Annotated in this window: 49 protein-coding genes, 2 pseudogenes and 1 riboswitch (2 of these 52 running past the window's edge); of the genes and pseudogenes, 12 read left to right on the plus strand and 39 right to left on the minus strand. The window is 70.2% G+C overall.

Annotated features, from left to right (window positions below):
- The 3 genes in view from pruA to ACZ3TS_RS10945 are tightly spaced (at most 39 nt apart) and all read right to left on the minus strand, a layout consistent with a single transcriptional unit that may run on beyond the window.
- Positions 1 to 185: the start of an L-glutamate gamma-semialdehyde dehydrogenase gene (pruA, locus tag ACZ3TS_RS10935; protein ID WP_467616010.1), read on the minus strand. The gene continues 1447 nt to the left of window position 1, outside the view; only the first 185 of its 1632 coding nucleotides appear in the window; its start codon is at positions 183 to 185; its stop codon lies off the left edge, out of view.
- A 39-nt stretch (positions 186 to 224) separates the two neighbouring features.
- Entirely contained in the window at positions 225 to 365 is a 141-nt protein-coding gene (locus tag ACZ3TS_RS10940; RefSeq protein ID WP_467616011.1) for a hypothetical protein, read from the minus strand.
- On the minus strand, positions 358 to 1284 hold the full coding sequence (locus ACZ3TS_RS10945) for a proline dehydrogenase family protein (RefSeq protein ID WP_467616013.1): 927 nt from the start codon (positions 1282 to 1284) through the stop codon (positions 358 to 360). The genes ACZ3TS_RS10940 and ACZ3TS_RS10945 overlap by 8 nt, the downstream gene beginning before the upstream one ends.
- Before the next feature lie 160 nt (positions 1285 to 1444).
- Here ACZ3TS_RS10945 and ACZ3TS_RS10950 point away from each other — a divergent pair, with 160 nt between their 5' ends.
- Positions 1445 to 2656 carry a PucR family transcriptional regulator gene (locus ACZ3TS_RS10950; RefSeq protein WP_467616015.1) on the plus strand — a complete coding sequence of 404 codons (1212 nt, stop codon included), beginning with the start codon at positions 1445 to 1447 and terminating at the stop codon, positions 2654 to 2656.
- Here ACZ3TS_RS10950 and ACZ3TS_RS10955 read toward each other — a convergent pair.
- Complete coding sequence (locus ACZ3TS_RS10955; protein WP_467616016.1) at positions 2653 to 3255, minus strand: TetR/AcrR family transcriptional regulator; 603 nt, start codon at positions 3253 to 3255, stop codon at positions 2653 to 2655. The genes ACZ3TS_RS10950 and ACZ3TS_RS10955 overlap by 4 nt on opposite strands.
- A 95-nt stretch (positions 3256 to 3350) precedes the next feature.
- Here ACZ3TS_RS10955 and ACZ3TS_RS10960 point away from each other — a divergent pair, with 95 nt between their 5' ends.
- Positions 3351 to 4886: an MFS transporter gene (locus tag ACZ3TS_RS10960; protein WP_467616017.1), complete on the plus strand. Its 1536-nt coding sequence runs from the start codon at positions 3351 to 3353 to the stop codon at positions 4884 to 4886.
- 69 nt (positions 4887 to 4955) lie between these two features.
- Here the strand turns inward: ACZ3TS_RS10960 and serA are convergent, their stop codons facing one another.
- The 6 genes from serA to ACZ3TS_RS10990 form a co-directional block, all read right to left on the minus strand.
- Positions 4956 to 6545, minus strand: coding sequence for a phosphoglycerate dehydrogenase (serA, locus tag ACZ3TS_RS10965; RefSeq protein WP_467616020.1), 1590 nt, complete (start codon positions 6543 to 6545; stop codon positions 4956 to 4958).
- A gap of 423 nt (positions 6546 to 6968) precedes the next feature.
- Positions 6969 to 7967: a ketol-acid reductoisomerase gene (gene ilvC, locus ACZ3TS_RS10970; protein ID WP_467616022.1), complete on the minus strand. Its 999-nt coding sequence runs from the start codon at positions 7965 to 7967 to the stop codon at positions 6969 to 6971.
- A 142-nt stretch (positions 7968 to 8109) separates the two neighbouring features.
- A complete protein-coding gene (gene ilvN / locus ACZ3TS_RS10975) occupies positions 8110 to 8634 on the minus strand; it encodes an acetolactate synthase small subunit (protein WP_467616024.1) in 525 nt (174 codons plus the stop codon).
- A gap of 20 nt (positions 8635 to 8654) precedes the next feature.
- Positions 8655 to 10529, minus strand: coding sequence for an acetolactate synthase large subunit (locus ACZ3TS_RS10980; RefSeq protein ID WP_467616025.1), 1875 nt, complete (start codon positions 10527 to 10529; stop codon positions 8655 to 8657).
- 232 nt (positions 10530 to 10761) lie between these two features.
- Positions 10762 to 13971, minus strand: a complete 3210-nt coding sequence (locus ACZ3TS_RS10985; protein WP_467616026.1) for an EAL domain-containing protein — start codon at positions 13969 to 13971, stop codon at positions 10762 to 10764.
- A 339-nt stretch (positions 13972 to 14310) separates the two neighbouring features.
- Positions 14311 to 15258, minus strand: coding sequence for a 2-hydroxyacid dehydrogenase (locus tag ACZ3TS_RS10990; RefSeq protein ID WP_467616028.1), 948 nt, complete (start codon positions 15256 to 15258; stop codon positions 14311 to 14313).
- Positions 15259 to 15333: 75 nt separating this feature from the next.
- Between ACZ3TS_RS10990 and ACZ3TS_RS10995 the strand changes: the two genes are divergently transcribed.
- Together ACZ3TS_RS10995 and ACZ3TS_RS11000 are read left to right on the plus strand one after the other, a co-directional pair.
- On the plus strand, positions 15334 to 16332 hold the full coding sequence (locus tag ACZ3TS_RS10995; RefSeq protein ID WP_467616030.1) for an aldo/keto reductase: 999 nt from the start codon (positions 15334 to 15336) through the stop codon (positions 16330 to 16332).
- 154 nt (positions 16333 to 16486) lie between these two features.
- Positions 16487 to 17629, plus strand: coding sequence for a PQQ-dependent sugar dehydrogenase (locus tag ACZ3TS_RS11000; RefSeq protein WP_467616032.1), 1143 nt, complete (start codon positions 16487 to 16489; stop codon positions 17627 to 17629).
- Positions 17630 to 17652: 23 nt separating this feature from the next.
- Here the strand turns inward: ACZ3TS_RS11000 and ACZ3TS_RS11005 are convergent, their stop codons facing one another.
- Positions 17653 to 20697 carry a helix-turn-helix transcriptional regulator gene (locus ACZ3TS_RS11005; protein WP_467616133.1) on the minus strand — a complete coding sequence of 1015 codons (3045 nt, stop codon included), beginning with the start codon at positions 20695 to 20697 and terminating at the stop codon, positions 17653 to 17655.
- On the opposite strand from ACZ3TS_RS11005, the gene ACZ3TS_RS11010 reads away from it, so the two are divergent.
- The gene (locus ACZ3TS_RS11010) at positions 20696 to 21112 is read left to right on the plus strand and encodes a hypothetical protein (protein ID WP_467616034.1); all 417 of its coding nucleotides are present in this window, start codon (positions 20696 to 20698) and stop codon (positions 21110 to 21112) included. The two genes, ACZ3TS_RS11005 and ACZ3TS_RS11010, sit on opposite strands and share 2 nt — an antisense overlap.
- A gap of 84 nt (positions 21113 to 21196) precedes the next feature.
- On the opposite strand, the gene ACZ3TS_RS11015 is transcribed toward ACZ3TS_RS11010, so the two are convergent.
- From ACZ3TS_RS11015 to ACZ3TS_RS11075, 13 genes are all read right to left on the minus strand, one after another.
- On the minus strand, positions 21197 to 21382 hold the full coding sequence (locus tag ACZ3TS_RS11015; protein WP_467616036.1) for a hypothetical protein: 186 nt from the start codon (positions 21380 to 21382) through the stop codon (positions 21197 to 21199).
- Positions 21383 to 21578: 196 nt separating this feature from the next.
- A complete protein-coding gene (locus ACZ3TS_RS11020; protein ID WP_467616038.1) occupies positions 21579 to 22136 on the minus strand; it encodes a hypothetical protein in 558 nt (185 codons plus the stop codon).
- 35 nt (positions 22137 to 22171) lie between these two features.
- Positions 22172 to 22744 carry a GNAT family N-acetyltransferase gene (locus ACZ3TS_RS11025; RefSeq protein ID WP_467616041.1) on the minus strand — a complete coding sequence of 191 codons (573 nt, stop codon included), beginning with the start codon at positions 22742 to 22744 and terminating at the stop codon, positions 22172 to 22174.
- Positions 22722 to 24962 carry an MMPL family transporter gene (locus ACZ3TS_RS11030; RefSeq protein ID WP_467616043.1) on the minus strand — a complete coding sequence of 747 codons (2241 nt, stop codon included), beginning with the start codon at positions 24960 to 24962 and terminating at the stop codon, positions 22722 to 22724. The genes ACZ3TS_RS11025 and ACZ3TS_RS11030 overlap by 23 nt, the downstream gene beginning before the upstream one ends.
- Before the next feature lie 271 nt (positions 24963 to 25233).
- The gene (gene gatB / locus ACZ3TS_RS11035) at positions 25234 to 26748 is read right to left on the minus strand and encodes an Asp-tRNA(Asn)/Glu-tRNA(Gln) amidotransferase subunit GatB (RefSeq protein WP_467616046.1); all 1515 of its coding nucleotides are present in this window, start codon (positions 26746 to 26748) and stop codon (positions 25234 to 25236) included.
- A 15-nt stretch (positions 26749 to 26763) separates the two neighbouring features.
- A complete protein-coding gene (locus ACZ3TS_RS11040; RefSeq protein ID WP_467616048.1) occupies positions 26764 to 27006 on the minus strand; it encodes a hypothetical protein in 243 nt (80 codons plus the stop codon).
- Entirely contained in the window at positions 27003 to 28505 is a 1503-nt protein-coding gene (gene gatA / locus ACZ3TS_RS11045; RefSeq protein ID WP_467616050.1) for an Asp-tRNA(Asn)/Glu-tRNA(Gln) amidotransferase subunit GatA, read from the minus strand. The genes ACZ3TS_RS11040 and gatA overlap by 4 nt, the downstream gene beginning before the upstream one ends.
- Positions 28506 to 28511: 6 nt before the next feature.
- Positions 28512 to 28808: an Asp-tRNA(Asn)/Glu-tRNA(Gln) amidotransferase subunit GatC gene (gatC, locus tag ACZ3TS_RS11050; RefSeq protein WP_467616052.1), complete on the minus strand. Its 297-nt coding sequence runs from the start codon at positions 28806 to 28808 to the stop codon at positions 28512 to 28514.
- Positions 28809 to 28944: 136 nt separating this feature from the next.
- The gene (locus tag ACZ3TS_RS11055; protein ID WP_467616054.1) at positions 28945 to 31206 is read right to left on the minus strand and encodes a putative bifunctional diguanylate cyclase/phosphodiesterase; all 2262 of its coding nucleotides are present in this window, start codon (positions 31204 to 31206) and stop codon (positions 28945 to 28947) included.
- A 227-nt stretch (positions 31207 to 31433) separates the two neighbouring features.
- Complete coding sequence (gene ligA / locus ACZ3TS_RS11060) at positions 31434 to 33626, minus strand: NAD-dependent DNA ligase LigA (protein ID WP_467616056.1); 2193 nt, start codon at positions 33624 to 33626, stop codon at positions 31434 to 31436.
- Between the two features lie 15 nt (positions 33627 to 33641).
- A complete protein-coding gene (locus ACZ3TS_RS11065) occupies positions 33642 to 34649 on the minus strand; it encodes a methionine synthase (protein ID WP_467616058.1) in 1008 nt (335 codons plus the stop codon).
- Between the two features lie 246 nt (positions 34650 to 34895).
- On the minus strand, positions 34896 to 35594 hold the full coding sequence (locus tag ACZ3TS_RS11070; RefSeq protein WP_467616060.1) for an SDR family oxidoreductase: 699 nt from the start codon (positions 35592 to 35594) through the stop codon (positions 34896 to 34898).
- A 15-nt stretch (positions 35595 to 35609) separates the two neighbouring features.
- Positions 35610 to 36149 (minus strand): LOG family protein, encoded by a 540-nt coding sequence (locus tag ACZ3TS_RS11075; protein ID WP_467616062.1) that lies wholly within the window; start codon positions 36147 to 36149, stop codon positions 35610 to 35612.
- Between the two features lie 50 nt (positions 36150 to 36199).
- Here ACZ3TS_RS11075 and ACZ3TS_RS11080 point away from each other — a divergent pair, with 50 nt between their 5' ends.
- Together ACZ3TS_RS11080 and ACZ3TS_RS11085 are read left to right on the plus strand one after the other, a co-directional pair.
- The gene (locus ACZ3TS_RS11080) at positions 36200 to 36523 is read left to right on the plus strand and encodes a DUF427 domain-containing protein (protein ID WP_467616064.1); all 324 of its coding nucleotides are present in this window, start codon (positions 36200 to 36202) and stop codon (positions 36521 to 36523) included.
- A gap of 55 nt (positions 36524 to 36578) precedes the next feature.
- The gene (locus ACZ3TS_RS11085) at positions 36579 to 37361 is read left to right on the plus strand and encodes an alpha/beta fold hydrolase (RefSeq protein ID WP_467616065.1); all 783 of its coding nucleotides are present in this window, start codon (positions 36579 to 36581) and stop codon (positions 37359 to 37361) included.
- A gap of 10 nt (positions 37362 to 37371) precedes the next feature.
- Here the strand turns inward: ACZ3TS_RS11085 and mnmA are convergent, their stop codons facing one another.
- Complete coding sequence (gene mnmA / locus ACZ3TS_RS11090) at positions 37372 to 38496, minus strand: tRNA 2-thiouridine(34) synthase MnmA (RefSeq protein ID WP_467616067.1); 1125 nt, start codon at positions 38494 to 38496, stop codon at positions 37372 to 37374.
- Between the two features lie 61 nt (positions 38497 to 38557).
- Here mnmA and ACZ3TS_RS11095 point away from each other — a divergent pair, with 61 nt between their 5' ends.
- Positions 38558 to 39205 carry an N-acetylmuramoyl-L-alanine amidase gene (locus ACZ3TS_RS11095; RefSeq protein ID WP_467616069.1) on the plus strand — a complete coding sequence of 216 codons (648 nt, stop codon included), beginning with the start codon at positions 38558 to 38560 and terminating at the stop codon, positions 39203 to 39205.
- Positions 39206 to 39387: 182 nt separating this feature from the next.
- Here ACZ3TS_RS11095 and ACZ3TS_RS11100 read toward each other — a convergent pair whose 3' ends face one another.
- The 3 genes from ACZ3TS_RS11100 to ACZ3TS_RS11110 all read right to left on the minus strand — a co-directional run bounded on the left by ACZ3TS_RS11100 (position 39388) and on the right by ACZ3TS_RS11110 (position 41202).
- Positions 39388 to 40551, minus strand: a complete 1164-nt coding sequence (locus ACZ3TS_RS11100) for a cysteine desulfurase family protein (RefSeq protein WP_467616071.1) — start codon at positions 40549 to 40551, stop codon at positions 39388 to 39390.
- Positions 40552 to 40672: 121 nt separating this feature from the next.
- A complete protein-coding gene (locus ACZ3TS_RS11105; protein ID WP_467616073.1) occupies positions 40673 to 40996 on the minus strand; it encodes a DUF4190 domain-containing protein in 324 nt (107 codons plus the stop codon).
- 38 nt (positions 40997 to 41034) lie between these two features.
- Positions 41035 to 41202, minus strand: coding sequence for a hypothetical protein (locus tag ACZ3TS_RS11110; RefSeq protein WP_467616075.1), 168 nt, complete (start codon positions 41200 to 41202; stop codon positions 41035 to 41037).
- A gap of 133 nt (positions 41203 to 41335) precedes the next feature.
- On the opposite strand from ACZ3TS_RS11110, the gene ACZ3TS_RS11115 reads away from it, so the two are divergent.
- Positions 41336 to 41962, plus strand: a complete 627-nt coding sequence (locus tag ACZ3TS_RS11115) for a TetR family transcriptional regulator (RefSeq protein ID WP_467616078.1) — start codon at positions 41336 to 41338, stop codon at positions 41960 to 41962.
- Between the two features lie 327 nt (positions 41963 to 42289).
- A pseudogene (locus ACZ3TS_RS11120) lies at positions 42290 to 42577 on the plus strand (TIGR03086 family metal-binding protein); the annotation flags it as partial.
- Positions 42578 to 42739: 162 nt separating this feature from the next.
- On the opposite strand, the gene ACZ3TS_RS11125 reads toward ACZ3TS_RS11120, so the two are convergent.
- The gene (locus ACZ3TS_RS11125; protein WP_467616081.1) at positions 42740 to 43600 is read right to left on the minus strand and encodes a thioesterase family protein; all 861 of its coding nucleotides are present in this window, start codon (positions 43598 to 43600) and stop codon (positions 42740 to 42742) included.
- A 217-nt stretch (positions 43601 to 43817) separates the two neighbouring features.
- Between ACZ3TS_RS11125 and ACZ3TS_RS11130 the strand changes: the two genes are divergently transcribed.
- Positions 43818 to 45044: an alpha/beta hydrolase gene (locus ACZ3TS_RS11130; RefSeq protein ID WP_467616082.1), complete on the plus strand. Its 1227-nt coding sequence runs from the start codon at positions 43818 to 43820 to the stop codon at positions 45042 to 45044.
- Here the strand turns inward: ACZ3TS_RS11130 and ACZ3TS_RS11135 are convergent.
- The 10 genes and pseudogenes from ACZ3TS_RS11135 to ACZ3TS_RS11180 form a co-directional block, all read right to left on the minus strand.
- Positions 44953 to 45609, minus strand: a complete 657-nt coding sequence (locus ACZ3TS_RS11135; protein ID WP_467616084.1) for a trimeric intracellular cation channel family protein — start codon at positions 45607 to 45609, stop codon at positions 44953 to 44955. The genes ACZ3TS_RS11130 and ACZ3TS_RS11135 overlap by 92 nt on opposite strands.
- A gap of 68 nt (positions 45610 to 45677) precedes the next feature.
- Positions 45678 to 46224: pseudogene (locus tag ACZ3TS_RS11140) on the minus strand (M1 family aminopeptidase); the annotation flags it as partial.
- Between the two features lie 138 nt (positions 46225 to 46362).
- A complete protein-coding gene (locus ACZ3TS_RS11145; protein ID WP_467616086.1) occupies positions 46363 to 47667 on the minus strand; it encodes an ABC transporter ATP-binding protein in 1305 nt (434 codons plus the stop codon).
- The gene (locus ACZ3TS_RS11150; RefSeq protein ID WP_467616088.1) at positions 47664 to 48761 is read right to left on the minus strand and encodes an ABC transporter ATP-binding protein; all 1098 of its coding nucleotides are present in this window, start codon (positions 48759 to 48761) and stop codon (positions 47664 to 47666) included. Before ACZ3TS_RS11150 ends, ACZ3TS_RS11145 begins: the two co-directional genes overlap by 4 nt.
- Positions 48758 to 49756 (minus strand): ABC transporter permease, encoded by a 999-nt coding sequence (locus ACZ3TS_RS11155; protein ID WP_467616089.1) that lies wholly within the window; start codon positions 49754 to 49756, stop codon positions 48758 to 48760. The genes ACZ3TS_RS11150 and ACZ3TS_RS11155 overlap by 4 nt, the downstream gene beginning before the upstream one ends.
- Before the next feature lie 110 nt (positions 49757 to 49866).
- On the minus strand, positions 49867 to 51663 hold the full coding sequence (locus ACZ3TS_RS11160; RefSeq protein ID WP_467616091.1) for an ABC transporter substrate-binding protein: 1797 nt from the start codon (positions 51661 to 51663) through the stop codon (positions 49867 to 49869).
- 69 nt (positions 51664 to 51732) lie between these two features.
- Positions 51733 to 52740 carry an ABC transporter permease gene (locus tag ACZ3TS_RS11165; RefSeq protein ID WP_467616093.1) on the minus strand — a complete coding sequence of 336 codons (1008 nt, stop codon included), beginning with the start codon at positions 52738 to 52740 and terminating at the stop codon, positions 51733 to 51735.
- A 322-nt stretch (positions 52741 to 53062) separates the two neighbouring features.
- A complete protein-coding gene (locus ACZ3TS_RS11170) occupies positions 53063 to 53863 on the minus strand; it encodes an enhanced serine sensitivity protein SseB C-terminal domain-containing protein (protein WP_467616096.1) in 801 nt (266 codons plus the stop codon).
- Positions 53864 to 54137: 274 nt separating this feature from the next.
- Positions 54138 to 54929 carry an enhanced serine sensitivity protein SseB gene (locus ACZ3TS_RS11175; RefSeq protein ID WP_467616099.1) on the minus strand — a complete coding sequence of 264 codons (792 nt, stop codon included), beginning with the start codon at positions 54927 to 54929 and terminating at the stop codon, positions 54138 to 54140.
- Between the two features lie 65 nt (positions 54930 to 54994).
- Positions 54995 to 55669 (minus strand): AAA family ATPase, encoded by a 675-nt coding sequence (locus ACZ3TS_RS11180; RefSeq protein WP_467616101.1) that lies wholly within the window; start codon positions 55667 to 55669, stop codon positions 54995 to 54997.
- Positions 55670 to 55836: 167 nt separating this feature from the next.
- Positions 55837 to 55938: riboswitch (glycine riboswitch) on the plus strand.
- Positions 55939 to 56121: 183 nt separating this feature from the next.
- Between ACZ3TS_RS11180 and gcvT the strand changes: the two genes are divergently transcribed.
- Positions 56122 to 56590 carry the 5' end (the start) of a glycine cleavage system aminomethyltransferase GcvT gene (gene gcvT / locus ACZ3TS_RS11185; RefSeq protein WP_467616104.1) on the plus strand. The gene runs 653 nt beyond the window's last position, so only the first 469 of its 1122 coding nucleotides appear in the window; the start codon lies at positions 56122 to 56124; the stop codon falls past the right edge of the window.

Below are 56590 nucleotides of genomic sequence, written 5' to 3' on the forward strand. Positions count from 1 at the left end.
TGCACCACCTGGAAGGCCTCGCCGCCGCCCATCCGCTTCTCGCCGCCGATGGTCATCGGCAGGTCGATCGGGTTCTCGGCCAGCTCCTTGAGCTTGACCTCCAGGCGGGCGCGCTCGGGCGAACCGGGGGCGTAGCCGTGCACCGGCTCGTTGACGGGGGTGGGGACCTGGGTCACAGCGTCCATGAGTTCCGTACTCCTTGACTTGAGCGGTGTGAGGCGGGCTCAGCCCTTGCTGACCATCGAGCGGACGAAGAAGCGCGGGTTCGCCGGCTTCTCCGCCAGGCGGCGCATGCTGTGCTCTCCCGGGGGACAACCCCCCGGCCCCCGGCCGAAGCCGCGGGACAGCCGAGGTGCATCAGTCATGTGTGATCATGCTCCGCAGGAAAAATCGCAGGTTCGCCGGCTTCTCCGCCAGGCGACGCACGAAGTAGCCGTACCAGTCGGTGCCGTAGGCGGTGTACACGCGCACGCGGTGGCCTTCGGCGGCCAGCCGCAGGTGCTCATCGCTGCGGATGCCGTACAGCATCTGGAACTCGTACTCGTCGAGCTTGCGCCCGGCGCGCCGGGCGAGTTCCTGCGCGATGGAGATCAGCCGCGGGTCGTGGGAGCCGATCATCGGGTATCCCTCGCCCTCCATGAGGGTCCTCAGCACGCGGACGTACGCCTTGTCGATCTCCGCCTTCTGCTGGTACGCGACCGCCGCGGGCTCCTTGTACGCCCCCTTCACGATACGCACCCGGCTGCCGCTCGCGGCGAGTCGGCGGGCGTCGGCCTCGGTGCGGAAGAGGTAGGCCTGGATCACGCAGCCGGTCTGCGGGAAGTCCTGCCGCAGCTCCTCGTGGATGGCGAACATCGAGTCGAGGGTGGTGTGGTCCTCGGCGTCCAGCGTGACCGTGGTACCGATCGCGGCGGCGGCCTCGACGACGGGGCGGACGTTCGCGAGGGCCAGCTCGTGGCCGTTCTCCAGCGCCTGGCCGAACATCGAGAGCTTCACGGACATCTCGGCCTTCGTGCCGAGCTCCAGGTCCTTGAGACGGTCGATCAGCTCCAGGTAGGCGTCCCGCGCGGCCGTGGCCTGTTCGGGGGTCGTGATGTCCTCGCCGACGACGTCCATGGTCAGTTCGAGGCCCTTCCCGGTGAGGTCCTCGATGATCGGGACGACCTCGTCGACGGTCTCGCCGGGGATGAAGCGGTCGACGACCTGCTTGGTCACCGGGGCCGCCGAGATGAGACGGCGCATCCGGTCACTGCGCGACGCGGCGAGAATCACGGGACCCAGCACGGGGCACCTCCACAAGGGCAACAGGAGGCCGAATCCCGACCATTCGGGTACGGCACGGAGAACCACCGTGAAACCTAAGGATCCCTCCGATCGTCGGCCATCGACAGCTGTCACGCATCCGTGCCCTGGATCTCAGACATCTGTATGAGGGGGTGGGAAAATGCGGGAGAATGCCCGTGTGATGGATGTTTTCAAGGCAGGCCGGGGTGATTACCAGGAGCTCGTCGACGAGATCTCGGCGCTGCTCGGCGCCCCCGCGACCCTGGAGAACCGGGACTTCGAGCTGATCGCCTTCGCCGCGTACGACAGCGACGCCGAGTTCGACGAGGCGTCCCTCGACCCGGTCCGCACCCGCTCGATCCTCACCCGCCGCTCCACCGCGGCGGTGCGCAAGTGGTTCGAGGGCTTCGGCATCGCCCGCGCCACCGGGCCGGTGCACATCCCGCCCACGCCGGAGGCCGGCGTCTCCCGAGGAAGGATCTGTCTGCCGGTACGCCATCGGGGTGTCGTCCTCGGCTACGTGTGGCTGCTGGCCGACGAGCCGGGTCCGTCCGAGGCTCAGCTGTCCGCCGCGATGGAGGTCGCCGCCCGCATCGGGCCGCTGCTCGCGGACGAGGCGCAGGCAGGCGCGGATCTGACGCGCGAACTGCGCGCGGTGCTCACCGCCGAGCGCGGCTGGCAGCAGGACATGGCGGTGGCCGAACTGCGTACGGCGCTCGGGGCGCGGGCCGAGGGTCTGCACACGGTGGTCTGTGTCGCCCCCTGGCCCTCGGCCGACCCGGACGACGCCCCTTCGGTCCGTACGATTCCGGCGGCGACCGCACTGTGCACGGTGCCCTGGGGCACCGCCGGCCAGAGCCTGGCCCTGCTGGTGCGACTGCGCTCGGCGGACGTGCTGACGCCGGCGTTGACGGCGGCGTCGCGGCTGCTGCGCGAGGCGGAGGGCCCGCGAGGAGCCGGACCGGCGGCGGCCGGGGTGGCCGGTGCGCGTCACGGCCTCGGCGAGCTGGGCACCGCCTGGCAGGAGGCGTCGGGGGCGGCCCGCGCCGCGCTGGCGGAACCCCGGCTCGGCCCGATGGCGCAGTGGTCGTCCATCGGGCCGTACCGCCTGCTGACGTCACTCCCGCCCGAGGCGGCTCACGATCCGGCCGTACGCGCGCTCCTGACTCCTGCCCACCGCGAACTCGCCCGCACGGCCGAGGTCTTCCTGGACTGCGCCGGGCAGGCGGGGCGCACGGCCACCGAACTGGGCATCCACCGCCAGACCCTGTACTACCGCCTGTCCCGGGTCGAGCAGCTCACCGGCCTGGACCTGGATGACGGCGAGGACCGCCTGCTGCTGCACATGGCGCTGAAGGGGGCGCGGCTCTAAGCGCTCCCGGGGGCTTTCGTGGCCGCCGCGATCACCCGGCGGAGCCCCTCGGTGAGCTGATCGGCACCGGTGGCCGTCTCCGGATCGAAGATCCACTGCACCATGAGGCCCTGGAGAAGGGTCTGGTGGAGGCGGCCCTCCGTATCGACGGTCTCCTTGTCGAACTCCCCCTCCGGGATGTCATGGAACAGCGGGAGAAGTCCCGAGCGGCCCTCCTCCTGCGCTTCGGCCAGCAGCTTGCGCACCTCCGGCAGCCGGTCGCCCTGGAGGATGAGCTCGAAGCTCAGCAGCCAGACGGCCCGCGACTCGGGCAGCGACCGGATGATGTTCGCCCACACCTCCTGGAAGCGCTCCAGCGAACCCGGTGGCGCCTTCGTCTCGCCGCCCGCGCCCCGGCCGGGCGCGAAACGGTCCCCCATCTCCTCGACCAGCGAGACGTACGCCTGTACCAGCAACGCGTCCTTGGAGCCGTAGTGGTAGCCGATGGACGCCAGGTTGGTCCCCGACTCCTTGACGATGTCGCGCGCCGTCGTGCGCACGAACCCCTTCTCCAGGAGGCAGCGCTTGGCGCCCTCGAGCAGATCCTCACGGTGTCCCATACCGCCACCCTACCCCGGTTCAGACAACCGTCCCACACAAACGTCTTAAACGTTCGTACTAGACAAGCGTTTAAGACGACCGTACAGTCCTTGGCATGACGAACTCGACGAGCACGACCAACCTCGGTGCGCCGAGCGCCCCGGCCCGGGCCGGCCGCCGCGAGTGGACCGCCCTGGCCGTCCTGATGCTTCCCCTGCTGCTGGTCTCGATGGACGTGTCGGTCCTCTACTTCGCGATCCCGTCGATCAGCGCGGACCTGGAGCCGAGCAGCACGCAGCAGCTGTGGATCTTCGACATCTACGCCTTCGTCCTCGCCGGGCTGCTGATGACGATGGGTTCGCTGGGCGACCGCATCGGCCGACGCAAGCTGCTGCTGCTCGGGGCCGCCGCCTTCGGGGCCGCCTCGCTGGTGGCGGCCTACGCGAACAGCGCCGAGACCCTGATCGCGGCCCGCGCGGTCCTCGGCATCGGCGGCGCGACGCTCATGCCGTCCACGATGGCGCTGATCCGCACGATGTTCACCGACCCCGGGCAGCGGGCGAAGGCGATCGGCCTGTGGTCCGGCGTGATGACGGCCGGCATCGCGCTCGGCTCGGTGATGAGCGGCGTGCTCGTCGAGTACTTCTGGTGGGGCTCGGTGTTCCTGGTCAACCTGCCCGCGATGGCCCTGCTGCTGGTCCTCGGCCCCTTCCTGCTCCCGGAATCGAAGAACCCCGAGCCCGACCGCTTCGACCTCCTCAGCGTGCCGCTGTCGATGGCGGCGGTCCTGCCGGTGATCTACGGCCTGAAGGAGATCCCGGCGCAGGGCCGGCACGTCCAGTACGTGGTGGCGGTGGCCGTGGGTCTGGTGTTCGCGGCCCTGTTCGTCCACCGCCAGCGCACGACGGCGTCCCCACTGATCTCACCGGCCCTGTTCCGCTCCCCGGGCTTCGCTCCCGCCCTCACCCTCAACCTGATCTCGTCCTTCGCCATGCTGGGTTCGGCGTACTTCACCACCCAGTACCTGCAGTCGGTCCTGGGCAAGAGCGCGCTGGAGGCCGCCCTGTGGGCCCTGCTCCCCTCGGTGCTGATCGGCTTCGCGGCGCCCGTGACGACCCAGCTGGTGCAGAAGGGCGTGAACCGGGCGTACGTCGTCACGGCCGGCTTCGTGGTCGCGGCCTGTGGCTACGGGATGCTGGCGCTCGCCGGCACCGACTCGATGTGGCTGGTGCTGGCCGGCGCGGGAGTACTGGCCGCCGGAATCGTCACCGTGATCTCGCAGATGATGGACCTGGCGATGGGCGCCGCGCCGGTGGAGAGGGCGGGCGCCGCGTCCTCCTTGATGGAGACGGGCGCGGAGTTCGGCGGCGCGCTGGGCATGGCGGTCCTCGGCTCGATCGGCACGGCGGTCTACCGCCGCGGCATCCCGGCTTCGGCTCCGTCCCCGGTCCACGAGACGCTGGGCGGCGCGCTCTCGGTGGCCCACACGATGCCGGGCCGGGCGGGAGCGGAGCTGCTGGCCGTGGCACGCGAGGCGTTCACGAACGGCATGCAGACGGCGGCGCTCACCGGAGGGGCCCTGCTGCTGGCCGCGGCGGCACTCGCCGCGGCGACCCTGCGGGGCGTCCGGGTGCGTGACACCAAGGCGTAGGAAGGACGCAGTACGCAGTGGGGCCCGGCCACCTGAGGTGGCCGGGCCCCACTGCGTACTGCGCGGGTGTCAGACCAGGTTCACCGAGCGGGCGGAGGTCGCGCCGATCTCCTCGGCCACCTCCATCAGGACGTTCGCCGACACCGTGTCGTCGACCGTGAGGACGGCGAGGGCCTCGCCGCCTGCGATGTCGCGAGCCACCTGCATGCCGGCGATGTTGATGCCGGCCTCGCCGAGGATGCGTCCCAGCGTGCCGACCACGCCCGGGCGGTCGGTGTAGCGCAGCACGACCATGTGGTCCGCCAGCGCCAGGTCAACGTCGTAGTCGCCCACCGCCACGATCTTCTGGTGGTGCTTCGGGCCGGCCAACGTGCCGGACACCGAAACCTCCTCGCCGTCGGCGAGCGTGCCGCGCACGGTCACCACATTGCGGTGGTCCGTGGCCTCCGAGCTGGTGGTCAGGCGCACCTCGACACCGCGCTCCTGGGCGAACAGCGGCGCGTTGACGTACGAGACCGTCTCGTCCACGACGTCCTCGAAGACGCCCTTGAGCGCGGACAGTTCGAGCACCTTCACATCGTGCTGGGTGATCTCGCCGTACACCTCGACGTCGAGCCGGACCGCGACCTCGCCCGCGAGCGCGGTGAAGATGCGGCCGAGCTTCTCGGCGAGCGGCAGACCCGGCTTGACGTCCTCGGCGATGACGCCACCCTGGACGTTCACCGCGTCCGGCACCAGCTCGCCGGCGAGCGCGAGGCGCACCGACTTGGCGACCGCGATACCGGCCTTCTCCTGCGCCTCGTCGGTCGAAGCGCCCAGGTGCGGGGTGCAGACGACCTGGTCGAGCTCGAACAGCGGCGAGTCCGTGCACGGCTCCTTCGCGTACACGTCGAGGCCCGCGCCGGCGACCCGGCCCTCCTTGAGCGCCGAGTACAGCGCCTCCTCGTCCACGATCCCGCCGCGCGCGGCGTTGACGATGCGGACGCCCGGCTTCACCTTGTGCAGCGCCTCGTCGCCGATCAGGCCCAGGGTCTCGGGGGTCTTGGGCAGGTGGACGGTGATGAAGTCGGAGACCTCGAGCAGCTCGTCCAGCGACAGCACCTTGACGCCCATCTGCGCGGCCCGGGCAGGCTGGACGTACGGGTCGTAGGCGACGACCTTCATGCCGAACGCGGACATACGCTGCGCGACCAGCGCGCCGATGCGGCCGAGACCGACCACGCCGAGGGTCTTCTCGGCGAGCTCGACACCCGTGTACTTGCTGCGCTTCCACTCGCCGTTCTTCAGCGCGGCGTTGGCCTGCGGGATGTTGCGGGCGGTGGAGACGATCAGACCGCAGGCCAGCTCGGCGGCGGTCACGATGTTCGAGGTGGGGGCGTTGACGACCATCACGCCGGCCTTGGTGGCGGCGGAGACGTCCACGTTGTCGAGGCCGACGCCGGCTCGTGCGACGACCTTCAGCTTGTTCGCGGCGGCGATGGCCTCGGCGTCCACCTTCGTCGCGGAGCGGATCAGAATGGCATCGACGTCGGCGATCGCCGGCAGCAGCTCCGCACGGTCCGCGCCGTTGCAGTGCCGGATCTCGAAGTCGGGGCCGAGGGCGTCGACGGTCGCGGGCGACAGCTCTTCAGCGATGAGTACGACGGGTTTCGAGCTCACGTGAGTCCTCACATGTCCAATGCGGACGGCCGTCCCGACGGCCGCAGGCGGTGGAGGGGAGTGGCACCGGGCAAGTGCGAGTGCGTTCCTGCGTCGATCGGTGCCTGCTCTCGGTGCCGGACGAAGGCTCTCGTAGCGGAGCTACTTGGGCCTTGGGCCGGTGCGGCGAGAGTGCGTGCCGGGCGGCGTGGGGGCGTGCCTGCAATTCCTCGGTGTCGCTTAGCCGCGTGGAAGACGCACGACACTGTGGGCCTGACGCGTTTGTTGTGCAGCAGTGTAGTGGCGCCAGGTGCGTCGTTTTACGCCGCTGCGGAAGGATCACCCGTCCGTGGCTGGACGGGCTGGACAACGCCTCGTACCAGACGTTACTCCCGGTTCGCCTAAGGGGCCGGAGCAACTGCTCCGGCCCCTTGGCCGTGAGGCTTACGCCTCCTCGTTGACCCAGCTCATCAGCTTGCGCAGCTGCTTGCCGGTGGTCTCCAGCAGGTGCTCGGAGTCCTGCTGCTTGTACTCGTTGTACTTCTTCAGACCGCCGTGGTACTCGTCCATCCAGTTCTGGGCGAACGTGCCGTCCTGGATCTCCGCGAGGACCTTCTTCATCTCGGCCTTGGTGGCGTCGGTGATGATGCGCGGACCGGTGACGTAGTCGCCCCACTCAGCGGTCTCCGACACCGACCAGCGCATCTTCTCCAGGCCGCCCTCGTACATCAGGTCGACGATCAGCTTCAGCTCGTGCAGGCACTCGAAGTACGCGATCTCCGGCTGGTAGCCCGCCTCGACCAGGGTCTCGAAGCCCGCCTTCACCAGCGCCGAGGTGCCACCGCACAGCACCGCCTGCTCACCGAACAGGTCGGTCTCGGTCTCCTCGGTGAAGGTCGTCTTGATGACACCCGCACGGGTACCGCCGATCCCCTTGGCATACGACAGCGCCAGCGCGAACCCGCCTCCCGAGGCATCCTGCTCCACTGCGACGATGCACGGGACGCCACGGCCTTCCTCGTACTGACGGCGCACCAGGTGGCCCGGGCCCTTCGGGGCGACCATGCACACGTCCACACCGGCCGGGGGCTTGATGAACCCGAAGCGGATGTTGAAACCGTGGCCGAAGAACAGCGCGTCGCCGTCCTTCAGGTTGGGGGCGATGGACTCCTCGTAGACCTGGGCCTGGATCGGGTCCGGCACCAGGATCATGATCACGTCGGCCTCGGCGGCGGCCTCCGCCGGGGTCACCACACGCAGGCCCAGCTCCTCCGCCTTCGCCTTGGACTTGGAGCCCTCGTGCAGACCGACGCGCACGTCGACGCCCGAGTCACGCAGCGACAGCGCGTGGGCGTGGCCCTGGCTGCCGTAGCCGATGACCGCGACCTTGCGGCCCTGGATGATGGACAGGTCGGCGTCAGCGTCGTAGAACAGCTCGGCCACTTTGGGTTCTCTCCTTGGTGTGCAGGTGTTGCGTCCCACCGTATGACGGTGAGGGGAAGGGACGTCTCTGGGTCTCGGAATACGGGCGTCCGGCCGGCGGCCGGCCGCCCGTCTCCGGTCGTACGGGAATCCTCTACGAGTCCTACGCGGACCGGTCGAGGGCGCGCAGGGAGCGGTCCGTGATCGAACGCGCGCCGCGGCCGATCGCGATCGTGCCGGACTGGACCAGCTCCTTGATGCCGTAAGGCTCCAGCATCTTGAGCATGGCCGACAGCTTGTCGCTGCCGCCGGTTGCCTCGATGGTGACGGCCTCCGGGGAGACGTCGACGGTCTTGGCGCGGAACAGCTGGACGATCTCGACGATCTGGGAGCGCGTCTCGTTGTCGGCGCGCACCTTCACCAGAACGAGTTCGCGCTGAACGGCCTGCGACGGCTCCAGTTCGACGATCTTCAGGACGTTGACGAGCTTGTTGAGCTGCTTGGTGACCTGTTCGAGCGGCAGGTCCTCGACGTTCACCACGATGGTGATGCGGGAGATGTCGGGGTGCTCGGTGACGCCGACCGCGAGCGAGTCGATGTTGAAGCCTCGGCGGGAGAACAGGGCGGCGATCCGGGCGAGGATGCCCGGCGTGTTCTCGACGAGGACCGAGAGGGTGTGCTTGGACATGGTTTTCACTCAGCTCTCTCTCAGTCGTCTTCGTTGTCGCCGAAGTCGGGGCGGACGTCCCGGGCGGCCATGATCTCGTCGTTGGAGGTGCCGGCGGCGACCATCGGCCACACCATCGCGTCCTCGTGGACGATGAAGTCGATGACGACCGGACGGTCGTTGACGGAGTTCGCCTCTGCGATGACCTTGTCGAGGTCCTCCGAGGACTCGCAGCGGATCGCGTAGCAGCCCATGGCCTCCGACAGCTTCACGAAGTCGGGGACGCGGGTGCCGGCGCTCGGCTGCTTGCCGGACCCGGCGGCGGAGCCATTGTTCAACTCGGCCGGGCCGGAGTGCAGCACCGTGTTGGAGTACCGCTGGTTGTAGAAGAGAGTCTGCCACTGGCGGACCATCCCGAGGGCGCCGTTGTTGATGATGGCGACCTTGATCGGGATGTTGTTCAGGGCGCAGGTGGTGAGCTCCTGGTTGGTCATCTGGAAGCAGCCGTCGCCGTCGATCGCCCAGACGGTCCGATCCGGCTGCCCGGCCTTGGCGCCCATCGCGGCCGGGACCGCGTAGCCCATGGTCCCGGCGCCACCGGAGTTCAGCCACGTGGCGGGCTTGTCGTACTGGATGAAGTGCGCGGCCCACATCTGGTGCTGGCCGACACCCGCCGCGAAGATCGTGCCTTCCGGCGCGAGCTGCCCGATGCGCTCGATGACCTGCTGCGGCGACAGCGAGCCGTCCTCCGGCAGGTCGTAGCCGAGCGGATACGTCTGGCGCCAGCGGTTCAGGTCGGTCCACCAGGCGGCGTAGTCGCCCTTGTGGCCCTCGCTGTGCTCCTTCTGCACGGCCTGGATCAGGTCCGCGATGACCTCGCGGGCGTCACCGACGATCGGCACGTCGGCGGCTCGGTTCTTGCCGATCTCGGCCGGGTCGATGTCGGCGTGGACGATCTTGGCGTACGGGGCGAAGCTGTCCAGCTTGCCGGTGACGCGGTCGTCGAAACGGGCTCCGAGGGCGACGATCAGGTCTGCCTTCTGCAGCGCGGTGACGGCGGTGACCGCACCGTGCATGCCCGGCATCCCCACGTGCAGCGGGTGGCTGTCGGGGAATGCGCCGAGCGCCATCAGGGTGGTGGTGACGGGCGCTCCGGTGAGTTCCGCGAGGACCTTCAGCTCGGCGGTGGCGTGCGCCTTCAGGACGCCGCCGCCGACGTAGAGGACGGGCCGCTTGGCGGACGTGATCAGCTTGGCTGCCTCGCGGATCTGCTTGGCGTGCGGCTTGGTGACCGGACGGTAGCCGGGCAGGTCCGCGACGGGCGGCCAGGAGAAGGTCGTCTGCGTCTGCAGCACGTCCTTCGGAATGTCGACGAGGACCGGACCGGGGCGACCGGTCGAGGCGATGTGGAACGCCTCTGCGATCGTCTTCGGGATGTCCTCGGCCTTGGTGACCAGGAAGCTGTGCTTGGTGATCGGCATCGTGATGCCGACGATGTCCGCCTCCTGGAAGGCGTCCGTGCCGATCGCCTTGGAGACGACCTGGCCAGTGATAGCGACCAGCGGCACCGAGTCCATGTTCGCGTCGGCGATCGGCGTCACCAGGTTCGTGGCACCGGGGCCCGAGGTGGCCATGCAGACGCCGACCTTGCCGGTCGCCTGCGCGTAACCGGTGGCCGCGTGGCCCGCACCCTGTTCGTGACGGACGAGCACGTGGCGCACCCGGCTGGAGTCCATCAGCGGGTCGTACGCGGGAAGGATCGTGCCGCCGGGAATGCCGAATACGGTGTCGACCCCGACCTCCTCAAGCGAGCGAATGAGGGACTTCGCACCCGTGACGTGCTCGGGCGCGGACTGGTGTCCTCCGGATCGGGGCCGCGGCTGCGGGTGATGGGCCCCGGTGGCCTGCTCGGTCATCGGCATTCTCTTCTCGATGCTGAGGGTTTTTGCGAGGTTTGGGCGTTGTTCGACTGGTGCGTGTGCAACAAAAAACCCCTCGTGCCGTGAGGCAAGCGAGGGGAGCGCGCCGGGTGTGGTCGCTGGGTTTTCCGGTCCGTTTCCGGTGGGTCCCAGCTCAGCCGACGCGCTGTCCAAGTACGAGAATTCGGGTGCGCATGGCACTGACCCTCTCCCTGGCACGCTGTCACTGTCAAGTGGGTGGGACAGGAGTCTCATTATGTGAGCGTAGGGCCGTCCCGCCTCCGAGAACGGCAGGCACACCACTTGTGTACACCCCCGGGCGCCCTCCGGCGAAGGCCGGCTCGACGGGGCCGTGCGGAACCGGATAGTGGCCGGAAGCCAGCGCACGGCGCAGCCGGTACTCGTCCAGCGGCCCCGAGAACGCCATGCCCTGCCCGTGCGTGCAGCCCATCGCACGCAGGGCCACGACCTGCTCGGGCAGGTCCACGCCGTCGGCGACCGACTGCAGGCCCAGGTCGGCGGCGATGCGCAGCAGCCCGCTGGTGATCTTGTGGAGCCGCGCGGACTCGACGACCCCCTCGACCAGGCTGTGGTCGAGTTTCAGTACGTCGACGGGGAGCCGCCGCAGCGCCGTGATGGCCGCGTAGCCGCTGCCGAAGCCGTCCAGCGCGATCCGGACGCCGATCCTGCGCAGGGCGCCGAGTCTGCGTTCCAGCTCGTCCAGACAGACCCGCGGGTCGGTGTCGGACAGCTCGATCACCAGGGCGCCCGAGGCCAGGCCGTGCCGGGTGAGCAGGGCCTCCACGGAGCCGAGGGGCAGGGAGCGGTCGAGGAGCCGACGGGCGCTCATCCGGACGGCGACGGGCACGGCGCGGCCGGTGGCGGTGCGCTCGGCGGCCTGCTCGACGGCCTCCTCGAGCACCCAGCGGCCCAGCTCGGCGGCCTTGTCGCTGTCCTCGGAGACGCGCAGGAACTCCACGGGCGTGAAGAGCACGCCCTGGGAGGACCGCCAGCGCGCCTGGGCGCTGACCGATGCGATTTGGCCATCCTCGAGCGACACCACCGGTTGGTGCAGCAGGGTGAACTCTCCGTCGTGCAGCGCGGCCCGCAGCCGGGTGGCCAGCTCGGCCTTGCGTACGACGTCCTGCTGCATCTGGGGCGCGTAGAGCTCCACGCGGCCCTTGCCCGCGCCCTTGGCCCGGTACATGGCGAGGTCGGCGTTGCGCAGCAGCTCGCCCGCGCCCAGGCCGGTTTCGGCGAAGGCCACACCGATGGAGGCGGCCACACGGACATCGTTGCCGTCGATGTCGTACGGCTGCGAGAGGGTGATGCGGAGCCGGTCGGCGAGTTCGAGGAGGTGGCGTTCGCGAGCGGTGCGGTCACGGGTGCCGTCGCCGACGATGAGGGCCGCGAACTCGTCACCGCCCAGACGGGCGGCGGTGTCGCCCTGCCGGACCGCGTCCTGGAGTCTGCGGGCCGCCTGGACGAGCAGCTCGTCCCCGGCCTGGTGCCCGATCGAGTCGTTGACCGCCTTGAAGCCGTCGAGGTCGATGAAGAGAACCGCCGTATTGCGCAGGGCAGCGCCACGGTCGGAGGCGCGGCGGCCGGACAGCGCCTGCTGGACGCGCTTGGTGAACAGGGCGCGGTTGGGCAGGTCGGTGAGGGGGTCGTGCTCGGCGTTGTGCTGCAGCTGTGCCTGCAGGCGCACTCTCTCGGTCACGTCCCGGCTGTTGAAGATCAGGCCGCCCTCGTGACGGTTGACGGTGGACTCGACGTTGAGCCAGCCGCCGGCGCCGGACCTGAAGCGGCACTCGATGCGGGTGGTGGGTTCCTCGGTGTGGCGGGCGGTGAGGAACCGGCGCACTTCGTGCACCACACAGCCCAGGTCCTCCGGGTGGATGAGCGTGGCCAGCTCCGTTCCGACGAGCTCCTCGGCGGGCCGTCCGTAGACGCCGGCGGCGGCCGGGGAGACGTACCTGAGGATGCCGTTGGGTGCGGCGATCATGATCACGTCGCTGGAGCCCTGCACCAGGGAGCGGAAGTGGTTCTCCTTCTGCGCGAGTTCCTGGGCGAGGGTGATGTTGTCGAGCAGCATGATCCCCTGGCGCACGACGAGCGCGAGGACGACGGCGCCCGCCGTGATGAGCACCACGCGGTCGACCCTGTGCCCGTTGAGGACGTTGTAGAGGATGCCCAGCGTGCAGACGGCGGCGGCCAGGTAGGGCGTCAGCGCGGCCAGCGATCCGGAGATCGGGCGCGAGGCCGGGTAACGGTCGAGGTCCTGCTGGAGTCCGGCCGGATACCGGCCGTGGCCCGGCTCCTGCGGGAGTCCCCGGCCGTGGTCCTCGAGAAGCACGTGCGGATGCTCTGCGTCGAGGGCCGCCACCCGCGGGCCCGGCTGCCGCTGTTCCGGCACGTGGTCGTGCACGATGCGCGCGTGCCCGTCGTACAGCTGTCCGGGCCGGGCACCGACCCAGGGCGCGTACGCGAGCAGCAGCGAGCCGGAGAACCAGCCCGCGTCGAGCAGCTGGCCCGAGTGGTAGCTGTTGTGCAGAAGCGGCGAGGTGAACAGGGCGTCGCACATCACGGTCAGGGCGAGCGCGCCGATGGCGGTGTTGACCGCGGAGCGGTTCACCGCCGAGCGCCGGAAGTGGAGTGCGACGACCATGCTGATCAGGGCGATGTCCAGCAGCGGGTACGCGAGCGACAGCGCGGTGTGCGCGACGCTCGGGCCGTCGAACTTCGCCGCCTGGGCGAGCGCGAGGCTCCACGACAGCGTCAGCAGAGAGCCGCCGATCAGCCACGCGTCGAGCGCGAGGCATACCCAACCCGCCTTGGTGACGGGCCTTTTGGCGAGCACGAGCAGTCCTACGATGGCGGGCGGAGCGAAGCAGAGGAAGAACAGGTCGGCGCAGCTGGGCGTGGGGACGGGGCGGTCGAGGACGATCTCGTACCAGCCCCAGACCCCGTTGCCGAGCGCCGCCATGGCGGAGGAGAGCGCGAACAGCAGCCAGGCGGGGCGAAATCGGCTGCGGCGGCTGCGGGCGTAGAGGAGGCAGGAGACCGACGCGGTGCCTGCCGCGGCGCTCAGCCCGAAGTCGCCCATGAACAGCGCGACGCTCCGAGAGCCCCAGCCGAGCGCGGAACCGACGGCGTATACCGCGCACACCAGGGCCAGGACGAGTTGCGGAGCCAGGCGCGTCCGGCCGTCCCGCACCAGACGGCGGATCGGAAGCGCTCCGGGGGAGCTCACCGGGCCCTCCCGGCCCGGGGCGCGGCCGGGTCCCGCTGGTCCCGGGGCGCTGGATGGGAGTGCCTCTTGCGGCCGCTGTGCCTGCGGTGTTGGTGATGACCACCGTGACCGCTGTGGCCGCGCCTGTGCGTCGTCGCTCGCCAGGGTCGCCGCCCGCGGTCCCGCCGCGTCGGATCGTTCGTCCATAGGCCGTGCATCGCCCGTCGCCCCCCTCGCATGTCTGAAAGTTCCGTCCCCGGCGCCGAACGGTGCGCGGCGCAGCCCCTGTCGGGACGATACACCAGTCTCGTCACTCAGGGACATAGTCTCTCTACGCTCCGTGACGACCAGGAGGGATTCGGGCACGTAACGCGTACGGGAGACTGCGGAGTGTGCCGGAAGCGGACGTGGAGCGAACGCGAGGCGACGCGCGCGCCGGTGCTGCGACCCCCTGTCGGCGCGTGCGCGGGCGCCGGGGATGGCTCGAATCATGCGCCGCGCAGGCCGCACCCGCGACCCGGACCTCCCCGTCGCCCCGCTCCCCCGCTACGCCTGGGCGCCGGTCGTCAGCACCACGTTCTCCAACGGTTCCCCCTGCGCGAAACGGTTCAGCTGAGAACTCAGGAGGCGCTTGACGCGGGGCCAGAACGCCGAGGTGGGACCGCCGACATGGGGACTGATCAGCACGCCGGGCGCATGCCACAGGGGGTGCCCCTTCGGCAGCGGTTCGGGGTCCGTGACATCGAGGGCGGCCGTGATGCGACCGGATTCCAGCTCGGTCAGCAGCGCCTTGGTGTCGACCACGCCCCCGCGCGCCACGTTCACCAGCAGCGCCCCGTCCTTCATCCGGGCCAAGAAGTCCGCGTTGACCAGGTCTTTCGTCCCATCCGTGAGGGGCGTGACGAGCACCACGACATCGGCGTCGGGAAGAAGTTCCGACAATCGGGAGAGAGGATGCACCAGACCGCGCACCGTCTCGCGCTCACGGCGCGCGACGCGCGCCACCCGCGCCACCTCGAACGGCACGAGCCGGTCCTCGATGGCGGCGCCCACGGCCCCGTATCCCACGATGAGGACCGACTTGTCGGCGAGCGCGGGACGGAACCCGGCACGCCACTCCTCGCGGTCCTGTCCCCGGACGAAGTCGGGGATGCCGCGCAGCGAGGCGAGGATCAGGGCCAGCGCGAGTTCGGCGGTGCTGGCGTCGTGCACCCCCCGCGCGTTGCACAACCGCACCCCCTCGGGCAGCAGGGGCAGTCCCGGCTCGACGTGGTCGACGCCGGCGGAGAGCGTCTGCACGACACGGACGGACCTCATCGCGGCCATGGGCCGCACCGCGACCTCGCTGCCCTTCATGTACGGCACGGCATAGAACGCGCAGTCGGCAGGGTCCGCGGGAAATTCCTGGTCGCCGTCCCAGAACCGGTAGGTGAGGCCCTCGGGCAGACCCTCTATCTCGTCGGGGCGGAAGGGAAGCCAAACGTCGACAGTCATGGTCAGGAGGCTATGCGAAGGATCCGGTGCCGCATTGGTTAGTTTGGGGTGCCAGGAAAGGGAGGGCACGGCCAGGTGGAGCGCAGGACGATCGGCGCGGCAACACTCGAAGTAGGGGCCGTGGGACTCGGGTGCATGCCGATGAGCTGGGCGTACTCCGGCTCGCGGCAGCGCGGCGACGAGTCCTTGCGAGCGGTGCACCAGGCACTCGACCTGGGGGTGACGCTGCTCGACACGGCCGATATGTACGGTCCGTTCACCAACGAGCTGCTGGTGGGCCGGGTGCTCAAACTGCGGCGGGCCGAGGCGTTCGTGTCGACCAAGGTCGGCCTGCTGGTGGGCGAGCAGCACATCGTGGCGAACGGCCGCCCGGGCTATGTGAAACGTGCCTGCGACGCGTCGCTGCGGCGGTTGCAGACGGACGTCATCGACCTCTACCAGCTGCACCGCGCCGACCCCGAGGTCCCCGTCGAGGAGACTTGGGGCGCCATGGCGGAGCTGGTGCGCGCGGGCAAAGTGCGGTCGCTCGGGCTGTGCGCGGTAGGCGTGCGGGGCGGCCGGCGGACCGGGGCACGGCTGTACGACGGAACGATCCGGCAGCTGGAGCGGGTGCAGCAGGTGTTCCCGGTCAGCGCGGTGGAGGCGGAACTGTCGCTGTGGTCGACGGAGGCGCTGGACTCGCTGGTGCCGTGGTGCGCGGCGCACGGTGTCGGCTTCCTGTCGGCGATGCCGCTCGGCAACGGCTACCTGACCGGCACACTGACGCCGGGCGAGGGCTTCGAACCCGACGACCTGCGCGCCCGGCACCCGCGCTTCACGGCCGAGATGATGGCCGCGAACCAGCCGATCGTGGCCGGTCTGAGGCGGGTGGCCCGTCGGCACGGCGAGGACGTCACCCCCGCCCAGGTTGCACTGGCCTGGGTGCTGGCGCAGGGCCGTCACGTGGTCCCGGTGCCGGGTGCCAAGCAGGAGCGCTGGGTCACCCAGAACGCGGCCGCGACCGGACTGCGCCTGACCTCGGAAGATCTGACGGAACTGGCGGGGCTGCCGTCGGCGCTGGGGTCGTGGGACTGAGCATGGGCCCGCCCGGCCTGAAGGCCCGGAACCCGGCCAGAATGCGACCGGTCGGGGGAGTCCCGATCACGGTCGGGAACCGTCGGGGCGTGAGCGGTGTAGGAAGGGAAGAGTGCACCGCGTCGAAGGGACCTGGATCGTGCAACGTCGAGCTGTGACGGCCGTCTTGGCCGCGCTGGTGCTGGCGGCCGGCTGCTCCTCCGGCGGCGAGGACGCGCCGGGCGGCGACAGGGGCGTCCCGTCGCGCGGTTCGCCTCCGGAATCGTCGGCGACCGGGGGGAGGGCCGAGCAGACACCGCCGGCCACCGGATCGGTCCGGGTGGTGCGCACGGTCGCCGCGGACCTCAGGACACCATGGGGCCTCGCCCCACTGCCCGACGGCGGGCTGCTCGTCTCCGACCGCGACGACGGGACGATCACGCGGATCGACGAGAAGACCGGGAGGAAGACGGTGCTGGGCACGGTGCCCGGCGTCTCGGCCGCCGGCGAGGGCGGGCTGCTGGGCATCGCCCTCTCCCCCGACTACGCCTCGGACCACCTGGTCTACGCGTACTTCACGACGGACTCGGACAATCGCATCGTGCGCATGCTGTACGACGTCGGGAAGCCGGCAGGTGAGCAGCTGGGGGCGCCGGACACCGTCTTCAAGGGCATCCCCAAGGGGATGATCCACAACGGCGGCCGGATCGCGTTCGGCCCCGACGGGATGCTGTACGCGGGCACGGGCGAGTCGGGTGACCGGGGCCTGGCCCAGGACCGGAAGTCGCTGGGCGGCAAGATCCTGCGCATGACCCCCGAGGGTGAGCCGGCACCCGGCAACCCCTTCGGGAACTCGGCCGTCTACTCCTACGGCCACCGCAACGTCCAGGGCCTGGCCTGGGACGACCATCAGCGGCTGTTCGCCGCGGAGTTCGGCCAGGACACCTGGGACGAGCTGAACGCGATCAAGCCGGGCGACAACTACGGCTGGCCGGACGCCGAGGGGAAGTCGTCCGACCCCAAGTTCCACAACCCGATCGCCCAGTGGCGCACCGACGAGGCCTCGCCCAGCGGCATCGCCTACGCCAAGGGCTCTCTCTGGATGGCGGGCCTGCGCGGGCAGCGGCTGTGGCGCATCCCGTTGAAGGGCACGGAGGCCTCCGCGCCGCCGCAGGCGTTCCTGAAGGGCACCTACGGCCGCCTGCGCACGGTGGTCCCGGCCGGCGGCAACAAGCTCTGGCTGACGACGAGCAACACGGACGGCAGGGGCGAGCCGTCGAGCACCGACGACCGGATCCTGCAGGTGGAGGTGTCGTAGGGCGGCGGGCAGTTCACCGTGGGTCATCCCGCTGCCAGGCGGTCCCCGGACTCCGTCGGGAACAACCGCAGCCGGTGGGCCAGTGCCGCCGCCTCGCCCCGGCCCGCGACGCCCAGCTTGGCCAGGATGTTCGAGACGTGGACGCTGGCCGTCTTCGGGGAGATGAACAGCTTCTCGGCTATCTGGCGGTTGCTGCGGCCGGCCGCGACCAGGCGGAGCACGTCCCGCTCACGGTTCGTGAGCCCCAGGGACTCGGCCGGGTCGAGCACGGCGGGCGAAGCGGCGCACGTCAACGTGAGGCGCGCGCGGCGGCCGAGCAGGTCGACCGATTCGGCGAGCGGCCGGGCACCGAGGTGGCCGGCCACCGCACCGGCCAGCCGCAGCAGCTCGGCGGCCCGCTCGCGCACGTCCTCGCCGCCGCCGGAGGCGAGCAGGGACTCGGCGAGGCGGTGACGGACACGGGCCAGGTCATAGGGGCGGTCCAGGGCCTCGAAGGCGGTCACGGTCTCGGACCAGTCGTGCGGCTCACCACGCCCCTCGGCCCGCAGCAGCTCGGCGCGGACCCAGCTTTCGTGGGCCTGCCACACGGGAACGTTCGTGGCGAGCGTCTTGGCGGCGTCGCGGATCCGCTCCAGGACGGCGGCACGGCCGGGCTCGGCGGCAGGCAGCCCGAAGGCGTCGGCCTCGGCGGTGGCGGCGGCGAGCAGCAACGGCCAGCCGTAACGCTGGGTGCCCGGTGGAAAGCCCGCGGTCAGGGCGCCGTCGAGAGCGGAGCGGGCGTCGGCGAGGCGGCCCTCGACGGCGGCGATCCCGAGGCCGACGTGCACCAGCGTCAGTTCGTGCTGCGGCATGGCGTCGTGGGTGCCGAAGTACTCGCGGGCGGCGGCCAGTTGGTGCCCCGCCTCGGCCAGGTCGCCCCGGGCGAGCGCGAGGTGCGCGTGGATCGTGGCGCGGAAGCCGCGGGGCTTGGCACTCTGGCCGACACGCTCCGAGGCGATCCCGGCCTCGGCGGCCTCGTCCCAGCGGCCCAGGGAGTAGAGGGATTCGCCCAGGTTGCCCCACACCCAGGCCTCGGAGTCCGTCAGGCCCAGCTTCCGGGTGATGTCGAGCCCCTCGCGGAGCACCTCGACGGCCTCGCGGGACCGGCCGATGCCCTCCAGGTGGGACGGCAGGTTCACATGGAGGCGGCCCGTCACATAGGTGTTGCCGAGGTCGGCCGCCTGCTTTTTGACCTCGTACATCAGGGCGAGCCCGGTCTCGATGTCACCCGCCTCGACGAGGAGACCGCCGAGGGTGAGACGGGCGTTGACCTCGATGTCGCGGGCGCCCACCATGTGCGCGTACTCGACGGCCCGCTCGGCGGCCGAGAGCGCCTCGGGTCCGGGAACGTGCACCATCGACCAGTTGGCGACCGCGGCGAGCACCTCGGCGTGCACCTCCGACGGGGGCAGTCCGCGCACCAGCTCCTGGGCGGTGGTGAGTTCCTTCCAACCGTCGCCGCGGGCCGTGTTCTGCACCAGTCGTGAGCGCTGCACCCAGAACCAGGCGGAGCGAAGGGGATCGTTCTCCTCCTCCAGGAGGCGCAGGGCCCGCTTGGTGATCTTCAGCGCGCGCTCGCGCTCCCCGCACAGCCGTCCGGCGACGGCCGCCTCGGCCATCAGGTCGAGATAGCGCAGGGGTGTGGTCGCCGGGTCGCAGCCGCACGGAGGGTAGACCTCGGCGTAGTCGAGGGGGCGCAGTGCTGACCGCACGGCGTCGGGTGCCACGTCCCACAGCTCCATCGCGCGCTCCAGCAGCCGCAGTTGCTCGGCGTGCGCGTGCCGGCGGCGGGCCCCGACGGCGGCGTGGAGGACGGCCGGCAGGGCTTTGGCGGCGTCGTGCGCGTGGTACCAGTAGCTGGCCAGGCGGGGAGCACGCTGATCGGCCGGTACGAGCGCGGGGTCGGCCTCCAGAGCCTCGGCGTACCGCCGGTTGAGGCGGGAGCGCTCGCCGGGAAGCAGGTCGTCGCTGACGGCCTCGCGAACCAGGGAGTGGCGGAAGCGGTAACCGTCGCCGTCGGGCGTGGCGAGCAGGATGTTGGCGCCGACGGCGGCGCGCAGGGCTTCGATGAGGTCGTCCTCCGCGAGCCGGGCGACGGCCGAAAGGAGGGGGTACTCGACGGTCGAGCCGCCTTCGGCGACGATCCGGACGACCCGCTGCGCGGTCTCGGGCAGCTTTTCGACGCGGACGAGGAGGAGGTCGCGCAGAGAGTCGGTGAGGCCGGTGCAGCAGCCCTCGCAGGCGGCGACCGCCAGTTCCTCCACGAAGAAGGCGTTGCCGTCGGAGCGGGCGAAGATCTCGTCGACCTGACCGGGGTCGGGCTCGGCGGCCAAGATGCCGGCGATCTGGCGTTCCACCTCGGCGCGGTTGAACCTGCCGAGCTCGATGCGCCGGACCGTGCGCAGGCGGTCGAGTTCGGCGAGGAGGGGGCGCAGGGGGTGGCGGCGGTGGATGTCGTCGGAGCGATAGCTGGCGACGACGACCAGACGGCCGCTGCGCAGGGTACGGACGAGGTAGGCGAGCAGGTGGCGGGTGGAGGCGTCCGCCCAGTGGAGGTCCTCCAGGGCGAGGACGACCGTACGGCGGGCGGTGACCCGCTCGAGCAGACGGGCGGTGAGCTCGAAGAGGCGGGCCATGCCCTCCTCGTCGTCCCGAGGCCCGCGGGGCGCCTCGCCCAGCTCGGGCAGCAGCCGGGCCAGCTCCTCCTCCTGCCCGGCGGCGGCCGCGGCGAGCTCCTCGGGGAGCTGCCGGCGCAGGGCGCGCAGGGCGGTGGAGAACGGAGCGAAGGGCAGTCCCTCGGCGCCGATCTCCACGCAGCCGCCGAGCGCGACGACCGCGTCCGCGCGGGCCGCCGCGGCGGCGAACTCCTCGATCAGCCGGGTCTTTCCGACGCCCGCCTCACCCGCGAGGAGCAGCGCCTGCGGCCCGCCGGCGGCCGCGCGGGCGAGCGCGTCGCGCAGCACCTCCAACTCCTCGGCGCGGCCGACGAATACGGGACTGACGGACCTGGTCTCCACACTCCCGAGCATGACACGGGCCGCTGACAACGCGGCACCGATTATCGCCGGCCCCGCGCCGGGCACGGCAGACCGCTTGACGGAAGCCCGGGCCCCGGCCGCCTTCCCCGCCTGGCCCGGAACCGGGACCGAGGCGCTCGGCGCCACCGGCACAGCGCACTGCGTCACCGGAGCCCGCGGGCCGGTCGCCCTTCGCGCCGAGCCCCAGGCCGGGGCCGGGGCGACCGACTCGGCGCTCTCCGCGAACACCGCGACGGCACTCCCGAGCGCGCCTTCGCCCGGTGGCACCGACGCCACCGAGCGCCCGACCGAAGCCATCGCCTCGACGGAGCCCGTGTCGCGGCCACGGCCGCCTTCCCGGCTCGCGCCGAAGGCGCCGGAACGGCCGCCGGGGCGCCTTCCGGACGGGTGGCCCCCGTCCTCGTGACCTTCGGCGACCGCGGTCGGCCGACCCCCGTACGGCCGTCCTGAGGGAGCGCCGCGCCCCTGTCGCCCTGCTCCCGTGGCGCGCTCATGCGGTACGGGGCATACGGGGACGGCGCCCGTCGTGGCTATGGGACCGGCCCTCCCGTTCCGGTTCTTGGCCGGCCTTGCGGGCGGCGCGGCGCCCGCGCAGGGCCTCGCGGCCGAGCCGGTACTCCTCGGCCTCGCGGATCAGCTCGGCGGAACGGATCCGGTGGAGTTCGTACTCGAACATGGTGTCCCCCTGGCGAGATCGGTGTGCGACGTCGCTTGCTGCGACGTCTCAACCTTCGTCTCCCAGGGGGCGCGATCACATCGGGAGAGTTCCGCATCTTCCGCGGTGTGCGGGGCCTTAGACACACGAAGGGGGTCCCAGGGCTTGCGTAAGGATCCGGCAAAAGCCCTAGGACCCCTCGGGGGTCTGCCTCGAATCAGCCGGCGGACGGCAGTCCGATCAGGATGTCGGTGTACTTGAGGACGGCCAGGAGCAGCCCGATGACGCCCAGCGCCACGCCGCCCCAGGCGACCGACTTGACCCAGGCGGCCTGCGGCTTCCCCGGCGCCCCGAACGCCGGGCGGGCCAGGACCACGACGCCCACGAGCAGCGCGGCCAGCGCGAACAGGCCGCCCCACAGCGCGGTGGCGTGCCAGGCGTCGCCGTAGACCTCCTTGATCTGCTTGGCGACGCTCGCCGAGGACGAGGTACGCAACTGGCCCACGAGGGTTTCACGGGCGGAGGCCACGGTGGCGACCCAGCTGCCGGTGAGGGAGACGACGCCGAGCCCGGCGGAGACCACCGCCCCGGCTCCCTGGCCCACTCCGGACGCCCCTTCCGGTCCGTCCTCGTCGGAGCCGCCCTCTGCCAGGGCCTCCTCGGCCGTCTCCTCGGCCCGGGTCTCCTCTCCCTCGGTGAGCTCCACCTTCTCCTCGTCGTTCGTCGCCTCGGCGCCGGTCTCGGCCCCGGCCTCGTCAACTGTCTTGGTTCCCATGCCTCGCACCGTACGGACGCTGTCTGAGAGGTCTCTTAATGATCGTCGCGGGCGCCGCGCGCGCGTGCCGCCCGCCACTCGGGCGCGAGCACCGACCACACCTCGGTGTCCTGGCGCACCCCGCGGTACAGGTAGCTCTCCCGCAGCACGCCGTCACGGCTCATGCCCAGCCGCCGCGCCACGTTGATGCTCGGTACGTTGGCGGACGACGCGTACCACTCCACGCGGTGGATGCCGCGCTCGTCAATCGCCCAGTCGATGAGCACCCGCATCGCGCGCGTGATCAGTCCCCGCCCCGTCGCGGCGGGCTCCAGCCAGCAGCCGACCTCGCAGTTGCCGCCCGCCGCGTCGAAGACGCGGAACAGCACCCCGCCGACCAGCTTCCCGTCCAGCCACAGCCCGTGCAGGCCGCCGTTGTCGGCGGCGCGCTTGTCGGCGTACGACTGGAGGATCTCCCGGGCGGAGCCGACGTCGGTGGCCTTCGCCCCGAACGGGATGTGCTCGGTGACGAAGTCCCCCCGGTCGAGATGTGCCAGGAACTCCTCTGCGTGCCACGGCTCAAGCGGCCGCAGCTCGGCTCCGTCGTCACCCAGGGATATCGCGTACATCCTGCGGCCGCTCCTTCACCAGTACGTCCACGAGCGCGTCCTCGTCCGTGCCCTGCCCCGGAATCGTCGCACGGCACCCCGGCGGCTCGATGCAGATACGCGGCAGCCTGCGCTCCAGCCAGGACGGCAGCCACCAGTTGGCGCCGCCGAGCAGGTGCATCAGGGCGGGGACGAGGAGCGTGCGCAGGACGAAGGCGTCGAGGGCGACGGCCGAGGCGAGCGCGATGCCGAACATGGCGATCACGCGGTCGCCACTGAGCACGAAAGCGAGGAAGACGGAGATCATGATGACGGCCGCCGAGTTGATCACCCGGCCGGTCTCGGCGAGGCCGATGCGTACGGCCCGCCGGTTGTCACCGGTCTCCAGCCACTCCTCGTACATGCGGCTGACCAGGAACACCTGGTAGTCCATGGAGAGCCCGAAGAGCACCGAGACCATGATCACGGGGAGGAAGGGTTCGATCGGCCCGGCCCGGCCGAGGCCGAGCAGCTCGCTCCCCCAGCCCCACTGGAAGATCGCGACGACCACACCGAACGCGGCGGCGACGGCGGCCAGATTCATCGCGGCGGCCTTCAACGGGATCGCGAAGGACCGGAAGGCGAGCAGGAGCAGCACGCAGCCCAGGCCGATCACCACGCCCACGAACAGCGGCAGCTTGCCGACGATCACGTTCGCGAAGTCGTCGTAGGCGGCCGTGATCCCGCCGACGTGCAGATCGAGCGTCGTGCCCTGCTCGGCACGCGGCAGCACCTCGGAGCGCAGCTGCTTCACCAGCTCACTGGTCTGCTGGGACTGCGGGGCGGAGTCCGGTACGACGGTGAGGTAGGCCGTGTCTCCGCCGCTGTCATACGTCACCGGGGTCACCGAGCCGACGCCCTTGGTGCCCGCGAGCGTGCTGTCGAGGTTGTCGAGCGCGAGCTTGTCCTCGGCGCCGCCGACCTTGGTGACCAGGGTGAGCGGACCGTTGACGCCGGGCCCGAATCCCTCGGCCATGAGGTCGTACGCCTGCCGGGTGGTCGACGACTTCGGGTCGTTGCCCTGGTCGGAGGTGCCCAGGTGGAGCGAGAGCGTGGGCAGTGCGAGCAGCGCCATGACGGCGAGGGCGACGGTGCCGAGCTTCTTGGGGTGGCGTTCGACGAAGGCGGACCAGCGGGCGGAGAGCCCGGTCGGTATCTCGGGCTCCGGCCCGTGTTCGTACAACCTGCGCCGCTCGCGCTTGCTGAGGGCGCGCGGGCCGATGAAGGACAGCAGAGCGGGCAGCAGGGTCACCGAGGCGGCGACGGTGAGGAGGACGGTGAAACAGGCGGCGATGGCGACGCCGTTGAGGAAGCCGAGCCGCAGGATCAGCATGCCGAGCAGCGCGATGCACACGGTCGCGCCCGCGAAGACCACGGCCCTTCCGGTGGTGGCGACGGCGCCCACGGCGGCCTCCGTCACCGGGACGCCGCGCTTCAGGCTCCGGCGGTGCCGGGTGACGATGAACAGCGCGTAGTCGATGCCGACACCGAGCCCGATCAGCATGCCGAGCATGGGGGCGAAGTCGGCGACGGTCATCGCGTGCCCGAGCAGTCCGATGCCCGAGTACGCGGTACCGACGCCGATCAGCGCGGTGGCGATGGGCAGCAAGGAGGCGGCCGGCGAACCGAAGGCGAGGAAGAGGACCACGGCGGCGACGGCCACGCCGACGGCCTCGGCGAGATGTGCGCCCTGCGATTGGGTGGACCCGACGGCGGTGCCGCCCAGCGCGACCTTCAGGCCGTCGGTCTCGGCGGCCTTGGCGGTGTCGACGACCGCCTGCGCCTCGCCCTTGCTGATCTTCGCGGCCGACTGGTCGAAGGTGATCGTGGCGTACGCGGTGCGGCCGTCGCCGCTGATCTGGCCGCTGTGGGCGCCCTCGTAGGGGCTGGTGACGGCGGCGACGCCGGGCAGGCCCGCGATCCGGTCGAGGGTGCGGGTCATCGTCTGCTCGACGTCGGCGGCGCGTACGCTGCCCGGGCTGGTGCGCCAGACGACGGTGTCGCTGTCGCCGGCGGAATCGGGGAAGCCCGTTTGGAGCAGTTGGGCGGCGCGATTCGACTCGGTACCGGGGATTCCGTAGTCGTTCGAGTACGTGGAGCCCACGGCGGCGGAGGCAGCGCTGACACCGGCGAAGGCGATGAGCCACAGCAGAACGGTGAGGAGGCGGTGGCGGACACACCAGCGTGCAAGGGCTGCCACGTATGTGCTCCCTGGGAAATTTCGTGGATCTTTGATCGGGAACAGCCACTAATGGAACTGAACAGCCCGCAAAGAACGCATGAGCAATACCCAACACTGTTGCAGCCGGAAGAGATCATTTGCCGGTTTCGTGGGGTTAGTCACAGGAGTGCGACCCAATTCACAGGAACAAACCGAGCAACTCTGTTGCTTTATAAGGTTTTCATAAGTAACAGAGGGGCGGTCCATCGCATGCGATGGACCGCCCCTGAGGACCGTTCTGAGGCTGTTGTCAGCCCTCGGAGACGCCCAGCTTCTCGAGGATCAGCTCCTTGACGCGGGCGGCGTCGGCCTGGCCACGGGTGGCCTTCATGACCGCACCGACCAGGGCGCCGACGGCGGCCACCTTGCCGCCGCGGATCTTGTCCGCGATGGCCGGGTTGCCGGCAATGGCCTCGTCGACGGCGGCGGTCAGGGCACCCTCGTCGGAGACGACCTTCAGACCGCGCTTCTCGACGACCTCGTCCGGCGTACCCTCGCCCGCGAGGACCCCCTCGATCACCTGGCGGGCCAGCTTGTCGTTCAGATCGCCGGAGGCCACCAGCTTGGCGACACGGGCGACCTCCTCCGGCGTGATCGGCAGTTCCTCCAGGGCCTTGCCCGACTCGTTCGCGTGGCGGGCCAGCTCGCCCATCCACCACTTGCGCGCGGAGGCAGCGTCGGCCCCCGCCTCGATGGTGGCGACGATCGGGGCGAGCGCACCGGCGTTGAGGATCGCCTGCATGTCGGTGGCGGAGATCCCCCACTCATCGAGCAGCCGGGTGCGGCGCACGAGCGGCAACTCCGGGAGCGCGCCGCGCAGTTCCTCGACCCATTCGCGCGGGGGCGCGACGGGCACCAGGTCCGGCTCGGGGAAGTACCGGTAGTCCTCGGCCTCTTCCTTGGTGCGGCCCGAAGTCGTCGAGCCCGTGTCCTCGTGGAAGTGGCGGGTCTCCTGGATCACCGTGCCGCCGCTGTCGAGCACGGCGGCGTGACGCTGGATCTCGTAACGGGCCGCACGCTCGACGGAACGCAGCGAGTTGACGTTCTTCGTCTCGGAGCGCGTGCCGAACTTCTCGGAGCCCTTCGGCATCAGCGACAGGTTCACGTCGCAGCGCATCTGGCCCATCTCCATACGCGCCTCGGAGACGCCGAGCGCCCGGATGAGCTCACGCAGCTCGCGGACGTACGCCTTCGCCACCTCGGGCGCGCGCTCGCCGGCACCGGCGATCGGCTTGGTGACGATCTCGATCAGCGGGATGCCGGCGCGGTTGTAGTCGAGCAGGGAGTGGGACGCGCCGTGGATTCGGCCGGTGGCGCCGCCGACGTGCGTCGACTTGCCGGTGTCCTCCTCCATGTGGGCGCGCTCGATCGCCACGCGGAAGGTCTCGCCGTCCTCCAGCTGCACGTCGAGGTAGCCGTTGAAGGCGATCGGCTCGTCGTACTGGGAGGTCTGGAAGTTCTTCGGCATGTCCGGATAGAAGTAGTTCTTCCGGGCGAAGCGGCACCACTCGGCGATCTCGCAGTTCAGCGCGAGACCGATCCTGATCGCGGACTCCACGCCGATCGCGTTGACGACCGGGAGCGAGCCGGGCAGGCCGAGGCAGGTGGGACAGGTCTGCGAGTTCGGCTCGGCGCCGAGCGCCGTCGAACAGCCGCAGAACATCTTGGTCTTGGTGCCGAGTTCGACATGGACCTCGAGGCCCATGACGGGGTCGTACGACGCCAGCGCGTCCTCGTACGACACCAGGTCGGTCGTGGTGGTCACGGTGAAACTTCCCTCTCAGCCCAGCAGGACGTCGTCGTCGCCCAGCCGCTTCAGCTCGCGGTAAAGGAGGGCGAGGCCGGTGACGATGGCGGCGGCGGACACGGCCGCGTCGATCAGGCGCAACGTGTCGTGTTCGAGGCGGGCCTTCTTGACCTGCTTCGCGACGCCGATCGCGCCGAACGCGGTAGTGGCCATGGACAGGTACGTACCGGACTTGGACTTCTTGAAGCCCTTGGCCTTGGACAGTGCCTTACTCACAGCGACGGAGCCTCCTCGAGAAGCGGGTGCCCCCACTTTTCCACGAAGGCGGCCTCGACGGCGGCGCCGACCTTGTAGAGGCGGTCGTCCTTCATCGCCGGGGCGATGATCTGCAGGCCGACCGGGAGGTTGTCCTCCGGCGCGAGGCCGCAGGGCAGCGACATGGCGGCGTTGCCGGCCAGGTTGACCGGAATGGTGCACAGGTCCGCGAGGTACATCGCCATCGGGTCGTCGGCGCGCTCGCCGATCGGGAAGGCAGTGGTGGGAGTCGTGGGCGACACGATCACGTCCACCTTCTCGAACGACTTCTCGAAGTCGCGGGTGATGAGCGTACGCACCTTCTGGGCGGAGCCGTAGTACGCGTCGTAGTAGCCGGAGCTGAGGGCGTACGTGCCGAGCATGATGCGGCGCTTGACCTCGGGGCCGAAGCCCTCCGCGCGCGTGAGGGAGGTGACCTCCTCGGCGGAGTGCGAGCCGTCGTCGCCGGCGCGCAGGCCGTAGCGCAGGCCGTCGAAGCGGGCGAGGTTGCTCGAACACTCGCTCGGGGCGATCAGGTAGTACGCGGCCAGCGCCAGGTCGAAGGAGGGGCAGTCCAGCTCGACGATCTCGGCGCCCATGTCCTTGAGGAGGGCGACGGCCTCGTCGAAGCGCTGCACGACACCGGCCTGGTAGCCCTCGCCGCGGAACTGCTTGACGACACCGACGCGCATCCCCGCCACGCTGCCGTTGCGCGCGGCCTCGACGACCGGCGGGACCGGGGCGTCGATGGATGTGGAGTCGAGCGGGTCGTGGCCGGCGATCACCTCGTGCAGGAGGGCGGCGTCCAGGACCGTACGGGCGCAGGGTCCGCCCTGGTCGAGGCTGCTGCTGAAGGCGACCATGCCGTAGCGGGAGACCCCGCCGTACGTCGGCTTGACACCCACCGTGCCGGTGACGGCGGCGGGCTGGCGGATGGAACCGCCGGTGTCCGTGCCGATGGCGAGGGGGGCCTGGAAGGAGGCGAGCGCGGCGCTCGACCCGCCGCCGGAGCCGCCGGGGATGCGGGTGAGGTCCCAGGGGTTGCCGGTCGGCCCGTAGGCGCTGTTCTCCGTCGACGACCCCATGGCGAACTCGTCCATGTTGGTCTTGCCGAGGATGACGACGTCGGCGGCCTTGAGCTTCTTGGTGAGGGTCGCGTCGTACGGCGGGATCCAGCCCTCGAGGATCTTGGACCCGACAGTGGTGGGCACGCCCTCGGTGGTGAAGATGTCCTTGAGCGCGAGCGGCACACCGGCCAGCGGGCCGAGTTTCTCGCCCCGCTCCCGCTTCTCGTCGACGGCGCGGGCCTGCGCCAGCGCACCCTCGCGGTCGACGTGCAGGAAGGCGTGCACCTTCTCGTCGACGGCCTCGATACGGGCGAGATGGGCCTCGGTGACCTCGACGGCGGTCAGCTCACCGGAAGCGATCTTCTCGGCGGTCTCCGCGGCGGTCAGCCGGATGATGCTGTTCTTGTCCGTCATGGCGGGCTACTCCTCCCCCAGGATCTGCGGCACCTTGAAACGCTGCTGCTCCTGGGCCGGGGCGCCGGACAGCGCCTGCTCGGAGGTGAGCGACGGACGGACCTCGTCCGCGCGCATGACATTCGTCAGCGGCAGCGGGTGGGAGGTCGGCGGTACGTCTTGGTCGGCGACCTCGCTGACGCGGGCGACCGCGCCGATGATGTCGTCGAGCTGGCCGGCGAAGTGGTCGAGCTCTTCGGGCTTCAGCTCCAGACGCGCCAGCCGGGCGAGGTGGGCGACCTCCTCGCGCGTGATGCCAGGCATGCAGCGATCCTCTGGGGTGAGAGTGTGTGGTTTGGGGCCAATCCTATGGCGCGCGACACCGTGCCCGCGCATGGGTTTGTCCCGGCCCCGCCGTTCCACGGGCTGCGCGGGCGCACAGGCCGTGGAACGGCGGGGCCTACTCGTCCGTCGCGGCCGCGGGCAGTGCGGCCCGGGGGCGCTGCCAGCCCCGTGCCCCCCGCGCCCGCAGCCATGCCGTGGTCTCCTCGGCCGGCATCGCGGCGGCCACCAGCCAGCCCTGGACCGCGTCGCACCTCAGGTCCCGCAACCGCTCCCACGTCTCGTCGTCCTCGACACCCTCCGCGACGACGAGCAGCCCCAGCGAATGGGCGAGGTCCACCGTACAGCGCACGATCTCCGCGTCCTCCGCGTCCACGGCCAGCCGCGCCACGAACGAACGGTCGATCTTCAGCTCGCTCACCGGCAGCCGCCGCAGATGCACCAGCGACGAGTACCCGGTGCCGAAGTCGTCCAGCGACATCTTCACGCCGTGCCCGGACAGCGCGGCCAGCGTGTCCGCGGCCCGCTGGGGGTCCTCCAGGAGCACATGCTCCGTGATCTCCAGCTGCAAGGCGCCCGCGGGCACCCCGTGCCGCGCCAGCCGCGCGGCCACCGAGCCCGCGAAGCCAGGCGTGTGGACGTCCCGCGGCGAGACGTTCACGGCCACCGGCACCTGCAGCCCCTGCGCCCGCCACCTCGCCACCTGAGCGAGCGCCGTCTCCAGCACGTACTCGGTCAGGTACGGCATCAGCCCGGACGACTCCGCGATCGCGATGAACTCGTCCGGCGGCACCTTCCCGCGCTCGGGATGCACCCACCGGACGAGCGCCTCGAGGCCGGCGACCTGCCCGTCGAAGCGCACCTTCGGCTGGTAGTGCAGCTGGACCTCGTGCGCGTCCAGCGCGCGCCTGAGATCCCCGAGCAGCCCGAGCCGGTCCGGGGTGTTCGAGTCCCGCTTGGACTCGTACACCTCCACCCCCGTACGGTCCCGCTTGGCCTGGTACATCGCGACGTCAGCCCGGCGCAGCAGCCCCTCCGCGTCGAGCGCGTGGTCGGGGAAGACGGCGACCCCGGCACTGGCCTCCAGGACGAGCGTGAGCCCGTCGAGGTCGAGCGGCGAGCTGAGCGCCGCGACCAGATTGCGGGCCGCCCGGGACGCGGACGTCGTGGAGTCGGCGACGGGGAGTAAAACGGCGAACTCGTCCCCTCCGAGCCGCGCGGCCTCCGCCCCGCGCGGCAGCGCGAGCCGCAGCCGCTCGGCTATCTGCAGGAGCAGCCGGTCGCCCGCGAGATGGCCGAGCGTGTCGTTCACCGACCGGAAGCGGTCGAGGTCTATCAGCATCAGAGCGGCCCGTGCTCCGATCCGCTCGGCGTCGTCGAGCGCCGTCCAGGTGCGTTCCAGCAGCCACTGCCGGTTCGGCAGCCCGGTCAGTGGGTCGCGCAGTTGCTCCTCGGCCCTGGCGCGGGCTATCCACAGCGTGGAGTCCAGGGCGATCAGCGGGATGGAGAACAGCGGCAGCAGGATCGGGAGCGCGACGGCCACGACGCAGATCAGCGGCGCGATGCCGAGCAGCGCGACGGCGACGAGTCCCTGTCGGACCAGCGCGGTCCGGGCGACGGTGGGCAGACCGCCGGTGCGCGACGCGTGGAGGTACCACAGCACCAGCCGGGTCACCGCGAGGTATGCGGTGGCGACGAGCACCACCTCCGGCACGGTGTAGGCGGTCCAGCTCTGCGGATCCCAGGGCGACTCGACGGTGGGAACAGGGCCGAAGACGGCCAGGACGAGCGCCCCGGCGCCGATGCCGAGGATGTCGACCGCGCCGTGCAGTATGCCCTGCCGCCAGCGGCCCAGCCGGGCTATGCCGACCAGCACGACCACGGTGAGGCTGACCATCCCGGCGGGCACCCAGCCGTACAGCAGCAGGACGGCGAGAGTCAGTGCGGCGCCCGAGCCCGTGCCGCCCCACCAGCGGGCGCGGCCGAGCGCGACGAGATGGCCGACGATGATGCCGGTGAGCACGGCCAGGGACCAGCCGACGGTGCCGGACGGGAAAAGTGCATGGTGTCCGCCGAACGCGCGTATGAAGCCGGCGCCGAGGACGAATCCGGCGGCCGCGACGACCGCCGTGGGCAGCGCGGGCCAGGACATGTGCCGTTCGCCGTCCTGGCCGAGAAGTACGTCCGCCCGCCCGGCGGCGCCCGCCGGTAGGGCTCCGAGGCCAGGTGCCGGAGCCAGGCCGGGAAGGAACCCCGGCACGGCACGCGACGCATCCGCGCGCTCCGACTGCCGCGCTGTCCGGCGGCCCGCCCGCCAGGCGCCGCACATCCGGCGCAGGGGCAGCCGTGAGTCCGGGGCGGCGCTTTCGGTCGGTTCCATTCCCGTCCCTCTCACAGCCGGCGGTGTCCACACCACGCGGCCCGATGCCCGACGAACCGTCAACGGCACTGCGTCCTGAAACCCACCACGCGTCCGGGCACGGCAGGCGCACACCTCAACAGTAGGCCGCAGAAGGCATTCTCGGGCAGCGGTCGTCGACGGTTGCCCGAATGCGACCCGGCCACCCGTATGCATCTGGTATGCGCCGAACGGGTGACCTTCCACCACTACTCCCCGGTCGGAAGCGCGACTTCCGCGGCCGCTTCCGGTCCTTGCTCCAACAGGACGGCGAAACCGTCCTCGTTGAGAACAGGAACCTTCAGCTGCATGGCTTTGTCGTACTTCGATCCAGGATTCTCGCCCACGACAACGAAAGACGTCTTCTTGGAAACAGAACCCGTCACTTTCGCTCCCCGGCTCTGCAGGGCGTCCTTGGCACCGTCGCGGGTGAATTGTTCGAGAGTGCCGGTGACGACGACCGTGAGCCCCTCCAGCGGGCGCGGTCCCTCGTCCTCTCCGGAGCCCTCCTCCTCCATTCGGACGCCTGCGGCCTTCCACTTTCGGATGATTTCGCGGTGCCAGTCCTCGGCGAACCACTGCTTGAGGGAAGCGGCAATGATCGGGCCCACGCCGTCCGTGCTCGCCAGCTCTTCCTCGGTGGCCTGCTCGATACGATCGATGGAGCGGAACTCACGGGCGAGGGCCTGTGCCGCCACCGGCCCGACGTGCCGGATGGAAAGGCCGTTGATGAACCGGGCGAGCGGACGGCCCTTGGCCTCCTCGATGTTCTGGAGCAGAGCGAGGGTGTTTTTCTTCGGTTCGCCCTTCTGATTGGCGAAGACCGTGACGATCTTCTCCTTGCCCGTCTTGGGATCGCGCTTGGACAGGCCGCTGTCCTGGTCGAGGACGTACGCCTTGATGGGCAGCAGCTTTTCCACGGTGAGGTCGAAGAGATCTCCCTCGTCGACGAGCGGCGGATCAGCCGGCTCCAGAGGACGGGTGAGCGCCGCCGCCGCCACGTCGCCGAAGTGCTCGATGTCGAGGCATTCCCGGCCGGCGAGATACGAGACACGCTCCCTCAACTGCGCCGGGCACGTACGGGCGTTGGGACAGCGCAGGTCGATGTCGCCTTCCTTCATGGCCCGCAGGGGGGTTCCGCACTCCGGGCACTCGGCCGGCATCACGAACTCACGCTCGGTGCCATCACGCAGGTCCACGACCGGTCCGAGGATCTCCGGGATGACGTCACCCGCCTTGCGGAGCACCACCGTGTCACCGATGAGAACGCCCTTGGCCTTGACCACTTCCTGGTTGTGCAGAGTGGCGAACTCGACCTCGGAACCGGCCACCGTGACCGGTTCGACCTGCGCGTACGGTGTGACGCGACCGGTACGCCCGACGCCCACCTTGATGTCGATCAGCTTGGTGTTGACCTCTTCGGGCGCGTACTTGTACGCGATGGCCCAGCGGGGCGCGCGTGCCGTGGAACCGAGACGGCCCTGCAGGCGGATCTCGTCGAGCTTGGCCACGACGCCGTCGATCTCGTGCTCCACGGAGTGGCGGTTCTCACCGAAGTACGCGATGAACTCGCGTACGCCTTCGAGGTCGTCGACCACCTTGTTGTACTTGGCAGTGGGCAGGCCCCAGGAGTGCAGCAGATCGTACGCCTCGGACAGGCGCGTGAGGCCGTCGAAGCCCCGCAGGGCGCCGATGCCGTGGACCACCATGTGCAGCGGGCGGGTGGCCGTGATGCGCGGGTCCTTCTGGCGCAGGGAACCCGCCGCCGCGTTGCGCGGGTTGGCGAAGGGCTTGTCGCCGCCCTCGACCAGGCGGGCGTTCAGCTCCTCGAACTTCTCCATCGGGAAGTAGACCTCGCCCCGGATCTCCACGAGGTCGGGGACACGGTCGCCCTTCAGGCGGTCCGGAATCTCCGCGATCGTACGGACATTGGGGGTGATGTCCTCGCCGGTGCGCCCGTCGCCCCGGGTCGCCGCGCGGGTGAGGCGGCCCTGCTCATAGGTGAGGTTGACCGCGAGACCGTCGACCTTCAGCTCGCACAGGAAGTGGTACTCCGAAGTGCCCACCTCCTTGGCGACGCGGTCGGCCCAGGCGGCGAGCTCCTCGTCGTCGAACGCGTTGTCGAGGGAGAGCATGCGCTCGCGGTGCTGGACGGCCGTGAACTCCGTCGCGTAGGCCCCCGCGACCTTCTGCGTCGGCGAATCGGGCGTGCGCAGCTCGGGATACTCGTTCTCCAGCGCCTCCAGGGAGCGCAGGAGCCGGTCGAACTCCGCGTCGCTGATGACGGGAGCGTCCTTCACGTAGTACCGGAAGCGGTGCTCCTCGATCTGCTCAGCGAGCTGCGCGTGCTGCTCCCGCGCCTCGACGGGCACCGTCGTCTCCGCTTGCTTGTCGCCGGCCACCGTGTTGTCCTCCCGTTACTCTGGGTTGTCCGCGAGGGATCTCGCCGCCCGGACGCAGTGGGCGAGTGCCTTACGGGCATAGTCCGGGGAAGCGCCCGCGAGGCCGCAGGTCGGCGTGACCGTGACCGCGTCCGTGAGAAGCCCCGGATGCAGCCCCAGCCTGCGCCACAGCGTCCTGACACCCATGACGCTACCGGCAGGGTCTGACAATGGGCCGTCCGTGCTCGGGACGACCCCGGCGAGGAGCCGGGTACCGCCTTCCACCGCCTCTCCGATCGCGTCGTCGTCACGCTCGGTGAGGAGCGAGAAGTCGAAGGAGACCGCGGCCGCGCCCGCCCTGCGCAGGAGCGCGAACGGGACGTCCGGTGCGCACGAGTGGACCACGACCGGGCCGTCCGCGTGAACCCCGACGACGTCCCGCAGTGTGGCCTCGACGACCTGCCGGTCGACGGCCCGGTGGGTCCGATAGCCGCTGGCCGTCTTCAGCTGCCCGCGCAGAACGGCGGTCAGCGACGGCTCGTCGAGCTGCAGCACGAGCCGGGCGCCGGGTACCCGCCGCCGGATCTCGTCGAGGTGGAGCCGCAGTCCCTCGGCGAGCGACCCGGCGAGATCCCGGACGGCTCCGGGGTCGGAGAGGGCGGCCTCGCCGTTCTTCAGTTCCAGCGCGGCGGCGAGCGTCCAGGGCCCCACCGCCTGCACCTTCAGCGATCCCTCGTACTCCTGGGTGAACTCCTCGAGCGCGTCGAGGTCCTCGCGGAGCCAGGAGCGTGCCCGTCTGGTGTCCCGCCCCGGCCGGTCTCCGAACCGCCAGCCGCTGGGCTCCACGCGCGCGTACAGCTCGACGAGCATCCCGGCGGTCCGCCCGATCATGTCCGCGCCGGGTCCGCGGGCCGGCAGCTCGGCGAGAAACGGGAAGTCCTCGAAGCTTCCGATGACGGTCTTGGCGGCCTCCCGCGCGTCCTCCCCGGGCATGGACCCGATTCCGGTGGCACCACCGAACCTGAACTGGCTGTTTTCACTCACCCCGGCAGCGTAGGCCCTCCGGGGGTGGGGCCGGTTCAGGGCGCCGTCTGCTGGGCGGTGCCGGTGGCGGGGTGCCGTCCCGGGGGCTGCGCCCCCAGACCCTCCATCGGCCTGAACGGCCTCGTCCTCAAACGCCGGACGGGCTGGTTGAGCCTGGACTCCGCCGCAAAGCGCCGCCCCCGTACGCCCCGTCCCGGTCGTCCCCAAGTCGCCGGCTACGCCCCCGGCCGTACCATCCGACTCGGGCTACGCCCCCGGGCGCACCGTCAGGTCGTTGACCTCCGCGTCCCTCGGCAGGTCCAGGGACATCAGGATCGTCGTCGCCACCGACTCCGGGTCGATCCACTGGGACGGGTCGTACCGCTTGCCCTCCTGCTGGTGGACCTTGGCCTGCATCGGACTCGCCGTGCGGCCGGGGTAGACCGAGGTGACCCGGACGCCGTTCGCGTGTTCCTCGTGGCGCAGGGAGTCCGCGAGGGCCCTGAGGCCGTGCTTGGAGGCCGCGTACGCCGACCATTCCGCGGTGGCGTTCAGGCCGGCACCCGAGTTCACGAACACGACGTGACCGCGCGCGGCGCGCAGCTGGGGCAGGAAGTGGCGGGTCAGCTCGGCGGGGGCGACCAGGTTGACGTTGAGCTGGTGGTGCCAGGACTTCGGGGTCAGCTCGCCCACCCGGCCCAGGTCGACCACGCCCGCGACGTGCAGAAGGGAGTCCACCCGGTCCGGCAGGCTCTGATGCGAGAACGCCCAGGAGAGCCTGTCGGGTTCGGACAGGTCACCGACCAGCGTCCCCGCCCCGGGGAACTCGGCCGCCAGCTCCTTGGCCCGACCCGCGTCACGCGCGTGCAGCACGAGGTCGTCCCCGCGCGCGTGCAGGCGGCGGGCCACGGCCGCGCCGATGCCGGAGCCCGCTCCGGTGATCACATGAGTAGCCATGTCCGCCATGCTCGCACCACGGCCCTACTGGGTTCCGAGCGACTCCTCGAGATAGGCCAGCGCTCCCACCGGCTCCTGGGCGAAGAACACGAGGTCCGTGAGCGGCCGCGGCAGGAAGCCCTCGTCCTCCATACGGCGGAACTGCTCCTTCAGGCCGTCGTAGAAGCCGGCCGTGTTCAGGAGGACCACCGGCTTGTCGGTGTGCCCGTGCTTCTTCAGCTCCAGGATCTCGGTCGCCTCGTCGAGCGTCCCGGTCCCGCCGACCATGATCACGATCGCGTCGGCCTTCTCCAGGAGCAGCCTCTTGCGCTCGGCGAGGTCCTTCGCGATCACCATGTCGTCGGCACCCGCCCGGGCCTTGCCCGCCAGAAACCCGACGGAGACGCCCACCAGCCTCCCGCCCGCCTCCTGCACCCCGTCCGCGACGACCTTCATGAGGCCGACGTCGGAGCCGCCCCACACCAGCGTGTGGCCCCCCTTGCCCAGCAGTTCGGCGAACTCGCGTGCGGGGCGCGTGTAGGTGTCGGCGAGGTCGGCGGCGGAGAGGAAGACGCAGATTTTCATGCCGCAACCGTACGCGGGAAGAACCGGGGGCCCACGCTTGCTTTTCCGGTATGAGCAAAGGACACACGATCACCATCGAGCAGGGCGACCAGCACGTGCGCGTGGTGCACGGCGGACAGGTCCTGGCGGAGAGTGACCGGGCTCTCGTGCTGCGCGAGACCGGATCTCCCACGCGGTACTACATCCCGGCCGAGGACGTGCGCCTCGACCTGCTGACGCCGTCCGAGACGCACACCGAGTGCCCCTTCAAGGGCACGGCGTCCTATTGGTCCCTGCCGGACGCGGCGGACCTGGTGTGGGCGTATCCCGACCCCAAGCCGGAGGTCGCCCGGATCAAGGACCACCTGTGCTTCTACGAAGTGGAAGTGTCGTGACCGAGTAGCAGTGTCGTGACCGATTGACGCCGACGTCTGCGGCAGTCTCACACACATGGACAAGCAGACCATCTCGCGCGACGGCACCCCCGTCGCGTACGAGCGCACCGGACAGGGCCCGGCGATCGTCCTCGTGAGCGGCGCGATGTCCACGGGTGCCACGGTGGCGCCCCTGGCCGCGCACCTCTCGGACCGCTTCAGCGTCATCGTGTACGACCGCCGGGGCCGCGGCGAGAGCGGCGACACGCCGCCGTACGCGGTGGCCCGCGAGGTCGAGGACCTGGCGGCGCTGATCGAGGCAGCGGGCGGCGAGGCGGCGCTGTACGGCATCTCGTCGGGTGGCGCGCTGGCGCTGGAGGCGGCGGCGAGCGGACTGCCGGTGCCTCAGGTGGCCGTGTACGAGCCTCCGTTCGCGGACTACTCGCCCGGCGGCGAACTGGAACGCGCGGAGTACACCGCGAATCTCGGTGAGGCACTCGAGGAGGGCCGGCTCGGGGACGCGGTGGAGCTGTTCCTCAGGCTCACCGGCCTGGCCCCGAAAGTGATCGCGAGCGCCCGCCAGTCCCCCATGTGGGCCGACATGGAGGCGATCGCGCCGACTCTCGCGTACGACGACGCGGTCATGGGCGACGGACTGGTGCCCCATCGTCGCCTGGCCTCGATCACCGTCCCGGCCCTGTCCGTCGCGGGCGCCCTGAGCCCCGAGTGGCTGCGCAGGGCGACCAAGGCGGTCGCCGACGCGGTACCCGAGGGCACGTACCACGTTCTGGAGGGCCAGAACCACTTGGTGGATCCGCAGATGCTCGCGCCCGTGCTGGCGGAGTTCTTCGCGCGTTAGCGCGGCACGGTCACGCCACGGCGGTCGCCGCGCGCGTGGTCGACGCGATCGTCGCCGAGCCCACCACGCGCGTGCCTTCGTACAGGACGATCGCCTGACCGGGTGCGACGCCGCGGACCGGCTCCGCGAAGGTGACCCGCAGCGCGCCGTCGACCAGTTCCGCGGTCACCTCCGTCTCGCCGCCGTGGGCGCGGAGCTGGGCCGTGTAGGTGCCGGGGCCGGCCGGGGCCGTGCCGCACCAGCGGGGCTTGACGGCGGTCAGGGCGCCGACGTCCAGGGAGGCGGCCGGGCCCACCGTCACGGTGTTGTTCACCGGCGAGATGTCCAGTACGTAGCGCGGCTTGCCGTCGGACGCGGGGGTCCCGATCCGCAGGCCCTTGCGCTGGCCGATCGTGAAGCCGTACGCGCCGTCGTGCGTGCCCAGCTTGGTGCCGGACTCGTCGACGATGTCGCCCTCGGCCCGGCCGAGCCGCCGGGCGAGGAAGCCCTGGGTGTCGCCGTCGGCGATGAAGCAGATGTCGTGCGAGTCGGGCTTCTTGGCGACCGCGAGGCCCCGGCGCTCGGCCTCCGCGCGGATCTCGTCCTTGGTGGTGACCGTGTCCCCGAGCGGGAACATCGCGTGCGCCAGCTGCCTCTCGTCGAGGACGCCGAGGACGTACGACTGGTCCTTCGCCATGTCGGAGGCGCGGTGCAGCTCGCGCGTGCCGTCGTCGAGGGTGACGACCTTGGCGTAGTGGCCCGTGCAGACCGCGTCGAAGCCGAGGGCGAGGGCCTTGTCGAGCAGTGCCGCGAACTTGATCTTCTCGTTGCAGCGCAGGCACGGGTTGGGGGTGCGCCCGGCCTCGTACTCGGCGATGAAGTCCTCGACCACGTCCTCACGGAACCGCTCGGCGAGGTCCCAGACGTAGAACGGGATGCCGATGACGTCCGCGGCGCGGCGGGCGTCCCGCGAGTCCTCGATGGTGCAACATCCGCGCGCCCCCGTACGGAAGGACTGCGGGTTGGCGGACAGCGCGAGGTGGACGCCGGTCACGTCGTGGCCCGCATCGGCGGCGCGGGCGGCGGCGACGGCGGAATCGACCCCGCCGGACATGGCGGCGAGGACGCGGAGGGGGCGCTGCGGGGTGTCAGTCATAGCCCTTCAAGAGTACGGGGCCGACGGGAACCGCGGCTCGCGAGTATCCGTTGACGATCACATGGGGGACCGGAGGACGGCAAAGGACAGCGACCGGCGGCTCGGGCGACGGGCGCTGATCGTCGGAGGCACGGCGGCCGCGGTGGGCACGGCCGCGCTCGCACGGGACGAGCTGGCACACCTGTGGTGGCGGCTGCCCGGCATCGAAAAGCCACGGGTGGAGGGCGCGGTCGACTTCCGGGGCGCGCGGTGGATGGCGGCCTCGTCGGCGAACCTGCGGCGCGCGGACCGGCCCGACGACTACGGCATAGACCGCGTGATCATCCATGTCACCCAGGGCAGCTACCGCAGTGCGGTGCAGGTGTTCCAGGACCCGGGGCACGGCGCGGCGGCGCACTACATCGTGCGCAGGGACGGCCGGGTCACCCAGATGATCCGCGAGCTGGACGTGGCGTTCCACGCGGGCAACCGGGAGTACAACGAGCGGAGCGTCGGCATCGAGCACGAGGGCTTCGTGGAGCGCGCATCCTCGTTCACGGACGCGATGTACGAGGCGTCGGCGCGGCTCACGGCCGCGATATGCGGGCGGTACGGCATACCCGTCGACCGCGAGCACATCATCGGGCATGTGCAGGTGCCGGGCACGGACCACACGGATCCGGGTCCGTACTGGGACTGGGACCGGTACATCAGGCTCGCGCAAACGTGACGCACGTCACACCTTCCCGACGCTGTGGGCCGGCTTCGCATCGCATGAGTCCGATGTGTTCCACGTTCCGGATGTGACCTGGGGTCCGTCAACACCTGCACCAGCATGAGCTCCAATGACATCTGCTGCAGCACGAAGACGAGGGCATGACGGCCTCCCTCATGGTCACGGAAAGCCAGCCGTCAGGTCAGCCCCGCGGTGCGAGCACGCTCGACCGCGGGGCCGATCGCCTTGGCGACCGCCTCCACGTCGGCCTCCGTGGACGTGTGGCCCAGGGAGAAGCGGAGGGTGCCCCGGGCGAGGTCCGGATCGGCGCCGGTGGCGAGCAGGACATGGCTCGGCTGGGCGACACCGGCCGTGCAGGCGGAGCCCGTTGAGCACTCGATGCCCTGCGCGTCCAGCAGCAGGAGCAGGGAGTCGCCCTCGCAACCGGGGAACGTGAAGTGGGCGTTGGCCGGGAGCCGGTCCACCGGGTCCCCGCCCAGGACCGCGTCCGGGACGGCCTTGCGGACCGCGGCGATCAGGTCGTCGCGCAGGGCGCCGATCTCTCGGGCGAACCACTCGCGCTGCTCGGCGGCGAACCGTCCGGCGACGGCGAAGGAGGCGATGGCGGGCACGTCGAGGGTGCCGGAGCGCACGTGGCGCTCCTGGCCCCCGCCGTGCAGCACGGGGACGGGGCTGTACTGGCGGCCGAGGATCAGCGCGCCGATGCCGTACGGGCCGCCGATCTTATGGCCGGAGACCGTCATCGCGGCGAGCCCCGAGGACTCGAAGTCCAGCGGGACCTGACCGAAGGCCTGGACCGCGTCGGCGTGCAGCGGGACGTCGAACTCCCCTGTCACGTCGGCGAGTTCACGGACCGGCATGACCGTGCCGATCTCGTTGTTGGCCCACATGACCGTGGCGAGGGCGACGTCCTCGGGGTTGCGGGCGATGGCCTCGCGCAGGGCCTCCGGGTGGACGCGGCCGTAGGTGTCGACGGGCAGGTACTCGACCGTGGCGCCCTCGTGCTCGCCCAGCCAGTGGACCGCGTCGAGGACGGCGTGGTGTTCGACGGGGCTGGCGAGGACGCGGGTGCGGGCCGGGTCCGCGGCGCGGCGGGACCAGTACAGGCCCTTGACGGCGAGGTTGTCGGCCTCGGTGCCGCCGGAGGTGAAGACGACCTCGCTGGGACGGGCGCCCAGTGCTTCGGCGAGGGTCTCGCGTGCCTCTTCCACGGTTCTCCTGGCACGGCGACCCGATGCGTGCAGCGAGGAAGCGTTGCCGGTGATGCCGAGTTGTGCGGTCAGTGCCTCTGCCGCCTCGGGAAGCATCGGGGTGGTCGCGGCGTGGTCGAGGTAAGCCATGGTGGGGCCGATTCTACGGGCCGCCCGTGTACGGACTGAGCCCAGGCGGGCCCTCGCGTACACACCGGCGGTCGGCCCGTCGTCCGCGGGCCCGTCGCCGGGCGACGGCGTGCGGCGCCGCCTACATGCTCCAGGACACAGTGTGGTCCAGCTGCATGAAGGCCACCAGGACCACCAGGTCCGCGATGCCGAGGCCCAGGCCCAGGAGTGCGCGGCCCGGGCGTTTCGTGCCGCGCCACATGGCCACGGCCGCCAGGGCGATGGCGATGGGGCCCAGGAAGAAGTTCAGGACGAGGAGGCCGAGCAGGCCCAGGATGAAGGACGCGACGGCCATGCCGTCCGCGTCGCGCCCCCCGTCGCGGCGGACCGGTGCGGCGCCGTCCCCGGTTCGTGAGGTTCCTGAGGCTTGTGCGGTTGGTGCGGTTCGTGCGGCAGTGAGTTGCATGATGCGTCAGCTCCCGACAGTCGGTTCGCGTATGCGGGTCAGTGGGCGGAGGTGTGCCGCCGGCGCCCGTGCCGCTCACGGACCGCGAAGACCACGAGCCACACGGCGATCACGGCCGCGGCGACGAGGGTGAAGGAGAGCGGGGCGTGGGCCACGGTGCCAAGGACGGCGCCCAGCAGCAGAAGTGCGGCGACGAGGAACAGCATGGAATGAGATCCCCTCCGAGGTGGCTCTCGTTACATTTCGGTGAACGGTTGTGGTTACAGTTGTTCACTGACTCCCAAGTCTAGCGCGCCCGACGGCTTTTCAATTCCAGAGAACAGTTGTTAACTGCATGGCATGAGTCACACCCTCGGCATCCGGCAGGCCCAGAAGCAGAAGACCCGGCAGGCGCTCCTGGACGCGGCGCTGGGGCTGCTGGAGGAGCAGAGCCTGAGCAGCCTGGGTCTGCGCGAGGTCACCCGCGCGGTCGGCGTCGCTCCGACCGCCTTCTACCGGCACTTCCGCTCGACCGCCGATCTCGGCGTGGAACTGGTGGAGGAGGCACTCGGCAGCCTCCACCCGATGATCGCGTCCACGGTCTCCGCGACCGGCGACAGCGGCGAGCGCATCGTCCGCGCCGTCGATCTGATCGCCCGCCATGTCGACGCGTATCCCGCACACGTGCGCTTCATCGCGCGGGAGCGGCACGGCGGCGTCCAGCCCGTGCGGGAGGCGATCCGGCGGCAACTCGCCCGGTTCGCCGAGGAGGTGAAGGTCGCGCTGGCCGAGCATTCCGAGTCCGCCGGATGGAGCGACGAGGACCTGATGATGCTCGCCGGACTCTACGTCGACCAGATGCTGATGACGGCCTCCCAGTTCCTGGAGGCGCTGGAGGGTCCCCCCGAGGAGCGGGACCGGGTGGCCCGGATGGCGACCCAGCGGCTGCGGCTCATCAGCATCGGGCGCCACCACTGGAAGTCGTGAACCGACCGGCTGTCCTCTCAACGACCGTGGGCGGCACACCCGTTCACCAGGTGTGCCGCCCACGTACCAGCCCGTATGCCGGTGGCCCCCGTGCGGGACGGACCGAGAGGTCAGTTCTGCGCCTGTCGGCCCTGGTCGGCGCCCGGCTGTCCGCCCGGGGCTCCACAGCCGCCGCCCTGGCCGCCGCCGGGTCCTCCGCCCGAACCGCCGGACGGCATTCCGGAAGGAGTCCCGGTCGGCTTCTTGCCCGTCGTGCCACCCGTGGGCGCGCCGGAGGGCGTGCCGGACGGCCGGCCCGAGCGGTTGCCGGACGGGTTTCCGGTCGGCATGCCGGACGCCTCTGACAGCTCGTACGTGCGGGCCGCCGAGCAGGTCGCCGCGCTGGTCAAGACCGTCCGGACGGAGCAGCTCGCCGGACCGACACCGTGCACCGAGCTCGACGTGCGGACGCTGCTGTCGCATCTCGTCGGCGGCGCGCGGCGGATCACCGTGGTCGGCGCGGGCGGCGACGGCTTGGCCGTACGCCCGTTCGCGGAGGGCGTCGGGGACGAGGGCTGGCCGGCCGCGTACGACGAGGCCAGGACCGAAGTCCGGCGCGCCTGGGCGGACGACGGCCGGCTGGACGCGCCGGTGCGTGTGCCCTGGGGCGAGACGCCCGGCCGCAACGCGCTCTCGCGGGCCGGTGAAACCGGGCGCCCCACGAAGGCACCGCAAGGTGTCACGCCACGCCCCTTGACGGGGCGCGGCTCCGGCACCGGTGCGAGGCGCGGAAGGGGCTCAGGCGAGCCGCACCCGTGCCAGCTGTCGGGACTGGGCGACCAGGCGGTCCCTGCTGTCCCAGACCTCGGCGTCCTCCTCCAGGAAGCCGCCGGCGAGGTTACGGGTGGTGATCGAGACCCGCAGCGGCCCGGGCGCCGGGCGGGACCGCACATGCACGGTCAGCTCGACGGTCGGCACCCAGCCGGAGATGCCGAGCTCGAATGCGGTGGGCGGCAGCGCGTCCACCGCGAGGAGCAGCGAGAGCGGGTCCGGGTCGCGGGCGTCGGCCAGCCCGAACCAGGCCCTCATCTCACCCTTCCCGGACGGGGAGCCGAGCGCCCAGCCCAACGTCGCGGGATCGAGCTTGAGCATCAGCCGGTCCGTGATGGCCGAGCTGCCGGAGACCGGCGCGGGCCCGTCCTCGGGACCGAAGCACTGGTCCATCGGCGGGAGAACGGGCGGCTTCGCGCTGGTACGGACGTCGTCGGGCAGGGAGTCGAGGTCGCCGTACGAGGCGAGGACGCGGATCCGTTCGACCTCGTGGCCCTCCTCGTCGTACTGGAAGAGGGACGCCTGGCCGGTGGAGAGGGTGCGGCCGGTGCGGACGACGTCCGTACGGATCACCGCGGGACCCGGCCGGGACGCGGTGAGGTAGTGCGCGGAGATCGTGAACGGGTCGCGGTGCGGCAGCGCGTCCGCGAGGGCGCGGCCCAGGACGGCCAGCAGATAGCCCCCGTTGACGGCGCTGATGATCGTCCAGCCGGCGGAGAGGTCGATGTCGTAGACGCCGGGTTCCCGGCGGGTGACCGCGGTGTCGCGGTCGAACTCGCTGTCGCCGATCGTGGCTCGCACGGCCTGGGCGGTAACTGCTTCTGGCATGCCTGAACGGTACAACAGGTAATTACTAAGCAGTAGCTTTGACTGTTTCGGCTGAGTGACGTTCCACTGAACCCCGCAAGGATCCAGCCACCCTTGGGTGGGGTTTTGGCAATTTTTAGGTAAGTATCCGCACTCGTCGTGACCGGCTGCCCCCGGATTCCCTCTCCAAAGACGTACGACTCGATCCACCCGTTCACAGGAAGAGCCGGATACGCCGATGAGCCTGACCGGGACGCCGTTCCTCTTCACGTCGATCGTCCTCATGGCGGTCGCCCTCATCCTGCCGTTGTTCCTGTGGTCCCGGATCGGCGGCCCGCTGCTGCTGCGCCACACCGCCCGGGTGCTGATGCTGCTGTTCGCACAGGTCACAGCGGTCACCCTGGTCTTCGTACTCGTCAACAACGCCAACAACCTGTACGACAACTGGGCCGACCTGCTCGGCACGGGCAACCACGTACAGCAGGCCGCCGACCTCGGCAAGGACGGCACCGGCGGAATCCAGATCAAGGCCCTGCCCAAGGTCCACCAGACGTTCACCCCGGCCGACGGGCCGGGCATGCGCGCGGCCGGCGGGGTGCGGGTCACCCAGCTCAAGGGCCAGGTGTCGGGCGTCGACGCCGAGGTCTACGTCTGGCTACCGCCGCAGTACAACGAGCCCGCGTACCAGAACAGGAAGTTCCCCGTCGTCGAGCTGCTGTCGGGCTATCCGGGCTCGGCGAAGGCGTGGTTCGGGTCGCTGAAGGTGCATGAGCAGCTGCTGCCACTGATGCGCAGCGGGCAGGTGGCGCCGTTCATCCTCGTGGCGCCGCGCACCAATCTCATCGCCAAGATCGACACGGGCTGCGCGAACATCCCCGGCACCGTGAACGCCGACACATGGCTCAGCATCGACGTGCCCAAGATGGTGACGGACAACTTCCGCGCCGAGTCCGCGCCGAACGGCTGGGCGGCCGCCGGCTACTCCGCGGGAGCGCACTGCGCGACGAAGCTGACGGTCGCACACCCGGACCGCTACCGGGCCGCGATCAGCCTGTCCGGCTACAACGACCCGATCGGCGAGCGCAACTCGCTCGCCGCCCAGACCGTCCGGCTGCGCCGGCAGAACAACCCGTACTTCCTGCTCAAGCACTACCGCACCCCGCCCCGCATCTCCCTCTACCTGTCGGGGCAGCTGGGCGACGGCTACCAGGCGGCAGCGGCGCTGCAGGCGATCGCCAAGCCGCCGACGACGGTACGCGCGGTGCTCATCCCGCGCAGTGCGGGCGGACACAGCATGGCCCTGTGGCGGCCGCAGATCCCTTACGTGTTCACCTGGCTGACCGGGCAGATGACCGGCAAGACCCCGACCGGGGCTACTCCTCAGCAACCGTGGAGCGGCGATTCCAGGCGCGCGGCGCTCGCCAGTGGAACCTCATCGCCAACAGGCGTAGCACGAAAGCGGTGACGACCGCGAGCCCGGAGGTGATCGGGTTCAGCATGTCGTAGCGGATGCAGAGCACCACCATCGTGGCGCCGACGATCGCCGGCACCGCGTACAGGTCGCGGTCCCAGCGCAGCAGCGAGGGCACCTCGTTGGCCAGGACGTCGCGCAGGACGCCGCCGCCCACGGCCGTGGCGAGGCCGAGGGCCGCGGACGCGGTGAGGCCGAGCCCGTGGTCGTACGCCTTCGTCGTCCCGGCGACGCAGAACAGACCAAGACCGGCCGCATCGAACACGTTGACGGCCACCTGGATACGCTCCACCTGCGGATGCAGGAAGAAGACCAGCAAGGCGGCGAGCAGCGGGGTCAGGAAGTACCCAAGATCCGTGAACGCGGCCGGCGGCACGGCACCGATGACCACATCGCGGAACAGCCCTCCGCCCAGCGCGGTGACCTCGGCGAGCACGGCGATACCGAAGACGTCGAAGTTCTTACGGACGGCCAGCAGCGCGCCCGAGATCGCGAAGACGAAGATGCCGACGACATCCAGCGTGTGCTGGACGGAGGGGCTGAACAATTGCTGGAGCACCCTTACATTCTCACCTATCGAAGAGGGTGCGCCTTACAAAGCAAGGCGAAAGCAGCGAAACACCGAAGTTACAGGGCGGGCTTCCCGGTCGTGAAGAGCCATTTCTGGAACAGGTCGTCGAGCTGCTGCCCCGAGATCGTCTCCGCGAGCCGGATGAAGTCAGCGGTGTTCGCGTTGCCGTACCGGTGGAGCTTCCCAGGTCGGCAGGAGCCTGAAGAACGCGGTGTCGCCGATGCGCTCGCGCAGCGCCTGGAGCGTCATCGCGCCGCGCTGGTAGACCGCGGAGGCGAACATGGTGTCGCGCTGGGGGTCGGCCACCTTGATCTGCCAGAACGCGCTGTCGGCAGGGCGGGCGTCGTACCCCGCGACGAAGGAGTCGTGCGCTGATCGGGTGCCCTTGTGCTCGGCCCACAGCCACTGGGCGTAGGTCGCGAAGCCCTCGTTGAGCCAGATGTCCTTCCACCGCTCCACCGAGACGGAGTCGCCGAACCACTGGTGGGCCAGCTCATGGACGATGGCCGTCTCCGACCGGACGGCCGAGTACGCGGGCTTCGACTGGACCTCCAGCGAGAAGCCTGCCTGGGGCATGTCGTCGACGATGGCCCCGGTCTCCTTGAGCTTCTGCAGGTCGAGGTCGAAGGAGGTCAGGCTCCGGGTGGCACGGGCCGTGAGCTGATCCGAGCCCGTTGAATGCGTATGCCCCGGAAACCAGATCCCTGGTCGCCGGGGCATAGGCGTCGGTGAATTGTTCCCTTACTTCTTGCCGTCGGTTTCCGATTCTTCGGAGGCAGCCTCGGCGGTTTCCTCGGAGACGGACTCGGAAGCCTCGGCCGCCTCCGACACGACCTCGGCGTCAGCGTCTGCCTCAGCCGCCGCCTCCACCTCCGCGGCCACAGCCGCCGACGTCTCCGCCGACTCCTCCAGCACCGCGTCCGGCACCAGCTCCGCCGCTGCCTTGGCGTCGGAGATCAGCACGGTGTCCTGCGGGGCCTGGTCCTCGAAGTTCTCCGGGTGGTGGCAGGCCACCCGCTGCCCCGGCTTCAGCTCGATGAGCTGCGGCTCGGTCGTCCGGCAGATCTCCGTCGCCTTCCAGCACCGCGTGTGGAAGCGGCAGCCGCTCGGCGGCGCGATCGGCGAAGGCACGTCACCCTTGAGCAGGATGCGCTCGCTCTTCACGTTCTTGCGCCTCGGGTCCGGGATCGGCACCGCCGACATCAGCGCCTTGGTGTACGGGTGCATCGGCGCCTTGTAGAGCGATTCCCGGTCGGCCAGCTCCACGATCTTGCCGAGGTACATCACCGCGATCCGGTCCGAGACATGCCGGACGACCGAGAGGTCGTGCGCGATGATCACGTACGTCAGGCCGAGCTCCTCCTGGAGGTCGTCCAGCAGGTTCACGACCTGCGCCTGGATCGACACGTCCAGAGCAGAGACCGGCTCGTCCGCCACGACCAGCTTCGGGTTGAGCGCGAGCGCGCGGGCGATACCGATGCGCTGGCGCTGACCGCCGGAGAACTCGTGCGGGTACCGGTTGTAGTGCTCGGGGTTGAGACCGACCACCGACAGCAGCCGCTGCACTTCCTTCTTGATGCCGCCCTCGGGCTCGACACCCTGGAGCTTGAAGGGGGCGCCGATGATGGTGCCGATGGTGTGGCGCGGGTTCAGCGACGAGTACGGGTCCTGGAAGATCATCTGCACGTCGCGGCGCAGCGGACGCATGTCGCTCACGCCGAGGTGTGTGATGTCCTTGCCCTCGAACTCGATCGTGCCCGCGGTCGGTTCGAGCAGCCGGGTGATCAGCCGACCCATCGTCGACTTGCCGCAGCCCGACTCGCCCACGACGCCGAGCGTCTCGCCGGCCTTGACCTCGAAGTCGATCCCGTCGACCGCGTGCACCGCGCCGACCTGCCGCTGGAGCAGGCCCTTCTTGATCGGGAAGTGCTTCCGGAGCCCGGTCACCTTCAGCAGGGTCTCGCCGGGGGCGGCGTCCTTGGCGAGGGTGGCACCATCGCTCTGCGCGGGAATCTTCACCGCGGCGTCCTTGGGGTTCTCGCTCACAGCTTCGGCGCAATCTCTTCGGTCCAGATACGCTCCCGCTGCTCCTGCGTCATGTGGCAGGCGGCCCAGTGCTGGCCGCCGACCTCGGTCAGCTCGGGGCGGACCGTGCGGGTGACGTTGTCCTTCGGGATGTCGGCGTACGGGCAGCGCGGGTTGAAGGCGCAGCCGGACGGGACGTTGATCAGGGAGGGCGGGGAGCCCTTGACCGGGATGAGGCGGTCCTGCTGCTCACGGTCCAGACGCGGCATCGAGCCGAGCAGACCCCAGGTGTAGGGGTGCCGGGGCTCGTAGAACACCTTCTCGGCCGGTCCCCGCTCGACGCAACGGCCGCCGTACATCACCAGGATGTCGTCGGCCAGTTCGGCGACGACGCCCAGGTCGTGGGTGATGATGATGACGGCGGAGCCGAACTCCTTCTGCAGATCGCGGATCAGGTCGAGGATCTGCGCCTGGACGGTCACGTCCAGGGCGGTGGTCGGCTCGTCCGCGATGAGCAGCTCGGGGTTGTTGACCAGCGACATCGCGATCATCGCGCGCTGGCGCATACCGCCGGAGAACTCGTGCGGGTAGTTGTCCACCCGCTTGTCAGGCTGCGGGATGCCCACCCGGTCGAGCATGTCGATCGCCCGCTTGCGGGCGGTCTTCTTGTCGACGTCGTGGTGGATGCGGTACGCCTCCACGATCTGGTGACCGATCGTGTAGTACGGGTGCAGCGCGGACAGCGGGTCCTGGAAGATCATCGCCATCTGCCGGCCGCGCAGCTTGCGCACATGGTCCGGGTCGGCGGACAGCAGTTCGGTGCCCTCCAGCCAGATCTCACCGGAGATCTGCGCCTTGCGCTTGCCGTACTGGCCGGCGGTGTGCAGGCCCATGATGCCGAGCGAGGTCACCGACTTGCCGGAACCCGACTCGCCCACGATGCCGAGGGTTTTGCCCTTCTCCAGCTTGAAGCTGAGCCCGTCCACGGACTTGACCAGGCCGTCGTCGGTCGGGAAGTGCACTTTCAGGTCGCGCACTTCCAGGAAGGAGGTCGGGGTGGGCGTGGCGGAGGTGGGCTCGCCCACGGCAGCTCCGGTCTTGCTGAGTTCGGTCATGAGAGCCTCACTCGGGGGTCGATCACGGCGTAGAGGATGTCCACCACGAGGTTGGCGATCAGCACCGCGAGAGAAGTGATCAGGGTGACGCCCAGGATGATGGGCAGGTCCTGGTTCTTGATGGCGTCGAGCACGGCGCGGCCGAGGCCGGGCAGGTTGAACGTCGACTCCGTCAGGATGGCGCCGCCGATGAGGGCGCCGAGGTCCATGCCGAGCATGGTCAGGATGGGTGTCATCGTGGAGCGCATGGCGTGCTTGCCGATGACGACCTGCTCCTTGAGGCCCTTCGCCCGGGCCGTGCGGATGTAGTCCTCGCCGAGGATCTCCATCATGGTGGCGCGGGTGATCCGGGCGTACATCGCCGCGTACAGGAACGCCAGGGTGATCCAGGGGAGGATCATGCCGCCGAACCAGCCGGTGAAGCTCTGGTCGAGGGGCACGTACTTTGCGTCGATCCATTTCAGGCCGAAGGCGAAGATCGCCAGGGAGAGCATGCCGGTGAAGTAGATGGGGAGGGAGACACCCGACAGCGCGACCACCATCGCGCCGCGGTCCCAGACGCTGCCCCGCTTGAGCGCGGAGAGCACACCCGCCGCGACACCGAAGACCAGCCACAGCACGGCGGCGCCGAGCGCGAGACCCAGGGTCACCGGGAAGCGGTCGGTCAGCACCGGCCACACGGCCTGCTCGCTGCGGAAGGAGTAGCCGAAGCACGGCGCGGCGCAGTGGGTGACGTCACCACCACCCGAGTAGGTGCGACCCGCGAAGATGCCCTTGAAGAACTCCCAGACCTGGGAGTAGATCGGGTCGCCCAGGCCCAGCTTCTGCCGCACGGCCTCGACGGCCGCCGGGTCCGCCTGCTTGCCCACGAAGCTCGTGGCGATGTCCACGCCCGCCCACTTGGGGACGAGGAAGAAGATGCCGAAGACCACCATGATGATGACCACGAGCATCACTGCGGCGGCGAACAGCCGCCTGATGAGGTAAGCGAGCACAGCTTACGGCCCGCCGCGGACCGCGGGCCACCAGAGGTCTTCCGGTGGCCCGCGGTCACGCCGCGCCGGCCTTCACCTGCCTTTCGTGCCGTACGGCGGGTGTGCCGGGTTTACTTCGCGGACTTCAGGCCGAGGTTGACGAAGTCGTACGTGCCGCTGTAGCCGTCGGTCGTGTAGACGTTCGCCAGGTTGTCCCCGCGCCAGTTGATGAACTTCTCGAAGACGAAGGGCAGGTAGTACGCGCCCTCCATGACCTTGTGGTTGATCTCCGTGGCGATCTTGGTCTTGCCGGCGTCGTCCAGCGTGTTGACGTAGTCGTCGAACAGGCCGTCGATCGTCTTGTCCTTGATCAGCGCGTAGTTGGAGTTACCGCTCTCGAGGATGTACTTGCTGTCCCACAGCGGCAGACCGTAGCCCTGGACGGACGGGAAGTCCGGGCCCCAGCCCATGATGATGATGCCGTAGCCCTTCTTCTGGACGTTCGAGGGGCTGCCGATGATGCCGGTGGTCTGCGAGCCGTCGTACTGGTCGATCTGCGCGTTGATGCCGATCTTCTTCAGCGACGCCTGCAGGGACTGGGCGGTGGCCACCTCGACCGGCTTGTTGTTGCGGACGGCGATGGTGGTGGAGAAGCCGTTCGGCTTGCCGCAGGCCTTCAGCGCTTCCTTGGCCTTGGCCTCGTTGCCGTTCTTGTTGGCGCCGGCGAGCTCGTACGGGTCGTACTTCTGGCCTTCGGCACCCGGGACGGACGGCGGGAGCATGTTGGTGCCGATGTCACCACCGGCGACCGGGCCACCGCGGGCGGTCTGCAGCGACACGTGGTCGGCGCCGTAGATGACGGCCTTGCGGCACTCGATGTTGTCGAACGGCTTCACGCTCTGCGGGAAGACCGCGTAACGGATGTAACCGGAGACCGGGTTGTCCAGGTTGGCCTTGTGCTCCTTCAGGGCGGTGGTGCGGCCCTGCGGCGACATGCCGGTCTGGTTGATGTCCAGGTCCAGGTCACCGTTGAGCAGGCGCTGGTCCAGCTGGTTGGCGTCCGAGAAGAACTGGACGGTGATCTTGTCCGGGTACGCCTTGCGGACCGGGTCCGAGGACTGCTTCCACTCGGTGTTGCGGACCAGGGTCAGGTCCTTGCCCGGGCTGTAGGACTGGAACTTGTACGGGCCGGAGGAGAACGGGTGCAGGCCGTACTTGGACTTGGTGTCCTTGTCCTGGCGGACCGGGGAGGCCGAGATGAGGGCCAGCATCTCCTGGAAGTCCGAGTTGGCCTTCGGCAGGTGGAAGACGATGGTCTTGTCGTCCGGCGTGTCGATCGCCTTCAGGCCCAGCTTGTCCTTGGACGTGTCCTTGTAGGGGCCCTTGTACTCGCCCTTGGGGTCGAGGACGTCCTTCAGGTACACGGGGCCGCCGGACAGCACGTCCTGCGCCCAGACGCGCTCGATGCCGTACTTGACGTCCTTGGAGGTGATCGGCTTGCCGTCCTCCCACGTCACACCGTCGCGCAGCGTGTACGTGTAGGTCTTGCCGTCGTCGGTGACCTTGGCGAGCCCGGTGGCGAGGTCCGGGGTCAGCTCGGCGCCGGCCTTGCCCGGCTCCGCCTTGTTCGTGATGAGCTGGCGGCTGTAGTAGCGGGCGAAGTCCCACATGAAGCCGTAGTAACCGCGCGTGGTGTCCCACGAGTCGGCGTCCTGGGCGCCACCGAACCTCAGCGTGCCGCCCTTCTTGACCAGGGACGCCTGGGCGACCTTGTTGTTGGCGGCGTCGAAGCCGGCGGCGCCGGTCTTCGAGCCCTTGTCGCCGTCATTGCCACCGCCGCCGCACGCCGCCGTGGTCAGCAGCGCGGCGACCGCGGCAGCAGCGGCAAACGCCTGCTTCCGCCGCCCTGAGGTGCGTTGGGTAGTCACGATCTCGGATCCTCCGGATTAGATGAGAGACCCCGTGTCGGTGCCACGGGACGCTTGGAGTACGGCAGTTCAGCGAGAGCCCTTCGGGTCCAGCGCGTCCCGCACGCCGTCGCCGAAGAGATTGAAGGCAAGAACGGTGATGAAGATCGCCACACCCGGGACCACCATGTACATGGGGTCCGACTCGTAGTAGTCGATCGCGCTCGAGAGCATCTGCCCCCAGGAGGCCGTGGGCGGCTTGACGCCCACGCCCAGGAAGCTGAGTGCCGCCTCGGTCAGGATGTTGGTGGGGATCATCATCGTCGTGTACACGATGATCGGCGCGACGAGGTTGGGCAGCAGTTCCTTGAACAGGATGTAGAAGCGCCCGGCACCCAGCGAGCGGGCCGCCTCGACGTACTCGCGCTCGCGCAGCGAGAGGGTCTGGCCGCGCACCACACGTCCGATGTAGGGCCAGCCGAAGAAGCCGATGACCACGATCATCACGAACACGCGCACGCTGGAGCCGGTCAGGCCCAGCATGTTGTTCGGCATGACGGAGACCAGGGCGATGGTGAAGAGCAGCTGCGGGAAGGCGAGCAGACCGTCCATGACGCGGCTGATGAGGGAGTCGACCCAGCCGCCGAAGAATCCGGCCAGGATGCCCAGGACGGTGCCCAGGACCACGGCGACCACGGCGGACAGGAAGCCGACCAGGAGGGAGATCTGGGCGCCGTAGAGGATGCGTGCGAAGATGTCGCGGCCGTTGACCGGCTCGACGCCCAGCAGGTGGTCGCCGCTGATGCCGCCCAGCGAGCCCTTGGGGGTGCCGAACAGCGGGTCGATCAGGCTCTCGTGGTAGGCGTCCGGATCCTGTCCGACCAGGCTCGTGATCACCGGTGCGAGCACGGCGACCAGGATGAGGACGAGCACGACAATGCCGCCCGTGAGGGCGAGCTTGTCCCGCTTGAGGCGCTCCCAGGCGATCCGGCCCAGCGATCGACCCTGTACGGCCTCCGCTCCGGCAGTGGCAAGCGCCGCCTCCTCGGCCGCGCTCGGGGCCGCTTCGGCGGTCGGCTCGTGCAATGGTGCCGTCATCTGGCAGGGACCCCTCTCAACCGGCGGTGACCGGCCCGCGCTTGCCGCTGTGGCGGCATGAATCCAGTCCGTCGTACACAGGGGCGAACCCCTTGAAGCGGGAGTCTTCAACGCTCCGGCGATCTGTAGCCAGACTTGACGGTGAATGGATGCATAAACGTGATACGGGCTGGGAGGTTCCGTTATCCGGACAGCGGGTAACGTGGGTCGGACGCGTGCCAATTGGGGCACATCGTGCGATACCGCGACCATCCACTCTCATCTACGCGCGAAGAGGAGCTCGGGACAGCGGACCCCGGCCGTCGGTGGCCGCCGTCCGGGTTCAGTAGGCCCCGCGGGCCGGTGGATAGCCATACCCGCCCGCCGCCGGCGCCTGGACCGGGGCCGCATGGGCCTCGCGGTCGTAGAAGGGACGGGCGTGCGCGCGCAGCCACAGCGCGACCGGGTCGTACTCGTCGGACATCGCGACGGTCGACACGGGCAGCCCTTCGGGCACGGCGACGATGGACTGCTGCATCATCGCGCGCACCGAGTCGACGGCGGGCGGCGAGGTGTCGTACACGTCCAGGCCGATCGCCAGGTACGGCGCGCCGAGGGCGGGCTGCACCCAGGCCCGGCGCAGCGAGCGTACGGCGCCCGTGCGGTGCGCGTTCTGCGTGAGGAGGGCGTAGAACTGCGGGATCTCGACGGCCGGTTCGGACAGCCTGAGCGGTCCGGCGGGCTGGCGCTCCAGGCCGGTGGCGATACGGCGCAGATCGAGCCAGGGGATGCCGACGCCGCCGCCCGGCGCGTGCGGGTTCAGCCAGAGGCCGTAGTGGTCCGGGTACAGGGTGCGAGCGACGTCCAGGCCGTCGACCACCTCGTACGAACGGTTCCAGCCGCTGGCCGAGAGCTCCTGGGCGGAGGTGACGCAGGGCGCGTAGCCGTAACCGTCCACCTCCATGTTTCCGTACTGGGCGTCGGGCGAGCCGGCCTGGCCGTGCCAGAGCAGCATCCAGACCTGGCCGGACGACGGGGTCGCGAGCGCGCGAAGGAGCGCCTCGTAGGCGTCGTAACGCCCGGGCGTCACCTGGCGCAGCATGTGCTCGACCTGCCCGGCCGCGGCCGTGCCCGACGCGCTCACCCTCTACCGCCCCTTCACGACGAACCTGACAACCCCGGCGGATGTCTCCGGTGCGTTGCGGGCGGATTTCAGCCGCACCACCCCGACCGAGCCATTCTTCCCTGTCCCGGGGACACCGCGTCCCCTTTGCGGCGTCGCCTGCGGCCGGACCCCCGGGCCGGAGGCGGGCTCTTCCGCTCCGGCCATGAAACCAGGTTAAGCCGCCATCCTGACAGCAACTTGACGCGCGCCACCCCACATCACCGCGGCGTCGCGCGCGGCGGCCGCGGACGGTTCAGAAACCGTGCTGGTAGAAGGGCCGCACCCGTTCCCGCAGCCAGTCCCCCACCGGGTCCTGGGCCATGTCGAGGAACACCATGTTCACCGGCGTCGTCACCGGCACCTTGCCGAGCGCCCGGCCGAGCGCCTCCAGCGGGAGCGTGCGCGCGTCGGCCTCCCAGGAGGAGAGTTCGACGCCTATGAACATCACCGGGTCGGCGGTCTCGATCACGGCCAGGCAGCGGCGCGCGGTCAGCACCACACCGGTGGCCGCGAACTCGGCCGAGGCGGCGGTGAGGAAGTCGACCGGGTCGTCCTGCCAGTCGGGTTCGAAGAGACGGACGCGGCCGCCGCTCACGGGGCCGTCGAGCGGGGTACGCCCGGCCCGGCACAACTCGGCCACCGCGTCCGGCGGCAGCGGCACACCGACCACGCCGTCCGGGTTGACCGCGATACCGACCTGCGGGGGCAGCCCACGGGCGAACTCCACGGCGGGCGCGATCGTGTACGACATGTGGTTGCCGACGACCTGGCGGAACTGCTCCTCCGAGCTGAACACCGGGACGTACACCTGACCCTCGATCTCCAACGTCGGCAGATCGAGGGGACCGCTGTGGGGGCCACCGTCATTGGGGAGCGGCACCCATACGAAGCTTCGGCCGAGGACCTCGATGATCCGGGCGCCGGCCGAGGGTACGCCGAGCGAGGCGGAGAGCACCTCTTCCAGTTCGTTGCCCGGCCATCCGCCATGCGGATGGGGGTGCGCCTGTGCGGGAAAGTCCGCGGGAAGGTCCGCCGGGAAGTCCATCTGCCTACCACCTGCTCAGAACACTGCTGTGGCTGAAAAGGCTAGCGGTATACGAGGACGGCCCATCAGCCCGCGAAGTCGATCCGGTGCAGGACGTCCGCCGCGTCCCGGTCGAGCAGTACCGCGGAGCCGCAGCCCTCCGGCAGCCGGCCCTGCTCGATGGAGTGAAGCAGATGGCGGATGGCCCGGCGGTGCCTGAGGAACGCGTACCGCGAGACGCCGCGGCCGCGCTCGTGCTGCCCCGCCAGGGCCGTGTCCGGAGTGACGTCGAGCAGGAGCATGTGGAGCGTGCCGCCGCGGCGCCGGGCCTCCCGGGCCAGCCAGCCGCGCACCCAGGCCTGCGTGCCGCAGTCGTGCACGACGACTCCGGTGCCCGTCCGCAGGGCGCGGCGCAGGCCCGCATAGTGGGCGAGACGGACCAGTGGGCGATAGACCCCGTACGGCAGGAACCGGGCCAGGCGCGTGTCCCAGCGGTCACGGGTGTCCTGGGAGTCGACCCGGACGCCCCGCACGGCGCGGCGCATCAGCGTGGACTTGCCACTGCCGGGCAGACCGGTGATCACGACGAGGTCTCCCGCGCCGAAGGTGAGCCCGTGCGGACTGCGGCCCGCGCGGTCGCGAAGATCACGCACCACGGCCGTCCGCCGCGGTCCGTGGGCCGCCCGCGCCGGGGCACCGGGCTGCCCGGACACCGCGAGGCCCGAGGTCGTGGCATACGCCGTGGTCCTGTTCACCGTCATCGCCCTCCCCTGGGTCAGGTAGTGCCCTGCCCGTCGAGTGTAAAGAGAAGGTAATGCGCCGGTCTCGCGTTTTCGTACTCGTACCGCCACAGGCCGGTTACAGACGCGGCCTGCCGCCGTCGGGCGATGCGTGCAATGATGTGCGCGCCAACTGCATACCGGCCGCTTGAATCCGCGCGGGAGAGTTCCGGGTACGTACGTGTGCCCGGGCGCCGAAGGAGCAAGTCCCTCCCTTGAATCTCTCAGGCCCCTGATACCGCGCGGGCGAGGCACATCTGGAAAGCGGGCCGCCTCTGGTGGTCCCACCCAAGGTGCAAGCCGTGACGACCCGCCGCGGGAGTCATGGCGAACCTCTCAGGTTCCGATGACAGATGGGGAGGAACGACCTCGCCCTCCCCCACGCTCGGCTGCGCTCGCGCGGGGGGACCCCCATCGCCTTGGGAGCACAACCGATGAGCAGCAACAGCCCCCTGCGCCGTACCGCGCTCGATGCCCTGCATCGTTCACTCGGCGCGACGATGACCGACTTCGCCGGCTGGGACATGCCCCTGCGGTACGGCTCCGAGCGCGACGAGCACGTCGCCGTCCGTACGAAGGCGGGCCTCTTCGACCTCTCGCACATGGGTGAGATCACGGTGACCGGGGCCCAGGCGGACCGGCTCCTCGACCACGCCCTGGTCGGCAACATCTCCTCCGTCGGCGTCGGCCGGGCCCGCTACACCATGATCTGCCGGGAGGACGGCGGCATCCTCGACGACCTCATCGTGTACCGGCTCGGGGAGCAGGAGTACATGGTCGTCGCCAACGCCTCCAATGCCCAGGTGGTGCTGGACGCGCTCGTGGAGCGCGCCGCCGGCTTCGACGCCGGGGTGCGCGACGACCGGGACGCCTACGCGCTGATCGCCGTCCAGGGCCCCGAGT

The sequence above is a fragment of the Streptomyces sp. NPDC022910 genome, assembly GCF_055561075.1.

What these genes read in the sequence shown, in the direction of transcription:
- ACZ3TS_RS11095 (WP_467616069.1), top strand. Translation starts at nt 38,558, where the DNA reads ATGGGGGACCGGAGGACGGCAAAGGACAGCGACCGGCGGCTCGGGCGA.
- ACZ3TS_RS11005 (WP_467616133.1), bottom strand. Translation starts at nt 20,697, where the DNA reads ATGCTCGGGAGTGTGGAGACCAGGTCCGTCAGTCCCGTATTCGTCGGC.
- ACZ3TS_RS10940 (WP_467616011.1), bottom strand. Translation starts at nt 365, where the DNA reads ATGACTGATGCACCTCGGCTGTCCCGCGGCTTCGGCCGGGGGCCGGGG.
- ACZ3TS_RS11100 (WP_467616071.1), bottom strand. Translation starts at nt 40,551, where the DNA reads ATGGCTTACCTCGACCACGCCGCGACCACCCCGATGCTTCCCGAGGCG.
- ACZ3TS_RS11010 (WP_467616034.1), top strand. Translation starts at nt 20,696, where the DNA reads ATGACACGGGCCGCTGACAACGCGGCACCGATTATCGCCGGCCCCGCG.
- ACZ3TS_RS11015 (WP_467616036.1), bottom strand. Translation starts at nt 21,382, where the DNA reads ATGTTCGAGTACGAACTCCACCGGATCCGTTCCGCCGAGCTGATCCGC.
- ACZ3TS_RS11110 (WP_467616075.1), bottom strand. Translation starts at nt 41,202, where the DNA reads ATGCTGTTCCTCGTCGCCGCACTTCTGCTGCTGGGCGCCGTCCTTGGC.
- ACZ3TS_RS10955 (WP_467616016.1), bottom strand. Translation starts at nt 3,255, where the DNA reads ATGGGACACCGTGAGGATCTGCTCGAGGGCGCCAAGCGCTGCCTCCTG.
- ACZ3TS_RS11055 (WP_467616054.1), bottom strand. Translation starts at nt 31,206, where the DNA reads ATGGAACCGACCGAAAGCGCCGCCCCGGACTCACGGCTGCCCCTGCGC.
- ACZ3TS_RS10960 (WP_467616017.1), top strand. Translation starts at nt 3,351, where the DNA reads ATGACGAACTCGACGAGCACGACCAACCTCGGTGCGCCGAGCGCCCCG.
- mnmA (WP_467616067.1), bottom strand. Translation starts at nt 38,496, where the DNA reads ATGACTGACACCCCGCAGCGCCCCCTCCGCGTCCTCGCCGCCATGTCC.
- gatA (WP_467616050.1), bottom strand. Translation starts at nt 28,505, where the DNA reads ATGACGGACAAGAACAGCATCATCCGGCTGACCGCCGCGGAGACCGCC.
- ACZ3TS_RS11115 (WP_467616078.1), top strand. Translation starts at nt 41,336, where the DNA reads ATGAGTCACACCCTCGGCATCCGGCAGGCCCAGAAGCAGAAGACCCGG.
- ACZ3TS_RS11150 (WP_467616088.1), bottom strand. Translation starts at nt 48,761, where the DNA reads ATGACCGAACTCAGCAAGACCGGAGCTGCCGTGGGCGAGCCCACCTCC.
- gatC (WP_467616052.1), bottom strand. Translation starts at nt 28,808, where the DNA reads ATGCCTGGCATCACGCGCGAGGAGGTCGCCCACCTCGCCCGGCTGGCG.
- ACZ3TS_RS10950 (WP_467616015.1), top strand. Translation starts at nt 1,445, where the DNA reads ATGCGGGAGAATGCCCGTGTGATGGATGTTTTCAAGGCAGGCCGGGGT.
- ACZ3TS_RS11075 (WP_467616062.1), bottom strand. Translation starts at nt 36,149, where the DNA reads ATGAAAATCTGCGTCTTCCTCTCCGCCGCCGACCTCGCCGACACCTAC.
- ACZ3TS_RS11020 (WP_467616038.1), bottom strand. Translation starts at nt 22,136, where the DNA reads ATGGGAACCAAGACAGTTGACGAGGCCGGGGCCGAGACCGGCGCCGAG.
- ACZ3TS_RS11025 (WP_467616041.1), bottom strand. Translation starts at nt 22,744, where the DNA reads ATGTACGCGATATCCCTGGGTGACGACGGAGCCGAGCTGCGGCCGCTT.
- ACZ3TS_RS11165 (WP_467616093.1), bottom strand. Translation starts at nt 52,740, where the DNA reads ATGACGGCACCATTGCACGAGCCGACCGCCGAAGCGGCCCCGAGCGCG.
- ACZ3TS_RS11175 (WP_467616099.1), bottom strand. Translation starts at nt 54,929, where the DNA reads ATGGACTTCCCGGCGGACCTTCCCGCGGACTTTCCCGCACAGGCGCAC.
- ACZ3TS_RS11070 (WP_467616060.1), bottom strand. Translation starts at nt 35,594, where the DNA reads ATGGCGGACATGGCTACTCATGTGATCACCGGAGCGGGCTCCGGCATC.
- ACZ3TS_RS10980 (WP_467616025.1), bottom strand. Translation starts at nt 10,529, where the DNA reads ATGACCGAGCAGGCCACCGGGGCCCATCACCCGCAGCCGCGGCCCCGA.
- ACZ3TS_RS10985 (WP_467616026.1), bottom strand. Translation starts at nt 13,971, where the DNA reads ATGGACGAACGATCCGACGCGGCGGGACCGCGGGCGGCGACCCTGGCG.
- ilvN (WP_467616024.1), bottom strand. Translation starts at nt 8,634, where the DNA reads ATGTCCAAGCACACCCTCTCGGTCCTCGTCGAGAACACGCCGGGCATC.
- ACZ3TS_RS11130 (WP_467616082.1), top strand. Translation starts at nt 43,818, where the DNA reads ATGAGCCTGACCGGGACGCCGTTCCTCTTCACGTCGATCGTCCTCATG.
- ACZ3TS_RS11125 (WP_467616081.1), bottom strand. Translation starts at nt 43,600, where the DNA reads ATGCCAGAAGCAGTTACCGCCCAGGCCGTGCGAGCCACGATCGGCGAC.
- ACZ3TS_RS11085 (WP_467616065.1), top strand. Translation starts at nt 36,579, where the DNA reads ATGGACAAGCAGACCATCTCGCGCGACGGCACCCCCGTCGCGTACGAG.
- ACZ3TS_RS10990 (WP_467616028.1), bottom strand. Translation starts at nt 15,258, where the DNA reads ATGACTGTCGACGTTTGGCTTCCCTTCCGCCCCGACGAGATAGAGGGT.
- ACZ3TS_RS11105 (WP_467616073.1), bottom strand. Translation starts at nt 40,996, where the DNA reads ATGCAACTCACTGCCGCACGAACCGCACCAACCGCACAAGCCTCAGGA.
- ACZ3TS_RS11080 (WP_467616064.1), top strand. Translation starts at nt 36,200, where the DNA reads ATGAGCAAAGGACACACGATCACCATCGAGCAGGGCGACCAGCACGTG.
- ACZ3TS_RS11180 (WP_467616101.1), bottom strand. Translation starts at nt 55,669, where the DNA reads ATGACGGTGAACAGGACCACGGCGTATGCCACGACCTCGGGCCTCGCG.